This is a genomic window from Flavobacterium arsenatis (assembly GCF_031456785.1).
In the GTDB taxonomy this organism is placed as follows: Bacteria; Bacteroidota; Bacteroidia; order Flavobacteriales; family Flavobacteriaceae; genus Flavobacterium; species Flavobacterium arsenatis.
Genome location: NZ_JAVDVI010000004.1, coordinates 1 through 57,671, shown reverse-complemented (window position 1 = coordinate 57,671; position 57,671 = coordinate 1). Strand labels below are relative to the sequence as shown.

The following is a 57,671-nucleotide window of genomic DNA, read 5'->3' as shown; positions in this document are numbered from 1 at the left end:
AAAAAATACGATGTAGATTTATTGGATAAGATGAACGTAACCTTCAAATTGGGAGAACATGTAGCCCATAAACCATTAATCGATTTTAAAAAAATGGCCAAGGACAAAGCAGTTACAGGAAACACAATTGTTTTTAACAACTTGGTTAACAATATCGCAGAATACAACGAATCTTGGGAAGTTCCCGCTGCAGATAGCTGGCACAGTCGTTTTTTCTAAATCTCTTCCCTAAAATGAAATATTTCGTTCTCCTATTATTATTTGTTAGTCAAATTTCGCTTTCGCAAAAAAACCGCAGGACCGAACAATCGGTTTGGGTCGATAGCGTTTACAACCAAATGTCTTTTGACGAAAGGGTTGGGCAACTTTTTATGGTTGCCGCTTATTCCAATAAAGATACCGTTCACACGAATGCCATCGACAAACTGATTACAAATTATAAAATAGGTGGATTGATTTTCTTTCAAGGAGGTCCTTATCGTCAGGCTAAATTAACCAACCAATTTCAAGCAAAATCAAAACTCCCGATGTTTATTGGTATTGATGCCGAATGGGGTTTGGCAATGCGTTTGGATTCCGTGAATCGTTTTCCTTGGAACATGACTTTAGGAGCCATCCAAAACAATAAGCTAATTGAGAAAGTAGGTGAAGAATATGGAAAACAAAGCAAGAGAATGGGCATTCATTTTAATTTTGCTCCCGTTTTAGACATCAATACAAATCCATTAAATCCAATTATTGGAAACCGTTCTTTCGGGGAAGATAAATTCAATGTGACCGAAAAAGCACTGGCCTTGATGAAAGGCGTTCAACGTGAAGGTGTTTTTGCTACAGGAAAGCATTTCCCTGGACATGGAGCTACCGAAACCGACTCACATCATACTTTACCGATGGTGAATTTCACCAAGGAACGAATCGAAGACGTTGAGTTTTATCCCTATAAAAAATTATTCAAAGAAGGTCTGGCTTCCGTTATGGTTGCCCATTTGAACGTTCCGAGCTTGGAGCCTAGAGAAAATTACCCTTCTTCAATTTCCTACAATATCGTAACAAACATCCTCCAAAAACAACTCGGTTTTGAAGGTTTGATTTTTACGGATGCCTTGAATATGAAAGGTGCCAGTAATTTCAAACAACCGGGAGAGATTGACCTCGAAGCTTTTTTGGCTGGAAATGATATTTTGCTTTTTGCCGAAAATGTTCCAGTTGCGTTAGAAAAAATTTGTGTTGCCTATCAAGACACGATTATTACCGAAGAACGATTTGCCCATTCGGTAAAGAAAATCCTTCAGTTCAAATACAAGGCTGGTTTGGATAAATACAAGCCAATTGATACCAAAAATTTATCCAAAGATGTAAATCCAATTGATAATAATGCGTTGCAATATGAATTGTATGAAAATGCTACAACGGTTTTAAGAAACGAAGAGTCGATATTGCCTATAAAAGATATCGAAAATGAAAATATCGCCTACGTAAAATTAGGTGATGATGGCAACAGTGCTTTTCTGAATACCTTAAAGCAATACACCGAAGTGACCGAAATTTCAGAACCTAATATTGATACTTTATTGTTGAAACTTGAAACTTACACTAAAGTAATTGTAGGCTTTCACAAGGCAGATGGAGCTTGGAAAAAACACGATTTCAAGGCAGAAGAATTAGCTAAATTAGATGCTATTGCAAAGCGTAAAAAAGTAATTTTGGATGTATTTGCAAAACCCTATTCACTTTTGCCTATTACTGATTTTACCAACATTGAAGGTTTGATAGTTTCTTATCAGAATACTGATGTTTCGCAGATAGTTTCAGGTCAGTTGATTTTTGGAGCCTTTGAAGCAAAAGGAAAATTGCCCGTTTCCATTAATACTTCTTTCAGCGTCGGTGATGGTTTGAAAACCGAAAAGTTAGATGTTCTGGGTTTTACAGCTCCAGAAAATGTTGGCGTAAATTCTACGATTTTATCTAAAATTGATAAGATTGCACAAAAAGCGATTGATGCTAAAATGACACCGGGAGCTCAAATTTTGGTTGCCAGAAAAGGAAAAGTAATCTATCAGAAATCATTCGGGTATCATACTTACGATAATTTGATTAAAGTCAAAAACAGCGATGTTTATGATGTTGCTTCTTTAACCAAAATGATTTCGACTTTGCCAAATCTGATGCAATTGTACGATAAAAATAAGGTAGAATTGGATACAAAATTGGGTAAGATGTTGCCTCTTTTTAATGATTCTGATAAGAAGAACATCACTTTCAAAGATTTATTGTCGCATCAGGCAAGATTGCAAGCTTGGGTTCCTTTCTACAAGGAAACACTTGACAAAGACCAGAAACCAAGCGAGAAATATTATAGGAAATTACCTGATTCACAATTCTCGCTTCAAGTTGCCGATAGTCTTTTCATCAGAAATGATTATCATGACACCATAATGAATACAATTGCAAAAAGTAAATTGTTACCTAAAAAAGAATACAAATACAGCGATTTTACTTTTATCATTTTAAAAGAATATTTGGAAAAAACAACCCATCAATCTTTGAATGTTTTGAGTTATGGCAATTTTTTCAAACCTTTGGGAATGAACAACACGTTGTATAATCCGTTACAGAAAATCGCCAAAGACAGAATTCCGCCAACGGAAATCGATACATATTTTAGGTACCAAAACATTCAAGGACATGTTCATGACATGGAAGCGGCCATGGAAGGTGGAGTTGCAGGTCATGCAGGTATTTTTTCTAATGCTATAGATGTTGCCAAGATGATGCAAATGTATCTTCAAAAAGGGAAATATGCAGGAAAAGAATATTTTTCCGAAGCCACTTTCAACACTTTCAATACGTGCCATTTTTGTAGCGAAGGAAATAGGAGAGGTCTAGGATTCGACAAACAGCAACTTCCGGGAACATCTGGGCCAACTTGTGGTTGTGCTTCGATGTCGAGTTTTGGTCACACAGGATTCACAGGAACAATGGCTTGGGCAGATCCAGAGCAAGAGCTTGTTTATATTTTTTTATCAAATAGAACTTTCCCTGATTCGAACAAACCAAACACTTTGTCCAAGGAAAACATTAGAGAGGACATCCAAAAAATTATTTACGAGGCAATTATTAAAGGATAGATAACAAGTTTATCCGATTAAAGAAAAATAAATATTTGTAGAAAGGGTTATCCAATCAATTTTTCTGTGATAATTTTACAACTAAATATAAAAAACAATATATAGGCAGAAAACACTATATACAATATTACAGCTACTCAAAAATAATCATATATTTCCGTGTTTGAAACAATAAGTCCCATTTACATTGTAATGGCTCAAATTAAATTGAAAACTAAAAAAATAAGTTTCATGCTTTTTGAAAGTAGCATCATTCTAAACATTTGAAATTTTATTCATTCCAAGACAACATCTTCTAACAACTCAGATAGTGAAATATCTAATGCTAAAGCAATCATTGCTATAGTAAAAACGTTGGGGGTAACTTTTCCTTTTTCTATTTTATAGAGATATTGCCTGTCTTTCCAGACACGATGTGCCAATTCGGTTTGAGTTAATTTTCTCATTTTCCGAAACTTCTTTATTTGCCCGCCAACTAAAACGGGAATATTCTGTGTGTATTGCTTTATTTTGTCTTCTGAAATTTGCACAACACAAAATGAATCAAAAAATACTGCATTTTTGCAGCCTTAAAATACTTCTTTTTTGTATATTTGTATTTTATGTAGATAAAGTACTTTGAAAAAATTAACTTAGAAAACAAATGGAAAAAAATACATACTTTTTTACTACTTTGCAGTACATTAACTTTCGCACAACAGGTTTATTCCTGATAATAATTTTGAACAGGCTTTATAGATTTTAACCAAACAACACAAGCGTATGAAAAGAACAAAATTTTTAAAACTGAAATCCTTGATTATTTTAGGATTTATGGCAGTATTTTTGCATAGTTGACAGCAAGACGATTCTATCCATGAACAACTTCAGCAAAACAAGCTAAATGTCAAGATAGAGGAGAAAACACTCGAAGAGTTAATGAATGACCAAAAATTCTCAACCGCATTCAGTAAAATGCCAAAACAAAAATCCAACTTTCCGAACGCTGTTGCTGCCAGAACGGTTATGGAACAAGATTATGATTTTATCATTTCCGATGATATTCCTGCTAAGGTTATTACTATTGAAAGCATTGTTTCATACACTTTTCACATCAGCAGGGAAAATGACCCTGTTGAAAATTCCGATTCTTTTGAAAATCTTATTGTTTTAATAGACTCACTTGAGACAGCAAAGGCTTATATATTAAAATACAATATGTTATCTGAATCCGTCTATGTGAGCCAACACGATTCTTACACAATAGATGCCGAAACTGAACTTACACCTATAAATTTTAATGATACCCAGGCAAGAATAAGCTATATCAGTAGCGACGGATGCACTGTAATGACACTGATGTGTCCTTATGGAGATCATCCCCATCCTGCAGGTGGGGGATGTCTTGAAGAGGACAGGGGCGATTTGTACTGGTCATCTGATAGCAGCAATTGCCGTGGAGGAGGTGGTGGTTCTTCGGGGAGTACTGGGAATCCGGGTTCAATGCCTGGAAATGGAGACTCTAATTCAGGAACTTCCGGAGGAGGAAACTCCAATGGGGGTAGCGGTTCGGGTGCTGGTTCGCCTTTGGTTACTGCTCCTGTGGGGTTAGACGGGCAGGCTTCTAATAACAATTGTAAAGACCTGCAGGATAAAACAAAATTTACGGAGTATAAGGACAAGATGGATGAGCTAAAGCAGAAAGCTGCTACACAAGGTGTAGAATCAGGATATATAACCTATTCGGGAGACCCGAAATTTTCACAGGAATATCAGGGAGATCAAGATGAGGAAGATGGAAGTATGATGAAGTTCCCTCTTGATACTTCACGGAATGACCAGACCGGTTTCATTCATTGCCATTTGGATGACCCTAATAAGAAGAATTTTGCCGTTTTCAGCCTAACGGATCTGGACGGGTTTGCTCAAATTATTCAAAACTCAACCGCTCCGGTAAGCTCTTATACCCTTATGGTTACGAGTGCCAAAGGAACATTTGCCTTGAAAATAACCAATAAAAACCAATTTATTGCTATGGTAAATGCTTTGAATAATAATTGGGATATATCAGAAAGAGCTTTTAAAAATTGGTATGTGAAAAAGGAGGAAAGTACAGATAAACAGATAGAAGGGTTTTTAAAATTTTTCAGGCAAAATACCAATCAGGCAATTAAAAATCCCGGATTTGAGTTTTTCAGCTGTGACAACAACTTTCAGAACTGGACAAAGCACGAACTGGATAATAATAATGTAAAGAAAACAAAAAAATGCTAAAAAGAAAGATTATGAAAACAAAAGTCATACTAATATTTGTAATGTTGGCCTCAATATATAGCTATGCCCAGCAACCCCCTGTAGTAAGAACACTTTCTTATGTACAAAAAAGGGCCTCATCTTACAGCCCTGAATCAGGGGATTATGAAAAAGACTTCCAAAACCAGTTGGATCCCTATATTGGAATCTGGAAATATGAAGGGAATAATAAAATCTTCATTATAAAATTACAAAGAGTTAATCAGGTTTTTTTGGGACAATCCTATAGTGATATTACCTACTTTTATTTTGATGCTCTTGTACTTACTTATAAACTGCAAAATAATGACGGGAGTGTTATTTATGACAATATGGATTTAGTGCCAACCACTATGTTCTCGGATGAATTCGGGTATTTTACAGGAACAGATAGCAATGACTATCTTAATGGTTCATTTCGAGATTTTACAACTAATGTATTGGTTTCGCATTGTGAAATAACAAAGTTAGAAACAACGGCAGGACAGCCTGATAAAATCTATTTTAAACTTTTTGGGAATCATACTTCATTAAGAAGATCAAGCTTCAATGAACCAACCAATTATATACCGGGAGTAACCCCCTTGTATAGTGTTCCTAACAAGGTTGAGCTTGTAAGGATAGAGTAATGTTTATAGTGGGTGGGTGCCGTGCTAAATGTTAAGGTAACAAATTATGAAAACAAAAGTCATACTAATATTTGTAATGTTGGCTTCAATATATAGCTATGCCCAGCAACCCCCTGTAGTAAGAACCCTTTCTTATCTACAAAAAAGGGCCTCTTCTTACAGTCCCGAGTCAGGAGACTATATAAAGGATTTCCAAAACCAGTTAAGCCCTTATATAGGAACTTGGAGGTACGAAGGAAACGGAAAAATATTTACATTAAAATTACAAAGGGTTAATAAAGTCTTTTGGGGACAATCCTATAGTGATATTACTTATTTTTATTCCGATTATATTATACTTACTTATAAGCTTCAGGATACCAATGGTAACATTATACATGACAATACTAATCTAGTGCCAACTACTATGTTTTCAAGTGAATTTGGGTATCTATGTATAGATGAAAGTGATGATTATATTGATGGTTCATTTCGAGATTTTACAACTAATGTATTGGTTTCGCATTGTAAAATAACAAAGTTAGTAACAACGGCGGGACAGCCTGATAAAATTTATTTTGAGCTTTTTGAAAGTCATACTTCATTAAGAAAAACACCTAACCAGCCAACCAATTATATACCAGGAGTAACCCCCTTGTATAGTGTTCCTAACAGGATCGAACTTGTAAGGATAGAATAATGTTTATAGTGGATGGGTGCCGTGCTAAATGTTAAAGTAACAGATTATGAAAACAAAAGTCATACTAATATTTGTAATGTTGGCTTCAATATATAGCTATGCCCAGCAACCCCCTGTACTAAGAACCCTTTCTTATCTACAAAAAAGGGCCTCGTCTTACAGTCCCGAGTCAGGAGACTATATAAAGGATTTCCAAAACCAGTTAAGCCCTTATATAGGAACTTGGAAGTACGAAGGAAACGGAAAAATATTTACATTAAGATTACAAAAAGTAAATCAATTATTTTTTGGACAATCCTATAGTGATATTACCTACTTTTATTTTGATGCTCTTGTCCTTACCTATAAACTGCAAAATAATGACGGGAGTGTTATTTATGACAATATGGATTTAGTGCCAACCACTATGTTTTCGAACGAATTCGGGTATTTTACAGGAATGGATAGCAATGACTACCTTAATGGTTCATTTCGAGATTTTACAACTAATGTATTGGTTTCGCATTGTGAAATAACAAAGTTAGAAACAACAGCAGGACAGCCTGATAAAATTTATTTTGAGCTTTTTGAAAGTCATACTTCATTAAGAAAAACACCTAACCAGCCAACCAATTATATATCGGGAGTAACCCCCTTGTATAGTGTTCCTAACAGGATTGAACTTGTAAGAATAGAGTAATGTTTATAGTGGATGGTTGTTGTTGTGCTAAATGTTAAGGTAACAAATTATGAAAACAAAAGTCATACTAATATTTGTAATGTTGGCTTCAATATATAGCTATGCCCAGCAAACCTTGCAAATAAAAACTAAGCATCGTGAAAAAATATACTTACAACTATTGCATATTTTATCTCAAGAATAGAAAGCGGACATAGAAACTCCAGCTTTCTGCATTTATAAATTAATCGAGTTTGGGTTAGGTCGGATAATAAACCTAACAATCAAGACGGTCCCGGAATCGTTAATTTCCTCTAAATTTCAATAGTATAAAGCCTATTTTCCCTAATTTTGTTACACTAAAAAACAAAAATGAAAATAGCAATTGTTTGTTATCCAACCTTTGGAGGTAGTGGTGTGGTTGCCACAGAGTTAGGTTTAGAACTAGCCCGAAGAGGTCACGAAATACACTTTATAACCTACAGTCAGCCGGTTCGTTTGGCACTTCTGAATCCAAATGTGCATTACCACGAAGTTAACGTTCCAGAATATCCATTGTTTCATTATCAACCTTATGAATTGGCGTTGTCCAGCAAGTTGGTCGATATGGTCAAGTTGTATAAAATTGAGCTGTTGCACGTTCATTATGCCATTCCGCATGCTTATGCTGGTTATATGGCAAAGCAAATGTTGAAGGATGAAGGGATTGATATTCCTATGGTGACAACACTTCACGGAACAGATATTACATTGGTAGGAAACCATCCGTTTTATAAACCAGCTGTAACGTTCAGCATTAATAAATCAGATATTGTGACTTCGGTTTCTCAAAGTTTGAAGGACGATACCTTGAAGTTATTTAATATCAAAAAGGACATTACTGTTATTCCTAATTTTATTGAGTTGGATAAAAATATTGATGACGCTAGTATTCCTTGCCGTCGTTCGGTTATGGCGAAGGAAAACGAGAGGATAATAACACACGTGAGTAATTTCAGGAAAGTAAAGCGTATTCCAGATATCATTAAGATTTTCTACAAAATTCAACAAGAAATTCCAGCTAAATTAATGATGGTTGGAGATGGACCCGAAAAGGAAAAAGCAGAAGCTATATGTGCAGAATTAGGAATTTTAGATAAGGTTATTTTCTTTGGAAACAGCAATGAAATTGACAGAATCCTAAGTTATACCGATTTGTTCCTTCTACCTTCTGAAACAGAAAGTTTCGGTTTGGCCGCTTTGGAAGCTATGGCTTGGGGAATTCCGGTCATCTCAAGTAATTCAGGAGGTCTGCCCGAAGTAAATTTTGATGGAATTTCAGGTTATTTGAGCAATGTCGGTATGACGGATGAAATGGCTGAAAACGCTCTCAAAATATTAAAAGATGATAAAATCCTAACAGAATTCAAAAGCAACGCCTTATCAGTTGCAAAACAATTTGACATTAAAAATATTTTACCACTATATGAAGCTTTGTATGAAAAGGCTTTAGAAAAACAAACCGTATGAAAAAGCTATTTATAGTTCCGATTATTGCAATGATAGTTTCTTGCAATTGTAAAAAAGCAACAGTTGCAGGTGAGAATAATACAGATTCAGCAAAGCAACCTTTGTTTGAAGTATTGAGTGAATCTGCCTATCAAGGAAGAGAAACTGAATCTTTTGAAGTCATTAAGGATGGGGCATCTTTGAATGCTTTATATCAATCCATTAACAATGAAAATGTTCCTGAAATTGACTTTTCAAAACAGAGAGTAGTTGCATTATTTTTAGGACAACGAAATTCCGGAGGTTATGCAATCAAGGTAAAAAACGTTACAGAAAAGGACAATAAGATTTATGTAGAAGTAGAAAAAACAAGTCCAAAAGCAGGTGAAAATGCTACTATGGCTATTACAAATCCTTACAGTATTGCTAAAATAAATTCCGCCAAGGAAGTTATATTCAAGTGATTAATGTTTTAAATACCCTTTTATAAAAAACAAAAACCCAATAAAAACAAAAAATCCCAGAAGGATGATGTAGCTTCCCTTATAGTATTTTCTGTGCAGTTTAATATCTTTCCGATACGAATAAATCATTGCAATTATAAAAACAACGACAAAAAAAACAGCAAATAGCAATTGACCTTGGGTAAACATATCATTAAAAATTTGATGCAAAAATAGGTATTAATTGTCAAAATTTAGTATTTTGCAGTACCATTTAACTTGATAAAAATATGCAAAAACAACTCAACTCAGTAAAAGAATTCCACGAATCATTCAGGATAGGTTTTAGCGAAAATCCAAGAGCCGATTTGGGAGATATTAAAAATATTCTTCGTTATAATTTAATGAAGGAAGAAAATGAGGAATATTTGGAAGCTGTTCAAAATAAGGATATTGTTGAAATTGCCGATGCTTTGGGAGATATGCTGTATATTTTATGCGGAACAATTATTGAACATGGTCTTCAGCATAAAATAGAAGAAGTTTTTGATGAAATTCAACGTAGCAATATGAGTAAGTTGGGGGAAGATGGAAATCCAATTTACAGGGAAGATGGAAAAGTGATGAAAGGGCCAAATTATTTCAAACCAAATTTTGCTGAAATCTTAAAATAAAAAAAAGCTCGAAAATTTAATTTCGAGCTTTTTTGTAAACTATATTTTCACTGTCCAGCCAAAAGTATCCTCGGCTAATTTATATTGAATTTTGGTCAGTTTTTCTTTTAATAATAATGCAAATGAATTTTCAATTTTAGGTAGCTCATAATAAGTATCCTGATATGAAAATCCAACAATAGGATTTACAACCGCGGCAGTTCCAGCTCCAAAAATTTCTTTTAGAGAACCATCTTTTGCCGCTTCAATTATTTCTTCAACCAAAACCGGACGAACAGCAACATCTATTCCGTCTCTTTTTGCAAGATCAATCAGACTTTTTCGGGTTACACCGTCTAAAATCCTTTCGCTTGTTGGAGCAGTATATAAGGTGTCGTTAATTCTAAAAAATACATTCATCGTTCCAGCTTCTTCAAGCTTTGTGTGAGTTGCATCATCTGTCCAGATAATTTGCTGGAAGCCTCTTTCGTTGGCCAACTTTGTAGGATAAAATTGAGCTGAATAATTTCCGGCTGCTTTTGCAGCACCAATTCCGCCATTTGCCGCTCGGCTGTAATGTTCGGCTATGATTACTTTGACTTCTCCAGAATAGTAGGATTTTGCAGGAGAAAGGATAATCATAAAACGATATTGTGTAGAAGGTGCTGCAATTACTCCAGAACCAATAGCAATCATAAACGGTCGGATATACAAAGTGTTTCCGAGTCCTTTTTTAACCCATTCTCTTTCTAAATCAATCAATTGATGGAGCCCACTCATAAATATTTCTTCATCAACTTCCGGCATTGCCATCCTTTTAGCTGATTTATTGAAACGTTCAAAATTTTGATCAGGGCGAAAAAGCCATACATCATCACTTTCATCCTTGTAGGCTTTCATTCCTTCAAAAATGGCCTGACCATAATGAAAAACTTTTGCAGACGGATCTAATAGAAAAGGTGCATAAGGTTTTATCTCTGCTTTTTGCCATTTTCCTTCTCTAAAATCACAAACAAACATGTGATCTGTAAAAGTTGTGCCAAAAGTCAGGTTATCAAAATCAACAGAATCTATTTTTGAAGAAGAAACCCTTACTATATCGATTTCGTGAGTGTTTTTTAAACTCATTTATTTAGATGTTTTAAATAAAATATATTTCATAAATAGCTGATTTTAAAGTATTTGTGAAGTAAATTTAAAAGTTAAATATTGTATTTTAAGTTTTTTGCTAAATTAATAAAAATTGATATGATTTGTGAAGAGAAATTAAATATTTTAATACTTTTTTCTAATTTCGTTAGTTCTCACTTAAAATATTAGAAATTCAATAAGAATAATAGAAATTTAGTATTATAATGTTCTAAAGTTCCAAGAAACTGCTACTTTTGTAACGTTATAAAGTGAAATTATAAAACAAATAGAAATGAAAAAAATTGTTGTACTAGTTTGTTCATTAATAGTAATGATCAGTTGCAAAAATAAATCCGAAGAAGTAGAAATTGATGAAACTAAGACGGAAATTCCTACTGATACAATTACGCCTAAAGATACTTTAGCAATTGAAGATGTTGAAAGTCAAGAAAGTGAAGTGCTTTCTAAAGAAGCCATAGAAGAGGTGAAGGTTGAAACTAAAGAGCCAAAAGTTGAATATGCGTCTTTTGGGGGTAAATTCAAGGCAGATAAAGCTTTAACCAAGGAGGAAATGCTCAAAAAGTATAAATCTATGAAAAAAGGCGATACGGTTGCAGTTCAATTCAAATCAAAAATAAAAGAAGTTTGCAAGAAAAAAGGTTGTTGGATGTCAATGGATTTGGCAAATGAAAAAGAATCATTTGTGCGTTTTAAAGACTATGGATTCTTTGTTCCGCTGAATGCTGATAATTCAAATGCTATTGTTACAGGAAGAGCTTATTTGGATGTAATTACGGTTGATGAGTTGAAACATTATGCAAAAGACGGTGGAAAATCGGAAGAAGAGATTGCCAAAATTACCGAACCAAAAATCACTTATGCGTTTCAAGCTGATGGAGTTTTAATCGAAAAATAATGAATAGATACTTAATACTTATTTTCTTTGTCGTTCTTGCATCCTGTGATAAGAAGGTTGAAAAAACAGAAACGATGAATGATTCTGTAGAAAAATCTTCCGAAAAGAAAGAAGACAAAAAATTTGAGATGTATGAAATGTCTGAAATGTCGCTTTTGATGGAGCAGATGTATGTGGACAATGAACGCTTAAAGGAAAGAATTAAAAAAGGGGATACGATTGGAAAATTCCCCAATCATTTTTTGAAAATTCATAAAGTTGTCATGACCGATGATAAAGAAAATGATGCTTTTTTTAAGGAACAGGCAAACAACTTTATCAAGGCTCAACAAATGATTTATGAAGATCCAAAAAATGCAAAGGAGCATTTTAATAAAGGAGTTGATGCTTGTTTGAAATGCCATCAGGTAAAATGTGGCGGGCCAATCCCAAGAATCAAAAAATTATACATTGAATAATTTATTCAAATGAAAAGAGAGATTATTCAAACTTCGGATGGATCAACCACCATACATTTGCCGGAATGGAACGAAAATTATCATTCCAAACACGGAGCAATCCAAGAGGCGAAACACGTGTTCATAAAAAACGGACTTTCCTTATTTGAAGGGAAGTCCGTTTCCATTTTGGAAATAGGTTTTGGAACAGGTTTGAATGCATTCATCACTTTTTTGGAAGCAAAAAAAAACGATCAAAAAATTGATTATGTTGGAGTAGAAGCCTACCCAGTTTCCTTTGAAGAAGTGGAGCAGATGAACTATGTTTCCGAACTTGATGCAGAAAGTGAAGTTGAAATCTTCAAGAAAATGCACGATTCGGATTGGGATACAAATGTTAAAATTTCAGAATCGTTTTTGTTAAAGAAAAGAAAACAGTTTTTCAATGAAATAAATGATGTTGAGCAGTTTGATTTGATCTATTTTGATGCTTTCGGGTTTAGGGTACAGCCGGAGTTGTGGAGCACGGAAATTTTCCAAAAGATGTTCAATGCCTTAAAACGCAACAGTTATTTGGTTACGTATGCTGCAAGAGGTGTGGTGAAAAGAAGTATGCTTGAAGTTGGCTTTACAGTTGAGAAATTAGAAGGTCCTCCAGGCAAGCGAGAGATGTTTCGGGCCTACAAAAAATAGATTTAACATAATAGATAGTTTTAATTAACTAAAACGTTTTCGTTGGTATTGATATATTTTATAAATTTGATTCAACAAATACAAAATAGCTTAATTCTTTTATGAAAAAAACTATGTTTAGCTACACTAAAACGATTCTCGAAAGAGTAAGTTTTGACCCATTACTTTTTTGTAAGGAAGTAGAAAAGGCGTTAAAGATACTATTACCTTATGAAATAGAGCAATTAACAGATTGGCTGTTTCAGTACACACAGGAAAAGCCTGAATTGCAACATTGCCAATTACTATTAAACAAATAAAACTAAAGGAGCTTAAATGGCTCCTTTTTTTATTTCTTGTTTAATGGACTCACAATTTGTACGTTCTGGAAAACAATTGCTCCTTTAACGACTCCTGCAATTGTAGTTCTCAAGGCATCGATAATTTGAATTTTCAATTCCGTTTTTGGAAAAATCAAGCTTACTTCCCTTGCTGGTTTTGGTTCAACAAAATGATGCAATTTCTTTTTGTCTTTTTCGTTCAGGTCCAACGTATGCAAATAAGGAAGCAAGGTGGTTCCCAAACCTTCATCGGCCAATTTGATTAAAGTTTCAAAACTTCCGCTTTCCAATTGAAAGGAATTTCCTGTACTGATTCCGTTGCTTTTGCATAGATTCAGAATTCCATCGCGGAAACAATGTCCATCTTGTAGTAACAAAATCTCTTCAATATTCAAATCGGAAACTTCAATATCGCCTTTATGGGCTATTGTGTGATTTTCAGGAATATAAGCCACAAAAGGTTCAAAATAAAGTACAATTTCCTTCAACTTTTCTTCCATCAAAGGAGTAGAAGCAATTGCCGCATCAAGATGTCCGTTTTTAAGTTTTACTATAATTTCATCGGTGTTCAGTTCCTCAATTATCAGTTTTACTTTTGGGTATTTCTTAATGAAATTATTCAAGAACATAGGTAACAATGTCGGCATAATCGTTGGGATGATTCCTAATCTGAATTCGCCTCCAATAAACCCTTTTTGTTGCTCAACGATGTCTTTGATTCTATCGGCTTCAATTACGATATTCTTCGCTTGATTGACAATTTTTTGTCCAATATCAGTCAGCTGAATAGGTTTTTTGGTACGGTCAAAAATTTGGATACTCAACTCTTCCTCAATCTTTTGTATCTGCATACTCAAAGTAGGTTGAGTAACAAAACATTTCTCGGCTGCAAGTGTAAAATTCTTGTGTTCTGCAACAGCAAGAACATATTGTAATTGAGTGATTGTCATTATATAAATATTTGATGCAAATTTAAGAAAACAATAGCTTTTTATTATAGTTATCACGGTTATTTTTCAGTAATTTTATGCTAAATAAAACTCAAAAAAAATTATCATGAAAACCAATATTTTAGGACTGCCTGTTAAGGAATCTCAAGAAGTTGTAGCCGACTTGAACACGCTTTTATCTAACTTTCAAGTATACTATCAAAATTTAAGAGGAATCCATTGGAACATTCGCGGAAAGCGTTTCTTTGATCTTCATGTTAAATTCGAAGAATTGTATAACGATGCTCAACTAAAGATAGATTTAATAGCCGAAAGGGTATTGACAATAGGAGGAACGCCGTTGCATACATTCGAAGATTATATCAAACACAACAAATTGACGGTTGGAAAAAATATTTCAAACGATGAAAAAGCGGTTCATTTGATTGTCAATTCTTTATCTGATTTATTGAAAATTGAAAGAGAAATCTTGAACAAAACCGATGAGATTAACGATGAAGGAACAAATTCTATGATGAGCGACTTCATTGCCGAACAAGAAAAAACAATCTGGATGATGAGGGCTTGGCTAGAAGAAAGCTTATAAACCTCTAATAATTTTCTTATTTTAAAAGCCTGAATTAAATATTTAATTTAGGCTTTTTTATTGTTGTTAAATTTTAATTAAATTACTACTTTTAGTTTTTAATTAGAGGACATTCCTACTATTTTTGCGAATATGAAACTAGCAGTCAAACTTGTATTGATAATGTTTATCACATTTTTATCGACTCCCACAATTGTGAGCTTGATAAAACACAATTGTGACACGACTATTTTTTACAGCATGTCCGAAGAAGAGCAAGTTCATAAAGAATTAAAAGAAATTAAAGCAGAGATAAAGTTTACTGCAATCAATCTGTTTAAGATTTCTAAAATGTCTTCAAGCCTTATCATATCTGAAAATTTGTTGAAGCATGATAACGTTTCATCTTCCATATTTTCACCTCCACCTAACGTTTAATACAATTTTAGATTCAAATTTATTTTTGAATCTCCAAACCTTGTTTTCAAAAGAAGGTTAAAATCTTTGTATTCAATTTTAGTTAGGTATTATGACAAAAAAAATTAATCTTTTTGCCAACCTTAAATCCGATTTCGCATCTGGTTTAGTGGTTTTTTTGGTGGCACTTCCATTGTGTTTAGGAATCGCTTTAGCTTCTGGGGCACCACCGTTATCAGGAATTATTTCAGGTATTGTAGGAGGTATCGTGGTTGGTTTTCTAAGTAAATCACACCTAAGCGTTTCTGGACCTGCAGCAGGTTTAACGGCAATTGTCTTAACAGCAATTACCGATTTAGGTGCTTTTAATATATTCCTAACTGCGGTTTTGATATCAGGTATAATCCAGCTGATTCTTGGGTTTGTCAGAGCCGGAAGCATATCAAATTATTTTCCGACAAACGTAATCGAAGGAATGCTCGCCGGTATTGGTGTTATCATTATCCTAAAGCAAATCCCTCATGCAATTGGGTATGACGCTGATTTTGAAGGAGACGAAAGCTTTATTCAAAACGATGGAGGCAATACCTTTTCTTCCATAATGGGGTCTCTAGATTATATCCAGCTAGGTTCGGTAATTGTTACTTTAGTGTCGTTGGCAATCCTTATTTCTTGGGACAAGGTTGCTTTTCTGAAAAAACTAAAACTAGTACCAGCTGCTTTGGTGGCGGTTGTTGTCGGGATACTTTTGAACGAGTTTTTCACAGCTTCAGGGAGTTCGCTTGCCATATCAAAAGATCATTTAGTTTCATTACCAGTTCCTACCAGCTTAGAAGATTTCAAAAACATCATCGTTTTGCCAGATTTTGCAGGATTTATGAATTCTAAAGTTTGGATCGTTGGAGCGACCATCGCAATCGTAGCTTCAATCGAAACCCTTTTATGTATTGAAGCTGCCGATAGAATGGACGTCCAAAAAAGATATACCGATACTAATGTTGAATTAAAAGCACAAGGAATTGGTAATATGTTGAGTGCTCTTCTAGGAGGTTTGCCAATGACTTCGGTTGTTGTTCGAACTTCAGCCAATAACAATGCTGGTGCAAAATCAAAAATGTCGGCTATCATTCATGGTGTTTTATTGCTAATTAGTGTTCTGGCTATACCCTTTTTATTGAATAAAATTCCGTTGGCAACTTTAGCGGCTGTGCTTTTATTGGTAGGTTATAAATTGGCAGTTCCAAACATCAAGCACTTCGCTTCCTACATGCCAAAGGAAGTAAACTTTTTGATTATCGCTTTAGTTACCATAAAAATTGCTTATGATGTAACACATATAGCTGGTATTGCAGTAATAATTTGTGCCGTTATTTCCCTAGCAATCTTGGCTTATTGTATTTATAAATTCACAAAAGTTATTGAATTTAGAAAAATGATAACCCGAAACCAATATCTATACTTTCCATTTTTTGCAACAACAATCGCTGTAGTCTTTACAGATTTGCTAAAAGGTGTAGCCCTAGGTATCATCATCAGTATCATTTTTATTTTAAGAGGAAATCTGAAAAGAGCCTACCGTTTTAGAAAAGAAAAATTCGAAGACGGTGATGTTATCCGAATAGATTTAGCACAAGAGGTGTCCTTTTTGAATAAGGCGGCCATAAAAACTACCTTATCAGAAATTCCAGAAAATTCAAGAGTTGTAATCAATGCTTCAGATACAGTTTATATCGCACATGATGTCTTAGATTTAATCCAAGAATTTGCAACCATAAGAGCGGCAGAAGATAATATCAAGGTAAAATTGAAAGGTTTTAAAAAGGCCTACGAACTAGACGATATCAACGATGAAAGCAATCATGTCTTTTTTGAAAGCTATGAAGAAGCACAATTAAGAAAACAAGCAAAAATGGATTACAATCAATGTATTGCCATACTTGAAGAAAAAAGAAAAACAGAAGAAAAATAAATACAGTAAAAAAATATTTATAATTTAAAAATTAAAAAAGATGAGCGATTTTTATAAAAAAATAATTGACGGAAACAAAAAATGGGTTGAAACAAAAATCAACCAAGACCCACAATATTTTGAAAAACTTTCACACGGACAATCACCACCTCTTTTATGGATTGGATGTTCGGACAGCCGTGTTCCTGCGAATGAAGTAATTGGAGCACAACCGGGCGAAGTTTTCGTTCACAGAAACATTGCGAATATGGTAGTACATTCAGATATGAACATGTTGAGCGTTTTGGATTATGCCGTAAATGTTCTGAAAGTGCAGCATGTAATCGTTTGTGGACATTACGGTTGTGGTGGAGTGAAAGCGGCAATGGGGAATGATTCTATCGGATTAATCGACAATTGGATCCGTCATATCAAAGATGTTTACAGACACCACCATGAATATTTGGATTCCATCAAAGACGAAAAAGACAGGTTCAATGCTTTTGTAGAATTGAATGTTAAGGAGCAGGTTCTGGACCTTGCCAAAACTTCAATCGTTCAAGGAGCTTGGAAAAACGGTCAAGACCTGAACCTTCACGGATGGGTTTATGGTTTGGATTCAGGAATTGTAAAGGATTTGGAAGTAAACCTTTCTTCTAATAAAGATTTAGATACTGTCTATCAGTTACAGTTTTAAAAGTAATTATAAAGTTAAAAAATCCACTCTCGAGTGGATTTTTTATTCCTCCAAATTCTCATTAAATGCCGAAGGAAGCATTTTTGGAATAAATTTTATTAGGATTGGCAACAGCAAACTTCCGCCAGGCAAAAGGAAGATCGTCAATGATGGTATGGTTTTACAAATCTCAAGCAATTGCTTCTTCACCTTTTTCTTTTCCTTTTCGTCCAAATCCCTTTTGGCAGAATGGGCCAGTAAAACCATCAATTCGCCACTTTGGGAAATTTCCTTCATCAGCCTGTTTTTATTTCGCGTAATCAAAACCACAACCGTTTGAGTTGCCTGATCGTAAAAATGTTTTACAGGATTCGAGTAATTGAAATAAGGAATTTCTTTTTTATGCTTTTCGATAAAATAATCGGTAGTCGTGATACTCTCTGCAACAAAATCTTTTGAAACGCCCATCAAATCGGCCAATTGATAAAGAAAGGAAGCCTCGTCTTTTTCCATATTTTCATCATTCCACAAAGCCATTCCCGCCATATCAATGAGGTAATATTGTTCCAAGTTATCTTTGAAATAATCCAACTCCAATGCCTCAAGATTTTCTACATTGATTTTTGAGAATTTCGTAAAACGAACCGATGCTTCAAAAAGTTTGGTCAGAAGCTCGTCATATTTTGATGGATTATTTTTTGTTTTAAGTGCCAACGAAACAATACTCACAATCGTTTCCTCCAGTTTCTTCAAATAATTATGCGGAATACTTCCGTTAATCAAATATTGCCTGAAAGCCAAAACATCTTCAAAAAGAAGTGCATTGGTCAGGATGTGCGAGAAATTTTTACTGATGATGTTGTCGTTCGTCTGAACCCTTTCGTCAATCATCTTCTCAAGTTCCTGCGATAGAGAACTCCCAGGAAGCATTTTTTTTAACAAACTGAAACCTTCCGGATGCATTTCCTTATAAAACAAAACCGCCTTTTCAATAAATAGTTTAGGGTCGCTTTCGTGTGTCACCATCCCGAAAACGCTGTACAAAGTGTTCAGTAAAGCCACTTTCGAAATCTCTTCAGAAGTCCAACCTTTTGAATTTATAGGAGTGGTTGTGTCAAACGAAACGATATGCCCATAAACAAATCCCGTCTCGCGAATCTTTTTATAAAATAAATCAGAATAGCCCACGACAGGAAGCAGAAGAGGTTTCTGCTCTGCAAAAAATTTGTCAATCCAGCCGTTTGCCGAAGCATTAATCATTTCGCATTATTTTATGCAAAGCTATCTCTTTTTTTGAGAAATTCGCAACAAAATCAATCTCTTTTACCCTTGTTTTTGTACTGTCGCAACAAGGTTTTATTAAAGTCGTCTTCGGCTTTTTTGAGCTTCAAAATCTTCACCGGACTCAAAACCGTTTTCAAGCTCGCCATAAATTTTTTACGGTTCTGATACAAGTCGTCTTCAACACTTTCAATCTGAACAATCATAGCCGAAGCTTGCTTATCTGTTAGATTATCAACAGATTCCGAATCCAATTTATCCTTGATCATCTTCATCTTTTCATGACGCAACTCAAATTGCTTGGCATCATAGGCATTATAAATCGGCCAAAACTTCTCCGCTTCAGTGGCTGTAAGCGACAAGTTATTGGTCAAGTAGGCCACTTTCAAGGCTTTCACTTTTTCCTTCTTCGGCCCTTGGGCATAAAATGAAAAGGAAATCAGGAGCATCAGGGCAAGTATAAATTTATTCGTTTTCATAAATATAATTTTCAAAGTTGTTATTTGTAGTCAAAATATCTTCAATTGTTTTATCTTCCAAAGCCAAATCCATATCAAGGCTCTGAATATCCTCGCTGTCTAGCAAATTAATCAAATCATACTGCGAAATATTCGACTGGTAGGCCAGATAGTTTTCCATCGAAACCGCATCAATTTCTCCGTTATTTGAAGTATAATTAAAGTAAACAGGAACCATCAAAGCCAAGACTAAAACCGCCACGGCACTCATCATCCAAGTTCTCCTTCTAGCAAAAAGCGGAATCACTTTTGGTTCCTGAACAGGCAAATGCTGCATCATTTTCAGCTGAAAATCATCAAAATAACCCTCTGGAGTTTTAAATCCAGTGCCAATTTTTGGTTCTTTATCTAAATTAAAATCATTCATAATCATAAGACGTTTATTAGTAGCAAAGGTTTAATCCCTTTTCATAAAATCCTCAATTTTTTTCACCGCATGAAAGTACGAAGCCTTCAATCCGCCAACCGAAGTTCCCAGTATTTCCGATATCTCCTCATATTTCATCTCCTGAAAATACTTCATCTTAAAAACAAGCTGTTGCTTTTCAGGAAGTTCCACAATTGCTTTTTGGAGTTTCAAATGAACCGCATCGCCATCAAAATAATCATCGGCCCTCAAATTCTCCACCTGCTTCTGCTGGAAAGCCTCACTCGTTTGTCCGTTTCGCTTCGCCTTTGCATTAATAAAAGTGATGGATTCGTTCGTTGCAATTCTGTAAATCCACGAAAACAACTTACTATCTCCCTTAAAATTCTTCAAATTCTGATACACCTTCACAAACGTATTCTGCAAAACATCATCAGCATCATCGTGGTTCAAAACAATATTCCGAATGTGCGAATAAAGCGGACGTTTAAAATCAGCCAATAGCCGTTCAAACGCAACATTTTGCGTCTTCGTGTCCAGCAAAGCCTTTATAAAATCCTTTTCGTTCTCCAAAACCAATCGTTTTCAATTTGACTAAAGATAAGCCAAAAGGTTTAATGTAGTTGTATTTTTAGGAGCAAAAACTTCGGGCATCTTTTTCACATCGTCCCGCCTTCCTTCCAAATCTTTTCTTTTTTTAAAGGAAAAAAAGAAAAGGATTTTCCTTCCAGTCGGGGCTAAACCCAATGGCTTTTTCCTTTTTTAATCTTTCTGACCAATATTGTCGAAAAACCTAATGAATAATTTTTGCCTCAGATTCCACAGATTTTAAAACCAATCTGTAAAATTTTTTTTAATCTGTGAGAATCTGTGGAATCTGTGGCAAAAAAACTTTTCTATTTTATAAGAGAATAATCTGTGAATCAGTGGCAAAAAAACAATTCAAAATCCCTTAACTTTGCCCTAAACACATTCCAATGATTTCTGCCCAATTCTATAAGATATTAAGCCAAAGCTTCCCATTCAGCCCAACCTATAAGCAGGACATCTTCTTCCAGCAAATCGCAGAATTCATCACCAATGAAAACCAGGACGAAATCTTTGTCCTAAAAGGATATGCCGGAACCGGAAAAACGACCGTAATTTCAAACATCGTCAACAATCTTATAGAAGTCAAAAAAAAATACGTCTTGTTGGCTCCAACAGGTCGAGCCGCCAAGGTAATCGCCAATTATTCCAACAAGCCCGCCTTTACCATCCATAAAAAAATATATTTCCCCAAGAAAGGAGCAGGAGGAGGCGTGACCTTCACTATGCAACAAAACAAACACAAGAACACCATCTTCATCGTCGATGAATCTTCTATGATTTCCGATTCAGATTCAGGTGATAAGATGTATGCAAACGGTTCACTTCTGGACGACCTTATATTTTACGTCTATACCGGACACAATTGCAAGATGATTCTGCTTGGCGACACAGCCCAGCTTCCGCCCGTAAACATGGACATTTCTCCAGCTTTAGATATTGATTCGCTTTCCTTGCATTACGACAAGGAAGTAAAATCTATAGAATTAGATGAAGTAATGCGTCAGGAGGAAAACTCTGGAATCCTCTTCAACGCCACCGAACTCCGTGATTTATTAAAGGACGATTTATACGATACGTTTCAATTCAAATTAAAGGGTTTCAAGGACATCGTTCGCCTTACAGATGGCTATGATATTCAGGACGCCATCAATTCGGCTTATAGCAATTATAGTATAGAAGATACCGCTTTTATTGTTCGTTCCAATAAAAGGGCCAACCAATACAACCAGCAAATCCGCACCCGAATCCTCGACAAGGAAAGCGAATTATCAACCGGAGATTTCCTGATGGTCGTAAAAAATAATTACTTTTGGCTCAAGGAAACCGACGAGGCAGGATTTATTGCCAATGGCGATATCATCGAGGTTTTGGAAATGTTTGGCATCATGGAACTCTACGGATTCAAATTCGCAAAGGTCAAAATCCGAATGGTCGATTATCCCAACCAGATTCCGTTTGAAACCATCCTATTATTGGACACCATTACAAGCGAATCACCGTCCTTAACCTACGAAGAATCCAACCGATTGTACCAGGAAGTGATGAAGGATTACGAAAATGAAACCACCAAATATAAGAGGTTCCAAAAAGTAAAGGAGAATGAGTTTTTCAATGCATTGCAAGTCAAGTTTTCCTATGCCATCACTTGCCATAAATCGCAAGGAGGCCAATGGAATACGGTTTTTATCGAACAACCGTATTTACCGGATGGCATCAACAAGGATTATGTAAGATGGCTGTATACCGCTATCACCAGAGCAAAAGATAAATTATATTTGATAGGATTTAAGGATGAGTATTTTATAGAATAGTATTGATTATTTTTAGTTGGAATTAATTGTAAATAATATAATGAAAAGATTAACAACAATATTCTTTATGTTTTTGACATTGCAAATAGCTTTTGCTCAAGAACCAGAATCGCTCATTAAACAGAAGATTGTTGATAAGTCAGAAGTTGTAATTGAGAAAATAGGGAACAGAGGATTGCTCTCGAAAACAGGAAATGTTTATTTTGTTGAAGATGATTTACAAACAATAACTGCTTATGGGAATCAGAAAAAAATATGGCAGATAAATATTTTAAAAATATTAGGAAAGCCTGAAGTTGGAAAGCCATTTATTCGATATTTAATACTAAGCGATACAAATTTAACGGTCATTTATGGAAAGCATAGTTTTGCAAAGTTAAGCTTAATAGATGGTAGCATAATATCTTTCGGCTCAGATTAAAACTTAGCAAAAACATAAAACATATAAATTACAACAAATAACAATGAAAGTAATTGCCGTCATACCAGCAAGATACGCCTCAACAAGATTTCCCGCAAAATTAATGCAGGATTTGGGAGGCAAAACCGTTATTTTAAGAACTTATGAAGCCAGTGTCGCCACAGGATTGTTCGATGATGTCTTTGTAGTAACCGATTCCGATTTGATTTACAACGAAATCATTTCAAACGGCGGAAAAGCCATCATGAGCATCAAGGAACACGAATCTGGAAGCGACCGAATTGCCGAAGCCGTTGCCGATATTGATGCTGACATCGTAGTAAACGTACAAGGCGATGAACCGTTTACAGAAAAAGGTCCGTTGGAACAAGTACTTTCCGTCTTTAAAAATGACCTTGATAAAAAGATAGATTTAGCTTCCCTGATGCGCGAAATCACCAACGAAGACGACATCAATAATCCCAACAATGTAAAGGTTGTAGTAGATCAGAATGATTTCGCCTTATATTTTTCCCGCTCTGTGATTCCTTATCCAAGAGAAAAAAATGTGGGTGTTCGCTATTTCCAACACATAGGAATTTACGCCTTCCGCAAACAAGCTATTATGGATTTCTACAGCCTTCCGATGAAATCTCTGGAAGCTTCAGAAAAACTGGAACAATTACGCTACCTAGAATTCGGAAAAAGAATTAAAATGGTGGAAACCACTCATGTCAGCATCGGAATTGATACTCCTGAAGATTTAGAAAAGGCTAGGAAGATGTTATAAAAGTTGATTGAGATATTAAAGTAAACCTTTCTAAAAATATAAAACTTTGCGTCTTAGCGACTTTGCGAGAAATAGTTACTCGCAAAGTCGCTAAGACGCAAAGCTGGTAAAAAGATAGCTTTGAAATATCAATTTTGTACTTCCAACAATACAAAAGATTTTTCAAAGCTTTCATCAAAGTGAATGCTTCTCAAATTCTCCAAAGAAATTGTCCCGGTAATGTAACCCGATTCGTGGTTCAAATACGACTCATCAATATTTAAAAAATGTTTCTTCAAAGTGATAGCATCTTCCACTTGATGACGCAAAAACACCTTCAAGTTCACATCATCCGACAAACTCAAATTCTCTTGTTGTGCAATTTTTTTATATTCATATTGATAATCATAACTCAAAGCCGAAATATCACTCAAAACCGCAGAAGCAGTAGGATGAGCTCCGGCACCTTTGCCTACAAAAAACTGTTCGTCGGCAAAACTCGTCTTCGTAATCACACCATTAAAAACATCATCCACATTAAACAATCGGTCTTCTGAATCAATAAATTTCGGAATTACGAATGCCGAAATTGTCCCATCTGCATTCTTGAAAGCCTGTGCCACCAATTTAATTTTCAATCCTTTTTCACGGGCATATTTTAACTCCAAACCACCAATTGAGTTGATGCCAATATTCAGTAAATCATCAGGTTTTGCAATGTATCCGAAAGAATGTGCCAACAAAATCAGCAATTTATATTTCGCATCAAAACCACCTGTGTCCAAAATCGGATTACTTTCGGCAAAACCTTTATCCTGAGCCTCTTTCAATGCCTCTTCATACGACAAATTATCCTTAAATGTCTTCGTCAAAATATAATTTGTCGACCCATTCACAATCCCCTGAATCGATTCCAAAAGGTCATTGTCATAATATTCCTCAAGATTTCTGATGATGGGAATACTGGCACAACAAGCCGCTTCATACAACAACGGAACCTGATATTCACGTTGCAATTCAAGCAATTCCTCAAAATGTTCCGCAATCATTTTCTTGTTGGCCGAAACCACCGCTTTTCCGCTTTTCAAAGCACGCGTCACAATTTCATAAGCCGCTTCAGCATCATCAATCAGCTCCACAATCACATTTATTTCGGGATCATTAAAAATATCTTCCTTGTTGAACGTAAAATTTTCAGCGCCAATTTCACGCTTCTTATCCTTATCCTTGACACAAATATTCTTAATGTTGGCCTTCAAACCAGGCGTTTTTTGCAACACCTCATACAATCCAAAACCTACACATCCAAACCCGAACAAACCTATATTTAATTTTTTTCTTGACATTTTCTTTTATTTTTTTATTCAACACGAATCACACTAATTTTCACGAACAAAAATTTGTGCTAATTTGTGCAATTCGTGTTATATTTTTTTTGGAGCAAAACCCAAGGCATCTTCTCAATCCATTTTCCCGCTTTCCACTACTATCTTTTTGTTCCGAACCCCGGAACAAAAAGGATAGTAGCTACAATCGGGGCTAGATGAAATCTTTAGGTATTTTTTAAACTTTTTGACAAACTGTTGCTGTTCTCCTGCAAGGTTTTCAAAACCTTGTAGGTCTTTTTTTCGCAAAGCTTTTTTAGATTATACCTACAAGGTTTTGAAAACCTTGCAGGAAATTCGTTTAGTTCAACGACGAAGCAGTTTCTACATTCACTTTAACCGCATTTTCAATCGCCTGTTTCAAATCGGCAATCAAATCATCAGCATCTTCCAAACCAACAGAAAGACGGATCAAGCTATCGGTAACACCAGACTGGTATCTTTTTTCAACCGGAATCGATTTATGCGTCATTTCGCAAGGCAAACAACACAAGCTTTTCACGCCACCCAAACTTTCTGCGAGTTTGAATAATTTTGTTCCCGAAACAATTCTCGAAGCCAATTCCTTATCATCAATCACCAAATCGAAAGTGACAACACCACCAAAATATTTCTGTTGGCTTTTTGCAATTTCGTGGTTCTGATGTGTTTTCAAACCAGGATAAAAAACGTTTTTGATTAGTTTTTCAGTTGTCAAGAATTCAGCCACTTTCTGTGCATTTTCAGCATGTTGCTTGATTCTCAAACTCAAAGTTTCAATTCCTCGGATCACCAACCAGCTGTCGAATGGCCCAAGTATGGCACCCGAAGCATTTTGTATAAATTTGATTTTAGCACCCAATTCTTCCGTAGCGGTAATAACCAAGCCGGCAATCAAATCGCTATGTCCAGAAATGTATTTTGTAGCACTGTGAACAATTAAATCCGCTCCATATTCAATTGGTTTTTGGGCAATTGGCGAAGCAAAAGTATTGTCAACACAAAATAAAACATTGTGTTCTTTTGCAATTTTTCCAATCGCTCTCAAATCGGCAATCTTCAAGGTTGGGTTGGTTGGCGATTCAATCCAAATCAAAGCCGTCTTGTCTGAAATGGCATTGGCAACATTTTGGGCATCTGTCGCGTCAACATATTTAATACTGATTCCGAATTTCTCATAAATGTGCGTGAATAAGCGGAAAGCTCCACCATAAATGTCATCAACTGCAATAATTTCGTCTCCAGTTTTCAACAATTTCACAACTGCATCGATGGCAGCCAAACCGCTTGAAAAGGCATAACCATTTGTTCCGTTTTCTAATTTGGCAGCCAAATCTTCCAAGACCTTTCTCGTCGGATTGTTGCTTCTTGCGTAATCGAAACCTTTGTGAACGCCAGGTTCTTCTTGTACGAAAGTTGAAGTTTGGTAAATCGGCACCGAGATTGAACCGGTTAATTCGTCTACTGGAATGTAGTTTAGGATTTGTGTTTGCTCTTGCATCTTTAAAATTTTTAATGTTTGTAAATATTTTTTTTGTTGATTAAAAAAAACATTCAAAACCAGATATCAGAGGAGCATAAACAAAAAATGCTCTTCCGATAAGTCAGAAGAGCATATAATATTTTGAGGTATTATAAACAATTTCTAAGCTTATCTTTCCCCGCCATTGGCAAGGGTTGAAGGTAGCACCTTAAACACAAAAGTGATCAGGTTGCTAAGACGTCATCGGGTCAATTCCCTCGGTCTTTCTGGATAAGAATAATTTTTTAAAGAACTTGAGTGCAAATTTAGAGCATAAAAATTTATAAATCCAAATAAATTTTGAATTATTTTTTAAATCATTGAATTTAAGTGTTTTAAATATGTATTTGATTGGTTTATTTACAATTAATTTTTTATTTCGAGGTTGATACTGTTATTAAAACATCCTAAAAATATCAATAACAATTCGTAAATTTGAAACTTATTGAGTCGTTCAAAAAATCCTATGAAAAAATATTTACTACTTTTTTTTCTTCAAATCACTGCTTTTTCATTTGCCCAAATTGAAGATGCCTGGGTATATTTTAACGATAAGCCAGATACAGCTTTTTACCTTGAAAATCCATTGGAAATGCTCTCGCAAAGAGCTTTGGATAGGAGGAATTTGCAAAATATTCCATTGGATGAAAAAGATGTACCAATTGCCATTTCATACATCGAACAAATTACAAATTCAGTTGGAATTACCGTAATGGCGAAATCAAAATGGCTGAATGCCTTGCACATTCGCGGAACAATTTTGGACATACAAAACCTTGAAAATTTAGAATTCGTAGATCATGTGGATTTTGCAAATAAAAGCCTCAATAATGGAAATTTAGAGCGAAATGCCAATCAGCAACGAGCAAGTAATGTTAATAAAAACCTCGAAGCTTTAGTGACTTTTGGTTACGGAAATTCAAACATTCAGATTGAAATGCTCAACGGACATCTGCTTCACGAACAGGACTTTACAGGAACTGGAAAGATAATTGCAGTTATGGATACTGGTTTTGTGGGTGTTGATGTGACGAGTCCATTTCAAAGAATGCAGGAGAATAATCTGATTTTAGGAGGTTATGATTTTGTAAATTCAAGCACCAATTTTTATGGTGGTGGATCTCACGGAACGATGGTACTTTCCACAATGGGAGGTTTTGTAGAAAATCAACTTGTTGGAACGGCTCCTGATGCTCATTATTGTCTTTTTGTAACGGAAGATATCAATGGAGAAAATCCAGTTGAAGAATCTTTTTGGGTTGAAGCGGCTGAAATGGCGGATAGTTTGGGTGTGGATATCATCAATACTTCGTTGGGTTATTTTGGCTATGATAATCCTGATTACAGCTATACTTATGAAGATATAAATGGCACAACTTCGTTTATTTCAAGAGGTTCAGAAGTTGCCTTTTCCCGTGGGATGATTTGTGTTACTTCGGGTGGAAATTCAGGAACTACCGAGAATCCTCATATTGCAGTTCCAGCTGATGCAGAACATACTTTAGCCGTTGGAGCCGTTATGCCTGATGAAAGCTATGCGACTTTCAGTTCCATCGGGCCTTCTTTTGACGGAAGGGTCAAACCGGATGTGATGGCACAAGGTAAAAATGCTGTTGTTTCGAATGCCATTGGAGAGATTGTAACATCCGATGGGACTTCGTTTTCAGGTCCCATTACTGCAGGATTGGTGGCTTGTTTATGGCAAGCTTTGCCTGATAAAACCAATGCAGAAATCATACAGTTGATAAAAGAATCTGCAAATTTATATGCTACTCCGAATGCTCAATTTGGGTATGGAATTCCCGATTTTGATTTGATTATTCAGAATGCTTTAGGAGCGAATTCATTTGTTGAAAATAAATTTATTGTGTATCCAAATCCTGTTGAAAATGTATTGAATTTGAGTTTTTCAAAAGGCTTTAAAACTGGAGAAATCAGTATTTACAATAGTTTAGGACAAAGGGTTTTATTGGAAAAAATGAACGCTAATCTATCTCATTTATCTTTGGAAGATCTTGCTTCTGGAATTTATTTTTATGAAATAGTTTCTGGGGATGTTTCACAGAAAGGGAAATTAATAAAGAAATAAAGATGCCGTTTACATTTTCTCATCCGGCAATTGTTTTGCCTTTGGCTCTTTTGCCTAAACGATTTTTCTCTTTAACCGGACTTGTGGTTGGAAGTATGATTCCTGATTTTGAGTACTTTTTAAGAATGAAACTACAGAGCAATTATAGCCACACTTTAGAAGGTGTTTTTTGGTTTGACTTACCTCTTGGAATCTTGGCGTCGTTCGCATTTCATAATTTTGTGAAGAAGAGTTTTATTGATAATTTACCTTTATTTTTAAAATCAAGATTTTCTATTTTCAAAGCATTTGATTGGAATGCATATTTCATTAAAAATTGGTTGATTATTTGTATCTCAATCCTCATTGGAGCTTTTTCTCATCTTCTTTGGGACAGTTTCACTCATTATGATGGCTATTTTGTGAACAAGTTTCCTATTCTTCAAGACAGTGTCCTTTTTTTAAATTTAGAAATGCCTATTTTAAAGATAGCACAACATGCAAGTACATTCTTGGGTGCGATTTTAATTTTTGTGGTTATAATAAAAATGCCAACACAGGAGATTCAACATCAAAAAATAAACATTAATTATTGGTTCTTTATCTTTATAAGCTCATCGTTAGTTACAATTTTTAAGGTTTGGATTGTAGAGGATCATAAATTTGGAAACTTATTAGTAACTTATATAGCATCGTTATTGTTGTCATTAATTTTTTGCCCATTATTTTTGCCGAAAAAAAAGAACGAAATTTTGTAAGTTTGAAAGTTTAAAAACACAAAAGACGATCCCTTTTAGCCCCGACTGGAGGGAATCTCGTCTTTTGGGATGAGATGGAAGGAAGGCGGGAAAATGGATTGAAGATAAGGCCCAAGCGATTCGCTCCAAATAAAAAATCAATTAGAATATCAATTTTCAATATTTAGAAATGAACAAAATCACAGAATTATTCAATATAAAATACCCAATTATTCAAGGGGGAATGATTTGGAACAGCGGTTATAAATTGGCAAGTGCCGTTAGTAATTCAGGCGGTCTGGGCTTGATTGGTGCGGGTTCGATGTATCCTGATGTTTTGAGGGAACACATCCAGAAATGCAAAAAAGCAACCGATAAACCGTTTGGTGTTAACGTTCCGATGCTGTATCCGAATATCGAAGAAATCATGAATATTATCGTGGAAGAAGGCGTGAAAATCGTTTTTACTTCGGCTGGAAATCCCAAAACGTGGACAGCTTTCTTGAAGGAAAAAGGAATTACGGTCGTTCACGTTGTAAGTAGTTCAAAATTTGCCTTGAAAGCCCAAGAAGCGGGTGTTGATGCGGTCGTAGCCGAAGGTTTTGAAGCCGGTGGACATAACGGCAGGGAAGAAAGTACAACCTTGACATTGATTCCGATGGTTCGTGAAAAAATACAAATCCCGTTGATTGCGGCAGGTGGAATTGCAACTGGAAAAGCGATGTTAGCCACAATGATTCTAGGTGCCGATGGCGTTCAAGTTGGTAGCCGTTTTGCAGCTTCGTTTGAAAGTTCGGCTCACGAAAATTTTAAGCAGACCATTGTGGATTTGGAAGAAGGTGGAACACAAGTTACTTTGAAAGAATTGGCTCCTGTTCGATTAATCAAAAATAAATTCTATCAGGATGTTCAGAATTTGTATGCAAAAGGACCTTCGGTTGAAGATTTGAAGACATTATTAGGAAGAGCTCGTGCAAAACGAGGAATGTTTGAAGGCGATTTGGTGGAAGGCGAACTGGAAATAGGGCAGGTTTCGGGCTTGATTCACGAAATAAAATCGGTTGCAGCTATTGTCGATGATATGATTTCGGAATTTGAAGAGGCGAAGAAAACGATAGTTACATTTTAAATTTAACCGCAAAGGCATAAAGTTTTACGCAAAGTTCGCAAAGCATTATTCAAGAAATAACTTTGTGAACTTTGCGTTTTTTCCTTTGTGTTCTTTGCGGTTAAAATTTTTAATCATGCCCCAAATTATAAATCTCCATAATGTCTTTCAACACATGGTCGAAATCAATTTTTAGGTCGATGAGTTTCCCAGAATGGATATCGAAAACCCAACCATGCACTTTCAAACCTCTTTCTTTATAGGCTTTTTGCACAGCAGCAGTTTTTATCAAGTTGATGCATTGTTCTTGAACATTCAATTCTACCAAACGATTGTAGCGTTGATTTTCATCTTCAATGGCATTCAATTCTTTTTTGTGCAAACGATAGACGTCGCGGATATTTCGCAACCAAGGGTTTAAAATTCCTAAATCTTTAGCTTCCATAGCCGCTTTTACACCTCCACAAAAATAATGTCCACAAACTACAACGTGGTTTACTTTGAGATGTTCAACGGCATAATTCAAAACCGACATCACGTTCAAATCGATACTGATTACCATATTGGCAATGTTTCTGTGAACAAACACTTCGCCAGGTTGAACTCCCATCAAATCTTCGGCAGTGACACGGCTGTCAGAGCATCCAATGTAAAGAATTTCAGGACTTTGACCTTTTGATAAATCAGAAAAATAATCGGGATTAACTGCTAATTTATTTGCAATCCAGTTTTCATTATTCTTAAACACATTTTCTATTTCCATAGTCTAAATTCTTAAAATTTATTCTCGACTTCAGCCGCTTGAAGCATCAGATAATGCAAATCGGTATTCTTGATGAATGGTTTCAAGAGTTCGCTTCCTGGTCCAAACATTGCCAACTCCACATAATCGGCTGAGTGGTCCATACTAATCCAGCCAACAGAATTGGTTTTTTCTTGCATTTCGGCGAAAGCCTTAAATGGCAATTTCTTGTAATTATACAAACCGCCATCTTCCTTGTGCAAACCATCATAATAGCTCAAAACTGTTTTTGCATCTTCTTCATTTACTATAGTTCCATTAGCAAATTCAATGATTTCTCGCACTTGTGCAACCGTCGAAGTAGGGTGAATTTCATTCAAAAGCCATTCGTTTGTGTGTTTGTATTTCTGAATCGAATCAAAATTTGTGTTAGCATTTTTTCCATAAATGATCCCAGGATTTGCATTTCCGTGGTCGGTTGTGATGATAATCAATGTGTTTTTATCCTTTTCAGCAAAATCAATCGCCACTTTCACCGCCTCGTCAAAGGCAACTTGATCATAAAGCAATCCGCCAATATCATTTGCATGAGCTGCCCAATCTACCTTTCCTGCCTCAACCTGAAGTACAAAACCATTCTTGTGATTTTTCATTTTTTCAATGGCTTTCTGCGTCATTTCGGCCAAAGTCGGAGTCGTTTCCTGCAATTTCACATCATTATTTCGATCAATCGAGTAGGGAAGTGCATCTTCTGCAAAAACACCCAAAATAGGTTTTTCATTGTTCGTGTTCATCATCTCCGAGCGGTTTCTCGCCACCTGAAAACCCTTCGATTTGAAAGCCTCCAAAATGTCTTTTTTATCTTTTCTGGTAGCAGGAGAAAAATAATTCAAACCGCCGCCCATCATGATATCAAAACCCAAATCAAGATACATTTCCGCAATATCATCCTGGCTGTTTCTGCTTTTCGTACTCACGCAAAATCCCGCAGGAGTCGCATGCGTGATCGGAACCGTGGTCACGCAACCCGCCATTTTGCCCGATTTTTTAAACTTTTGCCAAATAGGTAAGTTTGTTTCGCCATTCGGGCCAATGTTCAGCGAACCGTTGTTCACTCTAAAACCGCCACCCCAAGACGAACTCGCTGCAGCCGAATCTGTCACAATAGAACTTGCCGAAGCCGTGTCCATCAAAGCTCTCGAAACCCTATTGTCTTTGTATAATTGCATCCAATTTGAGCCTTTTCCCGTCTTCCTGTTCAAATACAAATCCGCCATGTTCAAAGTGCCGCTGCTCATCCCGTCACTCACCAAAATAATGATATTTTTCGCTTTTTTATTCTTGTCCAGACTTTCAAAATCAACATTCTTTGCCGTCAAGTCAAACGGATTCAAAACCGCAGCTCCAATAGTAAATAACGATCCGTTTCTAAAAAACTTCCTTCTATCCATTTCTGTTTGTTTTAGATTCCAAAGATAAAAAACCAAACGCTAACCGATATTATATTTATGTTATTTCAGCACAATTATCAGAAGCGAATCGTTAGGGCATTTTGGGAATCGATTTTCCTGCTGGAGCAACTCGCTTTGTCTCGTTTTTTAAGAACGAGACAAGAGCTCAAACAATTGCACCATCAGGGCTAGGAGGAAACAATTAGAACTTTGGAAACTTTTCCAAAATTGTCCTCCAATCTGGAAGAATTTGTAAAAATTAGTGTAATTCGTGTAAATATTTTAAAAGCAAAAAAATCCAATAAAATGAATTATTGGATTTAGTCCGACAGATTCCTAGGCCTGTCAGTAAACAATCTAAAATTTCGGTTGAAAAAAAGTGCCTAAAACTATACTTCTAGAGCAACCGGAACTTCAAATGGTATTTGGTTTTTAAGTAAATCTTCAAAAGTTTCACGTTGTCTGATCAATACTCCTTTTCCATCAATCCACAACACTTCGGCAGGTTTAAACCTTGAGTTATAATTGGATGCCATCGAAAAGCAATAAGCTCCAGCATTTCTAAACGCCAAAATGTCGCCTTCTTTAATTTCTGATATCTTTCTGTTATTGGCAAAAGTATCCGTTTCACAGATGTATCCAACAACCGTATAAAAACGCTCTTTTGCTTTAGGGTTGGAAACATTCTCAATATGATGCTGTGAACCATAAAACATCGGTCGAATCAAGTGATTGAAACCACTGTCAATTCCAGCAAAAACTGTCGAAGTAGTTTGTTTCACCACATTCACTTTTGCCAAGAAAAAACCAGCCTCACTCACCAAGAATTTTCCTGGCTCAAACGCAAGTGTCAAATCACGGCCATATTCTTTTGCGAAAGCATTGAATCTTTTGGACAGTTTTTTTCCAAGTTCTTCAATATCCGTTTCGATATCGTCTTTTTTATAAGGTACTTTGAAACCGCTTCCAAAGTCAAGAAAATCAAGTTCCTTGAAGTTTTTTGCAGCATCAAAAAGGATTTCGGCGGCATAGAGGAAAACGCCAATATCCAAAATATCAGAACCTGTATGCATGTGAATTCCATTGATGTGCATTCCGGTATTCTCCACAATTCTCAAGATATGCGGCATCTGATGGATCGAAATCCCGAATTTACTATCAATATGTCCTACAGAAATATTGGCATTACCACCTGCCATGACATGTGGATTGATCCTAATACAAACCGGAACAGTTGGATGTTTCGCACCAAAATGCTCCAAGACAGAAAGGTTGTCAATATTAATCTGAACACCTAACTCGGCCACTTCTTCCAATTCTTCAAAAGAAACGCCGTTTGGAGTATAAATAATCCGATCGGGAGTAAAACCAGCATGTAAGCCCAATTGCACTTCCTGAATAGAAACCGTATCCAAACCAGAACCAATCTGTTTCAATAGTTGCAAAATAGCAATATTAGACAAGGCCTTGACAGCATAATTGATTCGAAGGCTTTCCACTTTTGCGAAAGCATCGGTTAGTCTTAAATATTGATTTTTAATTTTTTCAGCATCATAAACATATAGTGGATTACCGAATTCTTCTGCTAACTGAACTAATTCCTTTGGAGACATTTGCATTTAATTTTCAGCAAAAATAGCAAAGAGAATGATACAGAGCAATAGATTATATTAATATTAACAAAATACAACATTAAGTTATTTTTGAAACTAAATGTTTTAAAATCTGATTAATTTTATAAGAAAGCCATCCGTTTCAACTTGGCTTATAATTAAATTATTGGAGCTAATTGTATAGCAACCGTAATCAATGCTGTTTAAAAGAATGTTTTCAGGACATATTTCCGGTGTTGCAGTATTGAGTTGGAATCCATAATCATAAGTGCCAGTATCAAAGATATCCTGCATATTATCATCAGTATTGGTATTGATGACTTTCAGCTTGTTTGTACTTGGGTTAAATTCCCAACTGATGGTTCCTGGTTCATAAACGTGGTTGATTCCAACAAAGCCTCCCGATACTTGAACAAGATGCCATTTTCCTTCAATTTGTTGGTTTACAGGATTTCCATCGTCGTTGTTGCAGCAGCTGCTCAAGAAAACTAAAAGGAAAGCAACTATGATTAAATTAGTGATTTTCATGGGTTTATTTTTTGATGATTTCTTTTTAGATAGAAAAAATCAAAAAAGGTTGCTTCGAAATGTAATTATAAACTTGGCAAATCTCCCTTTCCCTTTGTAGGCAAATCAGTGTATCCCATCAAAAATAAATCGACTTCTCTTGCTGCTTCTCGACCTTCGGAAATGGCCCAAACAATTAATGATTGTCCACGTCTCATATCGCCAGCTGTAAAGATATTAGGTTTGTTGGTTTTGTATTGAGTTGCTTTATAATTGTTTCTTTCGTCTATTTCTAATCCTAATTGATCACTCAACGTTTTTTCAGGACCTGTAAATCCTAATGCCAAAAGAACCAATTCGCAAGGCCAAATTTTTTCTGATCCTTCTTTTTCAATGAGTTGTGGTCGTTGTCCTGGTGATATTTTCCAACTTACTTCAACGGTTTTTAAAGCGGTCAAGTTACCTTTTTCATCAGTAATAAATTCTTTGGTATTGATGAGCCAATTTCTCTCGCAACCTTCTTCATGGGATGAGGAAGTTTTGAGTTGCAACGGCCAAAATGGCCATGGAGTAGTTTCACTTCTCTCAACAGGGGGCTTTGGCAGGATTTCGAAATTGGTAACCGATTTGGCCCCTTGTCGGTTGGAAGTTCCAATACAATCCGATCCCGTATCGCCACCACCAATTACAATTACATTCTTTTCTGTTGCCGTAATTTGATTTGGAATCGTTTCGCCATATAAAACCTTGGTTTGCTGTGTCAGGAAATCCATCGCTTGAACAACACCTTTGCTTTCGATTCCTTTTGTTGGAAGTGATCTTCTTTCGCTAGCACCACCACATAAAACGATGGCATCAAAAGCATACAACTCTTGAACCGGAAAATTTACCCCAACATTTATATTGGTCTTGAAAACAATTCCTTCTGCTTCTAAAATGGCAACACGTCGATCGATGATTGCTTTTTCAAGTTTGAAATTCGGAATTCCATATCGCAACAATCCACCAATCTTATCGTCTCTTTCAAAAACGGTAACTAAATGTCCGGCTCTGTTGAGTTGTTGTGCTGTTGCTAATCCAGCTGGACCCGATCCAATAACTGCAACTGTTTTGCCTGTTCTTTTTTTGGGTGGTTGCGGTTTAATCCATCCTTCAGCAAAACCTCTTTCGATGATGTTTTTTTCTATGTTTTCGATGGCAACGGGAGCTTCAATCAGGCCAAGAACACATGATTTTTCGCAAGGTGCCGGACACAATCGACCGGTGAATTCTGGAAAATTATTGGTTGATTGCAAAATTTCCAAGGCACTTTGCCATTCTTCTTCATGCACCATGTCATTGAAATCGGGAATCAAATTTCCCAACGGACAAGCACTATGACAAAACGGAATACCGCAATCCATACATCGGGAACCTTGCTCTTTTATGGCATTTTTAGCCAGAGGAAGCGTAAATTCATTATAATTCAAAACACGTTCCTGCACTTCGATAGTATTTTCATCAATTCTTTCGTATTCTTTAAATCCACCAATCTTTCCCATAATTATGCTATTAATTCTTGAATTTTTCGTTCTTCTTCCAGTCTTTGCAAGGCAATCTTGTAATCTTTCGGCATGATTTTCACAAAGTGCTGTTGCTGATTTTCCCAATCTTCAAGTATTCTTTTTGCCAGCGGACTATTGGTATATAAAAAGTGCTTCTTGATCAATTTTTTAAGATTGATAAAATCTACATCTTCCATTTCTTCAAAACCTACCATTTCCCGATTGCACAAATCATTTTTAAATTTTTTCACTTTATCAAAAACATAAGCGATTCCGCCACTCATTCCGGCAGCAAAATTCCGTCCTGTTTTTCCTAAAACCACAACAATTCCGCCTGTCATGTATTCACAACCGTGATCACCAATTCCTTCAACAACAGCGGTTGCACCAGAATTTCTCACACAAAAACGTTCTCCTGCAATTCCGTTGATATAGGCTTCGCCAGAAATCGCTCCGTAAAGTGCCACATTTCCAATGATGATATTTTCTTCGGGTCTAAAAACCGATGCTGGAGGAACTTTGATGATTAATTTTCCGCCCGATAGTCCCTTTCCTAGATAATCATTGCAGTTTCCGTGAATTTTAAATGAAAGTCCTTTGGTAGCAAAAGCTCCAAAACTCTGTCCTGCGGAACCTTCAAAATCGACCAATATAGTATCGTCGGGCAAACCATCGGCTCCGTAAATTTTTGAAATTTCATTGCTCAAAATGGCTCCAACCGAACGATCTGTGTTTTTGATATTGAAATGAACTCTTGTTTTTTCCTTCCTATAAATAGAAGGAATTGCAGCTTTAATGATTTCAAAATCCAAAACATTTTCCAAATTATGATCTTGGCTCGAAGTGTTGTAATTCGCAACTGCATTTGCCTTTTCTGGTTTGTAAAGAATGTTTGACAAGTCTAAACCATTGGCTTTATAATGTTTGATGGCTTTGTTGACATTCAGTTTTTGTGATTGACCCACCATTTCTTTTAAGGTTCTAAAACCCAATTCTGCCATTATTTCACGCAATTCTTCGGCAATGAAATACATGAAATTAATCACATGTTCTGGAGTTCCTTTAAAGTTTTTTCGCAATTCAGGATCTTGAGTTGCAATTCCGACCGGACAAGTATTCAAGTGGCAAGCCCTCATCATGATACACCCTGAAGCTACTAATGGAGCAGTTGCAAAACCGAACTCTTCGGCTCCAAGAAGTGCTGCAATTGCAACATCGCGACCTGTTTTCAACTGACCGTCACATTCTAGAACCACTCTATTTCTTAAATCATTTAAAATTAAAGTTTGTTGGGCTTCGGCAAGACCGAGTTCCCACGGAATTCCTGTGTGTTGTAAAGAAGTTAATGGTGCGGCACCTGTTCCGCCATCGTGTCCAGAAATTAAAATAACATCGGCTTTGGCTTTGGCAACACCAGCGGCAATGGTTCCGATTCCAACTTCTGAAACCAATTTTACATTGATTCGAGCTTCCCGGTTGGCATTTTTTAAATCAAAAATAAGCTGCGATAAATCTTCAATCGAATAGATGTCGTGGTGGGGTGGAGGTGAAATCAATCCAACATAGGGAGTTGAATTTCGTGTTTCGGCAATCCAAGGAACCACTTTTTCGCCAGGCAATTGTCCGCCTTCTCCCGGTTTTGCACCTTGAGCCATCTTGATTTGGATTTCTTTGGCACTTGTCAAATAATTTATAGAAACGCCAAATCTTCCAGAGGCAACCTGTTTGATGGCACTGTTTCTGGAATCGCCATTGAGTTCTTTTTGAAAGCGTTTCGGATTTTCGCCACCTTCTCCAGAATTGCTTTTTCCGCCAATCCGATTCATGGCAATTGCCAGATTTTCATGTGCTTCCTGACTTATCGAACCATACGACATGGCACCTGTCTTGAATTTCTTCACAATTTCGGTCCAGGATTCTACTTCCTCAATTGGAATTGGATCCAGATTATTAAACTCGAATAATCCTCTTATGGTCATCAGGTTTTCACTTTGTTCGTTGATGGCTTTGGAATATTCCTTATAGCTTTCGGGACTGTTCAACCGTACGGCTTGTTGTAGTTTGGCAATTGTGGTAGGATTAAACATGTGTTTTTCACCCGTTCTTCGCCATTTATAAATCCCACCAATATCGAGAGGTAATAATTCGGCAACTTTTGATTTAGGAAACGCCTTGATGTATCTTTTCCTGATTTCCTTTTCAATTTCAATCAGGCCAATACCTTCGATTCTGGAAGGAGTATAAGGAAAGTATTTTGAAGTAAAAGTTTTGTTTAAGCCTATAATTTCAAAAATTTGAGCCGCTCTGTAGGAATGCAATGTCGAGATGCCAATCTTGTTCATGATCTTTAAAATTCCTTTTGCTGTAGCCTTATTATAATTATTGATGGCATAGTCTGGAGTTATTCCTGTGATAATGCCTTTGTGGATTTGATTACGGATGATTTCATTCACCAAATACGGGTTTATGGCACTTGCTCCATATCCAAAAAGTAGGGCAAAATGATGCGGTTCACGAGGTTCTGCCGATTCTATGATGATTCCCATTTTTGAACGAACTTTTAGGGCTCCAAGTGAATGATGAATATAAGAACACGCTAATAAGATTGGTATTGGAGCCCATTTTTCATTCGCACCTCTATCCGAAATAATGATGATGGTATGGCCATCTTCAACAGCTTTCGAAGCAGCTACAACACATTTGTCTAATGCTCTTTCGAGTCCGTTGACGCCTTTTTCAATTTCATATAAGGTAGAAACCGTGAAAGATTTAAAATCGTCGTGGTTAATGTTTTTAATTTTATCCAAATCCTCTTTGGAAATCACAGGATTTTGAATTTTAAGCTTCTTGCAATGCTTGGGAACAATTTCAAAAATATTGTAGTCGCCACCAATTGCAAGGCTGATGTCGGTTATGATTTCTTCCCGAATTCCATCCAAGGGCGGATTGGTAACTTGGGCAAATAATTGCTTGAAATAATTATACAAAAGCTGTGGCTGATTGGACAAAACTGCCAACGGAGTGTCATTTCCCATCGAACTGATGCCTTCATAACCGCTCGAACTCATTGGCGTAATAATAGTTTTCAAATCTTCGACAGAATAACCAAACAAACGCAAACGGGTTTCAAAGTCAATCTTTTCGGCAGGAATGGTGTTATTTGTATAGGGTATCGTGGCAAGTTGTACCACATTTTCATTCAACCATTTTCGATAAGGATGCAGGTTTACAATTTTGTTCTTAATTTCGTCATCTTCCACAATTCGGCCTTCGTTCATATCGACCAAGAACATTTTTCCAGGTTCTAACCGACCTTGTTTTACAACATCTTCGGGTTTTATGTCCAAAACGCCAATTTCCGAAGCCATAACTACAAAACCATCTTTGGTAAGAGTATAGCGGGAAGGCCTCAATCCATTTCGGTCCAATAACGCTCCAATGATGTTTCCATCGGTAAACGGAATAGAAGCAGGACCATCCCAGGGTTCCATGATGCAGGAATTGAATTCATAAAATGCCTTCTTTTCGTCACTCATGGTTTGGTGTTTTTCCCAAGCTTCTGGAACCACCATCATCATACATTCGGGTAGGGAGCGACCTGTCATCAGCAAAAGTTCGATTACCATATCCATAGAAGCAGAGTCGGATTTGCCTTCTAAAATGATAGGGAAAAGTTTTTTGAGGTCTTCGCCAAAAACATCACTTTTCATAAGTTCTTCCCGGGCTCTCATTCGGCTGATGTTGCCTCTAAGCGTATTGATTTCGCCGTTGTGGCACATGTATCTAAAAGGTTGTGCCAATTCCCAAGACGGAAAAGTATTGGTAGAAAAACGTTGGTGTACCAAAGCCAATCGGGTCACTAAATCATCATCTTTCAAGTCAATATAATAACGACTGATGTCTTCAGGCATCAGCAAACCTTTATATATTATGGTTGTGATGGATAAACTGGAGAAATAAAACTGATGACTTTCGGATATTTTAGATTTGATTATGGCATGTTCGGTCACCTTTCTTGCCATAAAAAGTTTTGCATTAAATTGCTGATCGGTCAGTTCTTGATTGTTTTTTCCGATAAAAACCTGCACAATGGTTGGCTCTTTTTCTGATGCAATTCTTCCTAAATTTGAAGCATCAACAGGAACATCTCTCCAACCGATAATTTCAAGGTTTTGTTCCTTTATGGCATTTGAAAAAGCCGTTTTACAAAAAGAAATCTGATTGGACTTTTTCGGTAAGAAAAGCATTCCAACAGCATATTCTTTTGTTTTGGGAAGTTCAAAAGAGCAAACTTTCTTAAAAAAATCATGCGGAATATCGAATAAAATTCCAGCACCATCGCCTGTTCTTCCATCGGCACTAACGGCTCCTCGATGTTCGAGCTTTATTAAAATGTCGAGTGCTTTATGGATTGTAGCATTGGATTTAATTCCGTGTAAATTGCAAATAAATCCCGCACCACAGTTATCGTGTTCAAATTCAGGATGGTAGAGTCCTTGGGCTTTTATAGTCATTGTGGGTATTTTTTACTAAAATAAATAATAAAAAACAGTTATTCAGCCAATTGGAATACTATCTCAACTTTTTTTAGGATATGATAATTTCAAGAGTTTATAATAATAATAATGAATTTTAGGCTGTCAATAATTATCAGATTCGTGATGTGTTCTGACATTCGATAGCATTTGAAAAGTGGAAATTATACTAGGAATATATTTTTATAATAAGTTTTAAAAGATGAAAGGTCAAGTAAAAAAAATGCCAGAGAATCTCAGAATTTTAGTATTCTTTGTTTCTCTGGCAAATATTATTTAAATAAAATTTTAGATTTTGTGTCTAAACATTGATGATTGTATCTAACGTTGTAACGATTTTTTTTTCTGGAATACTACCACGTTCAATTATTTTTGAAGTGATTGAATTTGTTTCAAAATAGGAGGAAAGTAGCTCAACAATTGCAGCTGTATCAAATGGTTTACAGGAAAAAACATCAATGGCGGCAAATTGGTGTTCTGGCCAAGTGTGGATACTGATGTGACTTTCTTCGAGTAAAATAAAACCGGTTGCTCCAAATGGCTCAAACTGTTTGTAGGATTCAGAAACTTTTCCCAGACGGAGTTCATTCACAACCGTATTTAAAATAATTTTGATGGGCTCAACAAATTTTAGCTTGTCGGCATTGCAATCATAAATATCCCAAATTGTATGATAACCTATCATATTGATTGTTTTTTTATTGTTCTAAAGCAGGTTCAATATCCATTTGAGGCTCTGGTTGGGGTGCCGACTGAACCATTTCGATGAATTCCTTAACATCACAGAGCTTTGTTAATGTAGCATAGCTGTCACCTTCTTCAACTTCAACTATTTCTGGCAAGGATTCTCTTGGACCACAATCCCAAGTAACGGGGTTGATCAAATCTCTAACGACCTCAAAATTCCCTTCAAATTCGGTGCCTAGAAAGCTAACGGTTTTTAATGGAATTGAACTTCCGTACATTGACTGTGACATCGCATTACCATAAAATTCTTCATATTTTAGATATTCGCTAAGTGTTGGATTAATCATGTACAAGCTGTTTTGAAAGTTAAACTTCACGACGCTATCATTTTCGAGTGTAATTTGATGTTCGCCTTTTCCCATTTCTACCCAAACTACTTCTCTGGGAGGGATCTCTACAGTTAGTGTATCAACTTTAACGATTACGGGTAAATCAGTTGGATTGTCAATCGCTAAATCTACATTGTTGGAACAAGAAAACAAGCTCAATCCAAGGGCAATCAATAGTACTATTTTTTTCATGTTTTATAAGTTTTAAATGATAAAATGCGACATAAATTCGCAGTCATTGGTGATAATTTTTTTTTCTTCAGCTCTAAAATTTAGTGCCGATGCTTTGCTGGTATAAAAAACACCTAATTGATAAAAATATCTTTCGCTATCAGTAACCAAAGGATAATATTTTTGATAAATTTTTTCCTGATGAGAAAAATCTCCTTTGGATTTTACTTCTTCCTTATCAGCTATTTTGATGCTTTCTCCCATTCTTCCATAAATTGGTTTTTCTACATAACCCATCAAATCTGATTTGTCTAGATAGGTTTCGGCCACGTATGGATTTGGAAAATTTTTGGTTATATAGGCCAAAAACTTTTTATTTTGCCAAATTGCCGTAAAAGCAGGATTCAAAACAATCGCCAGTTTTTTGTCGATTATGTTTGAAATTAATTTTGCCAATTCGGGTTCTTCATTAAACATCCAATCCCAAGGAATGAGTTTAAACCAAACATCGATAGGTTGGAATTCGCCGCCAATTTCAAAAAATATTCCTTCATCTTCCGAAAATGTAACACTTTCCAAATCAGAATAAAAACACTTGAAACCGGCTTCGTGAGCACAATCTAAAATGATGTTGCAGTTTTGAACATCTTCCGGATGACCGAATGAAGAAGCTAGCATAAACGGTTCAGGAAAATCAATTTTCGATCTTAAATTCTGTAACGTTCGTGTAATATCATCGGCCAGCGAATTGAATTGCGATTTCATTCCAGGCATTTCTGCCAACTGTATTTTTTGCCAAAGAACGGTTTCGGGAAGCGTGCTACAGGTGTCGGCATTAAACTCAATTACTTTCGCTTCTTTGTTGTCTATTCCGCCATTGATGTCAAATCGTCCATATAAAAAGGGATTTTCGTTTCGGTTTGCCCAAGATTTTTCTATGGTTGAATGAAAAAAAGCGGGAATATTCAAAAAGTCTAAATCTTTCTCTCGGATGATTTTTTCTGTGGCCTTTTCAAATAATTTGAAGGTTTCATTGGCGATGTATTCAAACTTTTGAACTTCCGATGAATACAATCCCAACAATTCTTCCGAAAAATAATCCTCATTTAAAAACCAATGCAATTGATGCGGCAGTTCTTTTTTCTTGAATCTCTTTACTTCCTTAAAACGACTATCCTCCATGTGAACGGAATGATTTTCCTGATCCGTATCCTGTTGATGATTTTCCCGGAACACTCACACGACGGGAAGTAGCTGTTTTGGCTAAATCATTTTTCAAACCAGTTGATTTACTATGGGCTGCAGGATTTTTATAATAGCTTGAATTAGGAGCGGTATTGCCTAAGTTTCTGCCTAAATAAGAAGCTGCTAACGAATACATCAATACATTTCGCAAGCCACTATGGCTAGAATTGTGTGATTCCGATTTTAATTTTTGTAACGAAAGGGTATCGATTTTTCCATCTAAACGATGCACCACGGCTATGGATTGCTCTTTTTCATCAATGATTTTTTCATCAATGATTTTGTAATCATCTCCGGGTTCAATTTCTTCTACTTCCGTGATAACACCTTTGGAAGACTCCATAATGGTTTGAACTTGAGCATCTTTAATTTTTGGACTTCCGTCTCCGCTACAACTTTGAAGCAGCAGTGAACTAACCAATAAACCTGAAACAAATAATTTTTTATGCAAAGCGATTATTTGTATTGTATTTTTTTTCATCTTTGGAATTTATAATTATTTTAACAAACATACTATTATAATTTGAATTTCAAAATAAAAATTTTATCATTTTCTGTTTTTGTAGCAGGGTTATGCTCAATTGTTTATGAGTTGCTTATTAGTGCAACGGCAACCTACTTTTTAGGCGATGGTGTTCGGCAGTTTTCCATATTAATTGGAGTCTATTTATTTTCGATGGGAATTGGAGCCTATTGTTCTAAGTTTTTTAAGGAAAGGCCACTTGAATTTTTTATCAAAATAGAATATATACTAGGTTTAATTGGAGGAGTTTCCGTTCCGTTGTTGTATTATTTATTTGTGAGTGTGAGTCCAATGACCTTGCAGATTCTGTGTTTGGCAATAATGTTTTGCATAGGATTATTAACCGGAATGGAAGTGCCTTTGCTCACTTTTGTAAACGAAGACGACGATTATAAAGACAATCTCTCCAATGTTTTGTCATTGGATTACATTGGAGGATTGATTGCAACATTGATTTTTCCGTTTATACTTTTGCCTTTTGTGGGATTGTTTTATTCGTCCTTGATTTTTGGAATTGCTAATATTTTATTGGGATTGTGGATTAATTTCATGTTGGTTAAGAAATGGAATAAGGTTACTTTTTTTGGAATTTTTTCTTTGCTTATTCTAGTTGTGATGGTGTTTTTTACGGCTCAATTTTTGAAAGTTTGGGATGAAAAAATATATAAAAATCCGGTAGTAGAAAACATCCAAACCCCATTTCAGAAGATTGTGATAACGAAAAAGCAAGAAGATGTTCGTTTGTTTTTGAATCGTTCCATTCAGTTTAGTTCGTTGGATGAACATCGGTATCATGAATTGTTGGTGCACGTTCCGATGACGATTCATCCAAACCCAAAAACGGTTTTGATTTTGGGTGGAGGCGAAAATTTAGCGAGTAGGGAAGTGCTCAAGCACTTGAATGTCCGTGCCATTGATGTGGTGGATATCGACAGTACTATTTTTCATCTTTCCAAACACAATAAAATGTTGTTGGATATAAACAAAGGGGCTTCTATCAATCCGAAAGTAAATTTGATTGTTGATGATGCCTTTATTTTTTTAAAGAATAATTTCAAGCAATATGATGTGATTATTTCCGATTTGCCGGATCCTTCCAACGATGCGATTGCTAGACTTTACAGCAAGCAATTTTTTATGTTGATCAAAAAGAATTTGGATGAAAACGGCATTTTCGTAACACAATCGGGCGAGATTTATTATTCCAATCAGGCTTTTAGTTGTATAAAAAACACGGTGAATGAGGTTTTTGAATTTACTAAAACCTATCAAACCTATGTTCCTTCGTTTGGGAATTGGGGATTTACGATTGCAGCCAACTCTGATTTTGATGAAAAAACACACAGCACTTTACCAAATGAATTAAAGTATTTAACCGATAGGGAATATGCGAATTCGTTTGTGATGCCAAAAGATATTTCGATTATAAAAACAAAAATAAATACGATTGATCATCCGGTTATTCTCAATTATTTTTTGGATGATTGGAGCAAATGGAAGATTGATATGCTTACGAATTAATTATTTGTCATAAATTTCACTGAAAAACCGTAGTAGTCGTATATTGATTTATGATCAGAGGGATCGTTGTTGATTGCATGATCATCAATTTATATCGCGTTTTTAGCCCAGATTGCAACGGAAAGCCTTTTTTGAAAAACGACTATTTTTTGCTGAAGAAAAAGAGCGACCAACGGAAGCTCCTTTTTGTTCTTGCAAAAAAAGGAGTTTTTAAAAAAGCTTGTAGAGAAAAGCTGGAATTGCTTCAAATAAAAAAGAAAAATCTTTCGTTGATTAGAATGATTTTTGCTATTTTTGTGGCACTTTAAAAAAGTCAAAAAACTTTAATATGGATATACACGAATACCAAGGAAAGGAAATATTAGCCAGTTATGGTGTGAAAGTTCAACGTGGTTATGTTGCCAACAACCCTCAAGAAGCGGTTGCTGCTGCAAAACAATTGACTGCTGAAACCGGAACAGGATGGCACGTTATCAAAGCTCAAGTTCACGCAGGTGGAAGAGGAAAAGGTGGTGGTGTGAAGCTTGCCAAAAACTTGCAACAAGTTGAGGAATTAGCCGAACAAATCATTGGAATGCAATTGATTACACCTCAAACTTCTGCCGAAGGTAAAAAAGTTCACAAGGTTTTAGTTGCTGAAGATGTTTACTATCCAGGTGAAAGCGAAACTTCGGAATTTTATATGTCCGTTTTATTGAACAGAGGAAAAGGACGTAACATGATTATGTATTCTACTGAAGGTGGAATGGATATCGAGGAAGTTGCAGAACACACACCTGAATTGATTTTTACTGAAGAAATTGACCCAACTGTTGGTTTGCAAGGTTTTCAAGCAAGAAGAATTGCCTTCAATTTAGGTCTTTCTGGAAATGCTTTCAAAGAAATGGTTCAGTTTGTTGATGCTTTATACAAAGCCTATATCGGTTCTGATTCATCTATGTTTGAAATCAATCCGGTTTTGAAAACTTCTGATAACAAAATTATCGCTGTTGATGCTAAAGTAAATTTAGATGACAACGCTTTATACAGACACCCAAAATTAGCGGAATACAGAGATATTCGTGAAGAAAACGCAATCGAAGTTGAAGCGAAAGCGGCAGGTTTAAACTATGTGGATCTTGACGGAACTGTAGGTTGTATGGTAAACGGTGCCGGACTTGCAATGGCAACAATGGACTTGATTAAGTATGCAGGTTTTGAGCCGGCTAACTTCTTGGACGTTGGAGGAACTGCAGATGCAAAACGTGTGGAATTGGCTTTCAGAATCATCTTGAAAGATCCTGCTGTAAAGGCAATTTTGATTAACATTTTTGGAGGAATCGTTCGTTGTGACCGTGTTGCCCAAGGTGTTATTGATGCCTACAAAAATATGGGTGATAGTATTAAGGTGCCAATCATCGTTCGTTTGCAAGGAACAAATGCTGAACTAGCAAAAGAAATGATTGACAATTCTGGAATGCCGATTTTATCAGCAGTTCAGTTCCAAGAAGCTGCCGACCAAGTGAAAGCTGCTTTAAATAAATAAGAGTAAAACGTATTAGTTATAGTGTTCAAATTATTTCTAGTACCTTGATTATAAAAAAATCCCAAGTGAAAGCTTGGGATTTTTTGTTTGGATATTATGAAAGTTTTTGATTTGTATTAAATAAAAAAAATGTAAATTTACGCTAACAACAAAGTAAAATTACAATTATGGCGACTACTGAAAAACCTAAACAAGTTTCTAAAGGAAAAAGTACTCCAAAAATTGGAATCGGCACTTTAGTAAAATTTTCTCCTTCTTGGGTGGTTTACCACGTTAAGGATGCTCCAAGTTTTAAATTGGAAATAATTGATAGAATTAGAAATGGTGTGAAAAAAGACGATTGGAAACAATTAATTCAAAATATTGGAGCAAAAGAGAAAGAGTTTGAATTTATTTTACCTACTTCCATCAGCAGTATGCAAAAGAAAAAAATTTACGGAAGAGAAACATCTGAAAGAATCTATGAAATATCACGATTATTTGGGCTTGGATATGAAGTTTTTGATTCACCAGAAAACTTTAAGGAATGGCTTTTGACTCCATCAAAAACTCTTGGAAATAAAAAGCCTTTTGAGTTATTGGATAGTAGTTTTGGTTTTGAATTGGTTGAAAATGAAATTATTAGAATACAATATAATGTTTACAGCTAATGATTGTCTATCGTGTTGCAAATGTAAAATATAAAGACACCACCTTAACAGGGATTGGAGCAGAAAAAGTTGGCGGTAGATGGAATGAAGTAGGTACTCGTGCTGTTTACTGTTCTGAAAATATTTCACTTGCACTTTTAGAATATTATATCCACTCTGAAAATACTGCCAATCTTCCCAAGAAAATTTTAGTTGCAAAAATTGAATTCCCCGATGATTTTATGATTTCTACATTAGAAAAGCTTCCAGAAAGATGGAATCAATACCCCTATTCGTCAAAAACAACATCAATTTTTTCAAGTTTAGCAAAAAATAATGATTTTTTTGCATTGAAAGTTCCTTCAACCATAGTGCCGTTGGAGAACAATTTTATACTAAATCCGTTATTTAAAGAATTTGGAAAAGTTGAAATAATTGAATTTTTAGAATTACCAATTGATCACCGATTAAAATCAGATAGTCAAGAATAAATTTTATAAAAAAAAGTAAATCCCAAGTGAAAGCTTGGGATTTTTTGTATTTCAGAGTATGTTCTTATTTAATTCTTAATAGCATTCATTGCACCTTTCGCAAATTGAATCCCACCAAATAAAATGGCTCCCCAAAAAATAAATCCAATTTCAGCAACTGTGAGAATCAATCCTCCAGCAACCCATAAGCCACCATAAAGCATATCTTTGTTAGCAGCTGATCGTCTAGCATTGTCAATTTCTTCTTCAACTTTTTCAATAATATGATTAGCATCTGCTTCGCTTGCACCTTGTTGTATCAAAGCCATTCTTACATCATAAGAATTTTTATCTTGGTTTACGAAAAGATCAGCAGCATAGTTATATAATTGATTACTTGATAAGCCAGCATTAATTTGATGTTCTTCCATTGAAATAAGTTGTTAAATTTTTCCAAATATATAAAAATATTTAATCGGAAGATATATTTCAAATCACTTTATTTAAAATTTCAGCCATCACTTTATAACCTTCCAAATTTGGATGAACTCCATCCGGACCATATTCTTTTTTAAGTCCGTTTTCCGCATCTTTCATTGGAGTATGATAATCTATAAAAGGAATATCGTTTGCTTTCGCGTAATTTTGAATCAGCTGGTTTAAGGCGATGACTTTTTCGGCAGGATCAGTTCCTGGATTCCAATAGAAATTATTGGCTGGCAAAACTGAACAAAGAATTACTTTTATATTATTTACTTTAGCCAATTCGACCATAGAAATGATATTATTCAGAATCATTTCCAGAGTAGAAGGTCCTGTATTTCCTGCAATATCATTGATTCCTGCAAGAATAACCACAGTTTTAGGCTTTAAGTTGATGACATCCTGACGAAAACGCAAGAGCATTTGTGGAGTGGTTTGTCCGCCAATTCCTCTGTTGATATAGGATTTATTAGAAAAGAAATCAGGATGATGGGTGAGCCAACCTTCAGTGATGGAATTTCCCATAAAAACTACTCGGTTTTCATCTGAAACCGATTGAAGCTTTTCATTTTCTAAAGCATAACGATTGAGGTTGGGCCAATCTTGAGCCATAGTATTTTTAGCCATAAGCAAAGAAAAGATTAGGATGAAAAGAGAGATTGATTTTTTCATATTTTTTTTAAATAATTAGCCATTAAAAAGTGTATTCCGCTTGATGGTTTTACCTTTTCTCAAAAGCCAAGCGTGATAAATGCTTGGAACATCGTTTGTCCAGTTTTTAAGCAAGAGAATAATCCCAATAATTTCCAATCGGGTTAAAACTCCTGTGTAAAAACAGATTTGGAACAGCACATTTGAATTGCAAGTGGCCATTATTTGAATCAAGGTTGAAAATAAAATGAGGGTCCAAATCTTGGATGCTATTGCATGGGTGGCAATTTCTTTCTTGAACTTTAAAAAGCAAACCAAATAGGTTAATGCTTCAAATCCAACTAATATAAGGAGTTGCAGGCTATTGGTTTTAAAAAAGTCAGGACATTGGAGAAATGTGGAATAAAGAACTGAGACAAAAAAAATCTGATCAATTGTGGAGTCAAGCCGTCTTAGATTTTGTGTAGAAATAGCAAGTTTTCTTGCAATGATGCCATCAAAAATGTCGGTAAGAAGTCCAATGGTGAAAAGAATTATTGCAATAATAGAATAAGAATCAACTTGAAGATAACTTAAAAGAACAATTATAAATCCTATAATTAGTCTTGAATAAATCAGCATTAAAGGTATTTTGTTCCTCATCTCTTTTCTATGATTCGCTTAATCTCATTCAATAGCAAAGGAAAAGCAGGTTCCGTCATTCCGTGGTTATAGCCATCAAGTTCCAGGAGTTTGGTTTCTTTATGCCCCACAACTTTCATCATTCGCATCATGTAGGCATTTTCTTCATATCGGCCCAACATTTCAAGTTCGCGATCTCCAGTAATTAAAAGTAGGGGTGGAGCATCGGCCCGAACGTGAAAAAGCGGTGCAAATTCATCAATCGTTGGCTGGGTTTCCGGAATGTTTTTTTCCTGTCGGATATTAAAATGCGTGATGGTTTGACCGCTAAACGGAATCAACCCTGCAATTCCATTGGCATCAACATTGTACTTCGCAAGCCATTTTTTATCCAAACCCACCATCATGGCCAGATAACCACCGGCTGAATGTCCAGAAACAAAGATCTTTGAACGACTGCCTCCATATTTTTCAATATTGGCGAAAGCCCAAGCTACAGCGGCGGCTGCATCTTCGATGTATTTAGGGGATTTTATTTTCGGGCTTAATCTGTAATTCACACCAATAACGGCAATTCCTTTTTTGGTCAAAGCTTGTGGAATTTCCTTTTCGCCTTGTGTCAATCCGCCTCCGTGAAACCAAATAACGGTGGGGAAATCTTTAATGTTTTCAGGATAATAGATGTCCAGGACACATCTTTCGTTTATGTATGCATCACTTTTATTGACCTTTTCACTATAATAATTAAGGTTGGTTTTGGTCGAATAACGCGTTTCTTGTGCTTTTATTGAAAGTGTAAAAGTTATAAGAAACGCTACGATGAATACTTTTTTCATTTTGAATAAGAATTAAATTTCCCTATTTCTTACCATTCTTGTATTGCACTTTCTCCACAACCTGAACCTTCGGAGCTAGTTTTTTCTCTCTAGATTTTGGGTTCGAAGCTGTTTTTTTCTTTGTAAAAGCTTTTGGAGCACCCGTTTTTGGAGCGCCGCTTGATTTTGGCTTGTCAGATGAAAGTCGGGCTTTTACGTCCTCTCTGTTTTTATTGATAACATCCATTGCATTTTTAGGCTCTTCCTTGGTTCCTCTCAAATGAATGATCAATCCGTTTAGGAAATTACGCAACACTTGATCGCCACATTCCATAAAATTCGGGTGATCTTGAGCTCTGAAAAGGGCATTCAATTCTGGTTTTTCCATTCGGAAATCAACCAATGCAAGGATTTCTATGATTTGTTCGTCGCGAAGTTGAAGTGCAACACGAAGCTTTTTGAAAACGTCATTATTGTTCATAAGATAATTGTATTTGAAGTTTATGTTTTGAAAATAGATACATAAACCATTAAAAAAGCCAAAGATAAGCGTTTTTGAAACCTTCCCGCCATAATTTTTCATTATGTTCTCCATCTTCTACAATCACGGTCTTGTTCAGATTCAAGCAATAGCAACGGTTTCGGTCCAATAAGGTTTCCATTTTTTTCAAATCAGGGACCATATCGTCGCTTTCCTTATCGCCACACAAGAAATAAATTTTGGCTTTAACCTTATCGGATTTTTCCATATACGAATAAATTTCGTCCGAAAACCAAAAGGAAGGAGAGAAGACACCTGCTTTTCCAAACACTTTCGGATATTTCAAAACCGCATAAAACGAAATCAATCCGCCAAGCGAACTCCCAACAATGCAAGTATTCTTGGCTTTGGTTTTTGTTCTGTAGGTTTTGTCGATATGTGGTTTTAAAGTTTTAACGATAAAATCCAAATACGCATCACCTTTTCCGCCACCATATTTTTCGTTGGAAAAAGGCGTCAGTTCGTCCAAACGCTTGTCATTTCCATGTTCGATTCCTACGACTATAACCTGTGCTTTCAAGCTGTCCAGAGTTTCGTCAACTTCCCATTCTCCTGCAAAGGAGGTTTTCTTGTCAAATAAATTCTGGGCATCGTGCATGTAAATCACAGGATATTTTTTGTTTGATGTTTGATAATCTTCGGGCAGATACAACCAGATTTTTTTTTGGGTCTGAAGTTCAGGTGCTTCGATCACAAAAGAGGAAACATTCTTGGAAATTGTACTTTCTTGAGCATTCAATTTCAGAGTAACGAGTAAAATAATGATCGAAAAAACGAGCAGTCGTATCATGAAGATTTTGAGTTTTGGTATAAAAACAATATTTTAGCTAAAAATAACAAATTCATGAATACCCATCAGGAAAAATTAAGTTTATTGGCCGAAATGATTGCTTTTTCCATTGTGGATGGTCGTTTGCACGAAAGGGAATACCAATTTTTGTATCTCGTGGCGTGTGAACTCAAGATTGAAAAAGCTGAATTTAATGATTTGTTTCACAAGGAGCTTCCAACAAATGTCATCAAATCGGAAATCCAACGCATCCAGCAGTTCTACCGATTGGCTTTATTAATGCACATTGACGGCGAATTGCACGAAAAGGAGGAAATCGCCATCAAGGAAATGGCCATCAACATGGGACTGAATCCTGCAGCAACCAAGCGTGTGCTAGACTTGATTAAGTGTTCACCCAACAGGATCATCAATCCAAAGGCATTGTTTGATGCTTTCAAGGAACAGCACAATTGATTTTTTAGAAGCTAGAGGACATTCGTTTAAAAGAAACCATTTGTTTTCAAGATAGCCCTGATTGAAAGGGAAATGTTTTGACTTGTTTCTTTAACAAGGCAAAACATTGTACTGGAAAGCAGGAAAATGGATTAAAAAGGAACCAAGCGATTTGCTCCTAAATTTAATCGTGAATTTTAAATAAAATCGATATTTATTCCCTCAAAATCTTCTCCATCGCTTTCCCTTTTGCCAATTCATCAACCAGCTTGTCCAGATAACGAATTTGTTGCATCAGCTTGTCCTCGATATCTTCAACCCGATAACCACAAATCACACCCGTAATTTTTGAAACATTCGGATTGATTTGTGCTTCCGCAAAAAAGGTTTCAAAGTCGGTCTTGTTGTCCAATATCGATTGCAAAGTTTGTTCGTCATAGCCCGTGAGCCAGAAAATAATGGCATCTACTTCCTCTTTTGTACGTCCTTTTTTTTCCGCCTTGTTGATGTAATGAGGATAGACACTGGCAAAGGACATTTTGAATATTCTGGTGTTGTTCATAGGAGCTAATTTAAATAATTTCACCTTATTTGTTTTATTCCGTTTCCGATTTTAATAATTGCCTTATTGAAGCTAAATGCCCAAACAATACAATCGGAACTATAAAAATAGGCAACCAACTAAAAGGAAAATTTAATATTGCAACATTGGGCTGTTCAAAGGCAAATTTTTGTATTGGTGATGGGGTCGAAAATAAAGCATTCAGAACAATATTTATCAAAAGTCCAAGACACAAAACATTCCAAATGAGAATTATTTTTTGGTTTAATTGTGTTTTGATAAATCCAAAATAAGCAATGAATGGAGCTGTTATTCCTGCAAGAATGTCAAAGTTCCGACCTTCAAAAGTCATCAGTTCTGGAATTGCCTTGTTCAAGAAAAGCCAAAACAAGACTATTTCAACGGGTATTCTCACAATGTTCAGATAGGTCAGATTTTTAATAGGCAAACTGTCAATAAAATTTCTCCCTTTAGAAGTAGAAAACAATAAGATGACGGTTAAAATAGCTGGTAAAATCCCAATCAATATTATTTTTGGTGGAAAAGAATCGGTATCTGAATTATAAATGCTATTCAAAGTCAAAACAGCTTGGATAATCAGCCAAATAGTCAAACCGATAAAAATAGGCTTTGCTTTTTTTCGAGTTTCTGGAGCATCTGAATTTTGAATTGTGCAAATAAAAAGGAGCAAAGTTGCAACTGTTGTCAGTCCAAAAGTAAAGGAAATGTATAGAGGCAAATGGTCATTCATTTTTTTATTTGGTCAATTTTGGGAGTTCATTTTATAATTTTGCGGGGTTGAAGGTGTTTGTGGTTAGATGTTGGTTTTGAATTTATAACGGTTTGGCGCTTGGCGATGGTTGGGATTTTTAGCATTAAAATTCAATCGAAGAACAAAAGTTGAATCTTGAACAAATGTTCAATCGAAGCCGTTCAGCCCCGCTTTTGGCAATACTTTGTTGTGCATAGTTATTTTTTTCGGATTACAGTTTGGTCAATCCCTTCTTCAAGTTGTTGTATTTTGAGTTTTTCAACTTCCCCATTCTCATCCAAAATAAATTCATAAGTTACTTCTGGACTAAAGCCTATTACAACAAATTTAGTTTCTGTAACAGGTTTTAGTTGAAAATTACTATTTGTCCATAATCGTCCAAACTCATAATATATTTTTCCGTCTTTTCCATTTTCGTACGTATAACTTCCCGCATATTTTTGCAGAATTTTTGAAGGCAATACAAAAGATTTTTCAAGAGGCTGACCATATAGTATTTTACGGATATTCTGTGCAATTAGTCTAATGTCTTCGGTTATATTTGTTTCATTATTTTGTAATATAATGATTGTTTTGTCATTATCAATATCACGTTCAAAAACTGTTAAATAGCCTGCCCAACGTCCTGAATGACTAACTGTTTTACCGTACAAACTATCTTGATTGATAAACCAACCAAATCCATAGTCTGTTTCAAGGTTGTCTTTTGTTTTATATGATGAAAAAATCATTTTTTTGTCTTCATTGTTAATGATTTTTTCTTTATAGAGAGCTCTATCCCATTTTAATAGGTCGTGTAAATTGGAATTGACCATTCCGTCACCAAACATTCCATCTAAATAAACATAATAAGAGCTTTTGCCTTCTTCATCTGGTAAAATCTTTCGTTTTAAACTATCAGAATATATATATCCCAAAGCATAATTATTGATTTCTTTAGGTTCGTATCTTCTTCGATATACAAAGGTGTTGTTCATTTCGAGCGGAATAAAAATTTTTTCTTTTAAATAGTTCTCAAATGATGTTCCACTTACTCTCTCAATAATAGATGCAAGCATTATGTATCCTGTATTGCTATAACTGAATTTTTCACCTGGTTCAAATTCCTTTTTAGGATGTGATTCTTGAAAAAACTTTATAACATTCTCATTAGTTATAGAGTTTGTCTTATCTCCCTTTTTTTCCATCATAAGTTGCATATAATCAGGTAAACCTCCTGTGTGAATCAGTAAATTTTGAATTGTAACATTTTCATAATTTTTTAGTTCGGGAATATATTTGCTTATAAGATCATTATAAGACAGTTTACCCTCTTTTTGAAGCTGTACAATTCCCATTGCTGTAAACTGTTTGGAAACAGAGGCTAATTCAAAAACCGTTTCAATATTCAACTTTTCTTTGGTTCCTTCGTTTGCCAAACCAAAACTGTTTTCATAAATCACATTTCCTTGCTCTGCAACTAGAACGTTTCCGTTAAACTCTTCCGAAGCGTATAAATGGTTAAAAAGAGAGTCTAATTGATTGATTTTATTCGTTTGTGCAATAACTATATTCGATAATAAAAATAACACAGCCAAAAGACAGATTCTATTGTACATTTTTTTAGGATTTTTAATTTGTACAAATGTATTCAATGACGATGTACAAACATTGTAAAAATGTAATCTATCATACAAAAAGCCAGAAGTTGCTATCTTTTGTGTCTACTTTTCTGAAAAACGAACTTGGATTAATGCCCGTTAATTTTTTGAAGTCTTTGTTAAAATGAGGCTGGTCATAAAACGAATTGTTATATGAAATGTCAGTAAAATATTTTGCAATTTTTTGGTTTTCAATTATGCTTTGGAAACGATGTGTTTTTTTGTAATCGGACGGAGATTTTCCGATGTTTTTGAAAAATATTTTATGGAAATGCTGACGTGAAACATCCATTTTCTTTGCTATTTCACTGATTGTTGTACCACATTTAAGTTCAGATAAAGCCTGTTCAAATAATTCAAAATTTCTATCAAGTAATTTTGACAGCCAATAATGTTCTATTGCATTAATTTTTTCTTCTATATTTTCCATTTTTAAAACTTTTTCCATTTCAGTCAAGTAATCTGAATAGGGTACAAAGTCTGATATAGAATCTTTATTGATTTCAAATTGAATTTCGTCCAAAAAATGATTAATTCCCAATGGTTTGAAGTACACAGTAACTTCATTTCTTGGTTTTTCATAAAAAATTTCTACAGGAAATGAGTTGTTGTAATAGAAATCCGAGGCAAGTCGTTTATAATTTGATGGCAAAATCGAAATTTTATTATCTTCAGAAATTACATTAGCGTTTTGACAGACTGTTGCGATGCAGTAATTATTAGGAAAGCTCCAATATCTGTTCGATTGCAAAATTTCATTTTCAGACATAAAATAATATCCGTCAATATATTTTTTTAGAATTTCACTTTTAGGTCTGTAGAAAGGTATTTCCATTTTTGGTTTGTTCGGGTATAATTACGTATAACGGTTTCGGGCTTGGCGATCTAGCGGATTAAAAAAGCTTAATTAATAATCTTTCGAGTGCAAAACCATCTTTAAATTTAGCCTAAACCCGCTATATTGCCAAATGGCGGTAGTACGTTGTTATTCTATCGAGATATCTTTACTTTTAGTTAATTTAGGAATATAAATAAGATAATCATAACCCTTTATAACTCTCGATAAGTATACATCATCTACTTTTAGCTTGTTTTGTGAAATAGATTTCTTTAAAGGTCTTAAATCAAAACAGTACCATTGATCGTCTTTTACCACATTTAGAAAAGATTTAAAACTAGTGTCATCATCTTCGTCTCCTTTTCCAACGAGCATTATATGTAACGATTTCCTGAAATTGGCCTCTTCGATATTAGAGATTAAACTGCCTATATCATATATGTCATATTTTGTTAATATGGTTTCCCCTTTTGGTAGATGGACCGAACCAAATTTGAAAAGATTTTTTTTGTTTTTCCAATCGGGCATTTGGTTTAGCAAGATGCTTTTCAGCAATTGAATTCTTAAGGGATGATTTCTATTAGCATAAATCTCTCTACTTAACTTTAATGCTTCAATTTGTTTTCTTTCATTGTCAGAAAGTTTTAACTTTAGCAACAAATCTATTTTTTGAAGACAATCATCGGATAATAGGTAGAATTTTTCTAAACCATCTTTAGACGAAAGTTGTTTGGAATTATGAAGCATTTGCTCATATATTTCAATCACTTTTTTATTTTTTGAAGTTTCTTTTAAAGTTGAAATTATCATTTGATCTGCAAAAATGCTAATTTGTTCGACACCATATATTTTGGTATTGCGTTTAACTAAATTCTTAAACAAAGCAAATTCGGGCTCATACTCCAAAAAAGAAAAGTTTGTACTGTATTCTTTAACAAATAAATTAAGCTGTTCAGGAGATAGCGATTTAATTTTTGTTTCGATTATATCTACTGAATAAGGATCAACCTCAAGAAAATAGTTGTCAAACTTAACCTCATTGATAATAGCATTTGTAAAATAAGGAATTTCGTTTGTAAAATGAGTTTCTCCCAACAAAACAGAATTTGATTGTTTTATTTCGTCTAGCAAAACATTCCATCCTTTTCCCTGAAATGAAATGTTTTTGTCATTTTGGAAAGGAAAACCATTCTTTTGAACTAAACTGTCAAGTACTATGTTTTGAACATAGTTAAAATTTGTAATGAATAATGTAAGAAGTAAGAATATTATTTTTTTCATTTTGTATTATCTTTTTTATTTTGGGTTATCGAAGTTGTATTATAATAACGTATAAACCTGAACTCGATTAATAATTTAGGCTAAAAATATTGTACAAAAAGGTAAAATTTAGTATATTTAAATCTCTGACAATTAAATATTTAAACTAAATT

Annotated in this window: 58 protein-coding genes and 1 riboswitch (1 of these 59 running past the window's edge); of the genes, 28 read left to right on the top strand and 30 right to left on the bottom strand. The window is 35.3% G+C overall.

The window, feature by feature from the left end; all coding sequences use genetic code 11:
- On the top strand, positions 1-219 hold the final stretch of the coding sequence (locus tag J2X31_RS05600) for an ABC transporter ATPase (protein WP_310025120.1). Its footprint begins 264 nt before the window's first position; 219 of the gene's 483 nt are visible here — the last part of the coding sequence; its start codon lies beyond the left edge, outside the window; its stop codon occupies positions 217-219.
- A gap of 14 nt (positions 220-233) precedes the next feature.
- Positions 234-3,128, top strand: coding sequence for a serine hydrolase domain-containing protein (locus J2X31_RS05595; protein WP_310025118.1), 2,895 nt, complete (start codon positions 234-236; stop codon positions 3,126-3,128).
- A gap of 275 nt (positions 3,129-3,403) precedes the next feature.
- Here the strand turns inward: J2X31_RS05595 and J2X31_RS05590 are convergent, their stop codons facing one another.
- Positions 3,404-3,658, bottom strand: coding sequence for a helix-turn-helix domain-containing protein (locus J2X31_RS05590; RefSeq protein ID WP_310025117.1), 255 nt, complete (start codon positions 3,656-3,658; stop codon positions 3,404-3,406).
- Positions 3,659-4,046: 388 nt separating this feature from the next.
- Between J2X31_RS05590 and J2X31_RS05585 the strand changes: the two genes are divergently transcribed.
- The 7 genes from J2X31_RS05585 to J2X31_RS05555 all read left to right on the top strand — a co-directional run bounded on the left by J2X31_RS05585 (position 4,047) and on the right by J2X31_RS05555 (position 9,970).
- Entirely contained in the window at positions 4,047-5,381 is a 1,335-nt protein-coding gene (locus tag J2X31_RS05585; RefSeq protein WP_310025115.1) for a hypothetical protein, read from the top strand.
- Between the two features lie 11 nt (positions 5,382-5,392).
- Positions 5,393-6,028, top strand: a complete 636-nt coding sequence (locus J2X31_RS05580; RefSeq protein WP_310025114.1) for a DUF6705 family protein — start codon at positions 5,393-5,395, stop codon at positions 6,026-6,028.
- A gap of 46 nt (positions 6,029-6,074) precedes the next feature.
- Positions 6,075-6,707, top strand: a complete 633-nt coding sequence (locus J2X31_RS05575) for a DUF6705 family protein (RefSeq protein ID WP_310025113.1) — start codon at positions 6,075-6,077, stop codon at positions 6,705-6,707.
- 46 nt (positions 6,708-6,753) lie between these two features.
- A complete protein-coding gene (locus J2X31_RS05570; RefSeq protein ID WP_310025111.1) occupies positions 6,754-7,386 on the top strand; it encodes a DUF6705 family protein in 633 nt (210 codons plus the stop codon).
- Between the two features lie 351 nt (positions 7,387-7,737).
- On the top strand, positions 7,738-8,874 hold the full coding sequence (bshA, locus tag J2X31_RS05565; protein WP_310025109.1) for an N-acetyl-alpha-D-glucosaminyl L-malate synthase BshA: 1,137 nt from the start codon (positions 7,738-7,740) through the stop codon (positions 8,872-8,874).
- Complete coding sequence (locus J2X31_RS05560; protein WP_310025108.1) at positions 8,871-9,317, top strand: protease complex subunit PrcB family protein; 447 nt, start codon at positions 8,871-8,873, stop codon at positions 9,315-9,317. Before bshA ends, J2X31_RS05560 begins: the two co-directional genes overlap by 4 nt.
- A gap of 269 nt (positions 9,318-9,586) precedes the next feature.
- Positions 9,587-9,970 (top strand): pyrophosphohydrolase domain-containing protein, encoded by a 384-nt coding sequence (locus tag J2X31_RS05555; protein ID WP_310025107.1) that lies wholly within the window; start codon positions 9,587-9,589, stop codon positions 9,968-9,970.
- A gap of 39 nt (positions 9,971-10,009) precedes the next feature.
- On the opposite strand, the gene J2X31_RS05550 is transcribed toward J2X31_RS05555, so the two are convergent.
- Entirely contained in the window at positions 10,010-11,077 is a 1,068-nt protein-coding gene (locus tag J2X31_RS05550) for a branched-chain amino acid aminotransferase (protein ID WP_310025106.1), read from the bottom strand.
- Between the two features lie 295 nt (positions 11,078-11,372).
- Between J2X31_RS05550 and J2X31_RS05545 the strand changes: the two genes are divergently transcribed.
- The 4 genes from J2X31_RS05545 to J2X31_RS05530 all read left to right on the top strand — a co-directional run bounded on the left by J2X31_RS05545 (position 11,373) and on the right by J2X31_RS05530 (position 13,425).
- Positions 11,373-11,996 carry a DUF4920 domain-containing protein gene (locus J2X31_RS05545; protein ID WP_310025103.1) on the top strand — a complete coding sequence of 208 codons (624 nt, stop codon included), beginning with the start codon at positions 11,373-11,375 and terminating at the stop codon, positions 11,994-11,996.
- The gene (locus J2X31_RS05540) at positions 11,996-12,454 is read left to right on the top strand and encodes a hypothetical protein (RefSeq protein WP_310025102.1); all 459 of its coding nucleotides are present in this window, start codon (positions 11,996-11,998) and stop codon (positions 12,452-12,454) included. Before J2X31_RS05545 ends, J2X31_RS05540 begins: the two co-directional genes overlap by 1 nt.
- 9 nt (positions 12,455-12,463) lie before the next feature.
- The gene (gene mnmC2 / locus J2X31_RS05535; protein ID WP_310025100.1) at positions 12,464-13,126 is read left to right on the top strand and encodes a tRNA (5-methylaminomethyl-2-thiouridine)(34)-methyltransferase MnmC2; all 663 of its coding nucleotides are present in this window, start codon (positions 12,464-12,466) and stop codon (positions 13,124-13,126) included.
- 101 nt (positions 13,127-13,227) lie between these two features.
- Positions 13,228-13,425 (top strand): hypothetical protein, encoded by a 198-nt coding sequence (locus J2X31_RS05530; RefSeq protein WP_310025099.1) that lies wholly within the window; start codon positions 13,228-13,230, stop codon positions 13,423-13,425.
- 29 nt (positions 13,426-13,454) lie between these two features.
- On the opposite strand, the gene J2X31_RS05525 is transcribed toward J2X31_RS05530, so the two are convergent.
- The gene (locus J2X31_RS05525; protein WP_310025097.1) at positions 13,455-14,396 is read right to left on the bottom strand and encodes a LysR substrate-binding domain-containing protein; all 942 of its coding nucleotides are present in this window, start codon (positions 14,394-14,396) and stop codon (positions 13,455-13,457) included.
- Between the two features lie 106 nt (positions 14,397-14,502).
- Here J2X31_RS05525 and J2X31_RS05520 point away from each other — a divergent pair, with 106 nt between their 5' ends.
- The 4 genes from J2X31_RS05520 to can all read left to right on the top strand — a co-directional run bounded on the left by J2X31_RS05520 (position 14,503) and on the right by can (position 18,023).
- Entirely contained in the window at positions 14,503-14,982 is a 480-nt protein-coding gene (locus J2X31_RS05520) for a Dps family protein (RefSeq protein ID WP_310025096.1), read from the top strand.
- Between the two features lie 132 nt (positions 14,983-15,114).
- A complete protein-coding gene (locus J2X31_RS05515; protein ID WP_310025095.1) occupies positions 15,115-15,399 on the top strand; it encodes a hypothetical protein in 285 nt (94 codons plus the stop codon).
- Positions 15,400-15,490: 91 nt separating this feature from the next.
- A complete protein-coding gene (locus J2X31_RS05510) occupies positions 15,491-17,347 on the top strand; it encodes a SulP family inorganic anion transporter (RefSeq protein WP_310025093.1) in 1,857 nt (618 codons plus the stop codon).
- A 40-nt stretch (positions 17,348-17,387) separates the two neighbouring features.
- Positions 17,388-18,023 carry a carbonate dehydratase gene (gene can, locus J2X31_RS05505; protein ID WP_310025091.1) on the top strand — a complete coding sequence of 212 codons (636 nt, stop codon included), beginning with the start codon at positions 17,388-17,390 and terminating at the stop codon, positions 18,021-18,023.
- Positions 18,024-18,065: 42 nt separating this feature from the next.
- Here the strand turns inward: can and J2X31_RS05500 are convergent, their stop codons facing one another.
- The 4 genes from J2X31_RS05500 to J2X31_RS05485 are packed head-to-tail and all read right to left on the bottom strand — an operon-like array spanning position 18,066 to position 20,741.
- On the bottom strand, positions 18,066-19,262 hold the full coding sequence (locus J2X31_RS05500; RefSeq protein WP_310025090.1) for an LETM1-related biofilm-associated protein: 1,197 nt from the start codon (positions 19,260-19,262) through the stop codon (positions 18,066-18,068).
- A gap of 53 nt (positions 19,263-19,315) precedes the next feature.
- Positions 19,316-19,762 carry a sensor of ECF-type sigma factor gene (locus tag J2X31_RS05495; RefSeq protein WP_310025089.1) on the bottom strand — a complete coding sequence of 149 codons (447 nt, stop codon included), beginning with the start codon at positions 19,760-19,762 and terminating at the stop codon, positions 19,316-19,318.
- Positions 19,749-20,168: a hypothetical protein gene (locus J2X31_RS05490; protein WP_310025088.1), complete on the bottom strand. Its 420-nt coding sequence runs from the start codon at positions 20,166-20,168 to the stop codon at positions 19,749-19,751. The genes J2X31_RS05495 and J2X31_RS05490 overlap by 14 nt, the downstream gene beginning before the upstream one ends.
- 30 nt (positions 20,169-20,198) lie before the next feature.
- Positions 20,199-20,741, bottom strand: a complete 543-nt coding sequence (locus tag J2X31_RS05485) for an RNA polymerase sigma factor (RefSeq protein WP_310025087.1) — start codon at positions 20,739-20,741, stop codon at positions 20,199-20,201.
- A gap of 404 nt (positions 20,742-21,145) precedes the next feature.
- Between J2X31_RS05485 and J2X31_RS05480 the strand changes: the two genes are divergently transcribed.
- Genes J2X31_RS05480 through kdsB form a run of 3 tightly spaced genes read left to right on the top strand, consistent with a single transcriptional unit; the run spans position 21,146 to position 23,760 of the window.
- Complete coding sequence (locus tag J2X31_RS05480) at positions 21,146-22,570, top strand: ATP-dependent DNA helicase (protein WP_310025086.1); 1,425 nt, start codon at positions 21,146-21,148, stop codon at positions 22,568-22,570.
- A gap of 40 nt (positions 22,571-22,610) precedes the next feature.
- A complete protein-coding gene (locus J2X31_RS05475) occupies positions 22,611-22,991 on the top strand; it encodes a hypothetical protein (protein WP_310025085.1) in 381 nt (126 codons plus the stop codon).
- Positions 22,992-23,034: 43 nt separating this feature from the next.
- Complete coding sequence (gene kdsB / locus J2X31_RS05470) at positions 23,035-23,760, top strand: 3-deoxy-manno-octulosonate cytidylyltransferase (protein WP_310025084.1); 726 nt, start codon at positions 23,035-23,037, stop codon at positions 23,758-23,760.
- A 128-nt stretch (positions 23,761-23,888) separates the two neighbouring features.
- On the opposite strand, the gene J2X31_RS05465 is transcribed toward kdsB, so the two are convergent.
- Both J2X31_RS05465 and J2X31_RS05460 read right to left on the bottom strand, forming a co-directional pair.
- Entirely contained in the window at positions 23,889-25,085 is a 1,197-nt protein-coding gene (locus tag J2X31_RS05465; protein ID WP_310025083.1) for a homoserine dehydrogenase, read from the bottom strand.
- Positions 25,086-25,425: 340 nt separating this feature from the next.
- Entirely contained in the window at positions 25,426-26,604 is a 1,179-nt protein-coding gene (locus tag J2X31_RS05460; RefSeq protein WP_310025082.1) for a trans-sulfuration enzyme family protein, read from the bottom strand.
- Between the two features lie 147 nt (positions 26,605-26,751).
- Positions 26,752-26,863, bottom strand: a riboswitch (SAM riboswitch).
- A 228-nt stretch (positions 26,864-27,091) separates the two neighbouring features.
- On the opposite strand from J2X31_RS05460, the gene J2X31_RS05455 reads away from it, so the two are divergent.
- From J2X31_RS05455 to J2X31_RS05445, 3 genes are all read left to right on the top strand, one after another.
- Entirely contained in the window at positions 27,092-28,714 is a 1,623-nt protein-coding gene (locus tag J2X31_RS05455) for a S8 family serine peptidase (RefSeq protein WP_310025081.1), read from the top strand.
- Positions 28,715-28,716: 2 nt separating this feature from the next.
- Positions 28,717-29,451 carry a DUF4184 family protein gene (locus tag J2X31_RS05450; protein ID WP_310025080.1) on the top strand — a complete coding sequence of 245 codons (735 nt, stop codon included), beginning with the start codon at positions 28,717-28,719 and terminating at the stop codon, positions 29,449-29,451.
- 169 nt (positions 29,452-29,620) lie between these two features.
- Positions 29,621-30,559: an NAD(P)H-dependent flavin oxidoreductase gene (locus J2X31_RS05445; RefSeq protein ID WP_310025079.1), complete on the top strand. Its 939-nt coding sequence runs from the start codon at positions 29,621-29,623 to the stop codon at positions 30,557-30,559.
- Positions 30,560-30,668: 109 nt separating this feature from the next.
- On the opposite strand, the gene J2X31_RS05440 is transcribed toward J2X31_RS05445, so the two are convergent.
- From J2X31_RS05440 to J2X31_RS05395, 10 genes are all read right to left on the bottom strand, one after another.
- Positions 30,669-31,301 (bottom strand): carbonic anhydrase, encoded by a 633-nt coding sequence (locus J2X31_RS05440; protein WP_310025078.1) that lies wholly within the window; start codon positions 31,299-31,301, stop codon positions 30,669-30,671.
- A gap of 11 nt (positions 31,302-31,312) precedes the next feature.
- Positions 31,313-32,731, bottom strand: a complete 1,419-nt coding sequence (locus tag J2X31_RS05435) for an alkaline phosphatase (RefSeq protein WP_310025077.1) — start codon at positions 32,729-32,731, stop codon at positions 31,313-31,315.
- Positions 32,732-33,120: 389 nt separating this feature from the next.
- Positions 33,121-34,344 carry a diaminopimelate decarboxylase gene (gene lysA / locus J2X31_RS05430; protein WP_310025076.1) on the bottom strand — a complete coding sequence of 408 codons (1,224 nt, stop codon included), beginning with the start codon at positions 34,342-34,344 and terminating at the stop codon, positions 33,121-33,123.
- A gap of 105 nt (positions 34,345-34,449) precedes the next feature.
- Positions 34,450-34,872 (bottom strand): hypothetical protein, encoded by a 423-nt coding sequence (locus J2X31_RS05425; protein ID WP_310025075.1) that lies wholly within the window; start codon positions 34,870-34,872, stop codon positions 34,450-34,452.
- Positions 34,873-34,937: 65 nt separating this feature from the next.
- Complete coding sequence (locus J2X31_RS05420; RefSeq protein ID WP_310025074.1) at positions 34,938-36,392, bottom strand: glutamate synthase subunit beta; 1,455 nt, start codon at positions 36,390-36,392, stop codon at positions 34,938-34,940.
- Between the two features lie 2 nt (positions 36,393-36,394).
- Entirely contained in the window at positions 36,395-40,909 is a 4,515-nt protein-coding gene (gene gltB, locus J2X31_RS05415) for a glutamate synthase large subunit (protein ID WP_310025072.1), read from the bottom strand.
- A 322-nt stretch (positions 40,910-41,231) separates the two neighbouring features.
- Positions 41,232-41,615 carry an adenosylmethionine decarboxylase gene (gene speD / locus J2X31_RS05410; RefSeq protein WP_310025071.1) on the bottom strand — a complete coding sequence of 128 codons (384 nt, stop codon included), beginning with the start codon at positions 41,613-41,615 and terminating at the stop codon, positions 41,232-41,234.
- Between the two features lie 13 nt (positions 41,616-41,628).
- Positions 41,629-42,198: a hypothetical protein gene (locus J2X31_RS05405; protein WP_310025070.1), complete on the bottom strand. Its 570-nt coding sequence runs from the start codon at positions 42,196-42,198 to the stop codon at positions 41,629-41,631.
- A 12-nt stretch (positions 42,199-42,210) separates the two neighbouring features.
- Positions 42,211-43,359 carry a glutathionylspermidine synthase family protein gene (locus tag J2X31_RS05400; RefSeq protein WP_310025069.1) on the bottom strand — a complete coding sequence of 383 codons (1,149 nt, stop codon included), beginning with the start codon at positions 43,357-43,359 and terminating at the stop codon, positions 42,211-42,213.
- A complete protein-coding gene (locus J2X31_RS05395) occupies positions 43,349-43,903 on the bottom strand; it encodes a Cj0371 family chemotaxis-regulating polar lipoprotein (protein WP_310025068.1) in 555 nt (184 codons plus the stop codon). The genes J2X31_RS05400 and J2X31_RS05395 overlap by 11 nt, the downstream gene beginning before the upstream one ends.
- A 42-nt stretch (positions 43,904-43,945) precedes the next feature.
- Here J2X31_RS05395 and J2X31_RS05390 point away from each other — a divergent pair, with 42 nt between their 5' ends.
- From J2X31_RS05390 to J2X31_RS05375, 4 genes are all read left to right on the top strand, one after another.
- A complete protein-coding gene (locus J2X31_RS05390) occupies positions 43,946-45,466 on the top strand; it encodes a polyamine aminopropyltransferase (RefSeq protein ID WP_310025067.1) in 1,521 nt (506 codons plus the stop codon).
- A gap of 328 nt (positions 45,467-45,794) precedes the next feature.
- On the top strand, positions 45,795-46,991 hold the full coding sequence (gene sucC, locus J2X31_RS05385) for an ADP-forming succinate--CoA ligase subunit beta (RefSeq protein WP_310025066.1): 1,197 nt from the start codon (positions 45,795-45,797) through the stop codon (positions 46,989-46,991).
- Positions 46,992-47,158: 167 nt separating this feature from the next.
- On the top strand, positions 47,159-47,641 hold the full coding sequence (locus J2X31_RS05380; protein WP_310025065.1) for an Xre family toxin-antitoxin system antitoxin: 483 nt from the start codon (positions 47,159-47,161) through the stop codon (positions 47,639-47,641).
- A complete protein-coding gene (locus tag J2X31_RS05375) occupies positions 47,641-48,111 on the top strand; it encodes an RES family NAD+ phosphorylase (protein ID WP_310025064.1) in 471 nt (156 codons plus the stop codon). The genes J2X31_RS05380 and J2X31_RS05375 overlap by 1 nt, the downstream gene beginning before the upstream one ends.
- A 68-nt stretch (positions 48,112-48,179) precedes the next feature.
- Here the strand turns inward: J2X31_RS05375 and J2X31_RS05370 are convergent, their stop codons facing one another.
- The 6 genes from J2X31_RS05370 to J2X31_RS05345 are packed head-to-tail and all read right to left on the bottom strand — an operon-like array spanning position 48,180 to position 51,991.
- On the bottom strand, positions 48,180-48,521 hold the full coding sequence (locus J2X31_RS05370) for a hypothetical protein (RefSeq protein ID WP_310025063.1): 342 nt from the start codon (positions 48,519-48,521) through the stop codon (positions 48,180-48,182).
- A gap of 58 nt (positions 48,522-48,579) precedes the next feature.
- Positions 48,580-49,245 (bottom strand): SGNH/GDSL hydrolase family protein, encoded by a 666-nt coding sequence (locus J2X31_RS05365; RefSeq protein WP_310025062.1) that lies wholly within the window; start codon positions 49,243-49,245, stop codon positions 48,580-48,582.
- A 15-nt stretch (positions 49,246-49,260) separates the two neighbouring features.
- Positions 49,261-49,845, bottom strand: coding sequence for a CDP-alcohol phosphatidyltransferase family protein (locus J2X31_RS05360; protein WP_310025061.1), 585 nt, complete (start codon positions 49,843-49,845; stop codon positions 49,261-49,263).
- A gap of 17 nt (positions 49,846-49,862) precedes the next feature.
- Positions 49,863-50,681: an alpha/beta hydrolase gene (locus J2X31_RS05355; protein ID WP_310025060.1), complete on the bottom strand. Its 819-nt coding sequence runs from the start codon at positions 50,679-50,681 to the stop codon at positions 49,863-49,865.
- A gap of 22 nt (positions 50,682-50,703) precedes the next feature.
- Entirely contained in the window at positions 50,704-51,141 is a 438-nt protein-coding gene (locus J2X31_RS05350; RefSeq protein ID WP_310025059.1) for a DUF1456 family protein, read from the bottom strand.
- A 49-nt stretch (positions 51,142-51,190) separates the two neighbouring features.
- Positions 51,191-51,991, bottom strand: a complete 801-nt coding sequence (locus J2X31_RS05345) for an alpha/beta hydrolase (protein WP_310025056.1) — start codon at positions 51,989-51,991, stop codon at positions 51,191-51,193.
- A gap of 54 nt (positions 51,992-52,045) precedes the next feature.
- Between J2X31_RS05345 and J2X31_RS05340 the strand changes: the two genes are divergently transcribed.
- Positions 52,046-52,447 carry a hypothetical protein gene (locus tag J2X31_RS05340; RefSeq protein WP_026705665.1) on the top strand — a complete coding sequence of 134 codons (402 nt, stop codon included), beginning with the start codon at positions 52,046-52,048 and terminating at the stop codon, positions 52,445-52,447.
- Positions 52,448-52,640: 193 nt separating this feature from the next.
- On the opposite strand, the gene J2X31_RS05335 is transcribed toward J2X31_RS05340, so the two are convergent.
- From J2X31_RS05335 to J2X31_RS05315, 5 genes are all read right to left on the bottom strand, one after another.
- Positions 52,641-52,988, bottom strand: coding sequence for a DUF2200 domain-containing protein (locus J2X31_RS05335; protein WP_310025051.1), 348 nt, complete (start codon positions 52,986-52,988; stop codon positions 52,641-52,643).
- Between the two features lie 34 nt (positions 52,989-53,022).
- On the bottom strand, positions 53,023-53,739 hold the full coding sequence (locus J2X31_RS05330; protein WP_310025048.1) for a DUF8737 domain-containing protein: 717 nt from the start codon (positions 53,737-53,739) through the stop codon (positions 53,023-53,025).
- A gap of 218 nt (positions 53,740-53,957) precedes the next feature.
- Positions 53,958-55,358: a serine hydrolase domain-containing protein gene (locus tag J2X31_RS05325; RefSeq protein WP_310025046.1), complete on the bottom strand. Its 1,401-nt coding sequence runs from the start codon at positions 55,356-55,358 to the stop codon at positions 53,958-53,960.
- 70 nt (positions 55,359-55,428) lie between these two features.
- Entirely contained in the window at positions 55,429-56,235 is an 807-nt protein-coding gene (locus J2X31_RS05320) for a helix-turn-helix domain-containing protein (RefSeq protein WP_310025044.1), read from the bottom strand.
- Between the two features lie 150 nt (positions 56,236-56,385).
- Positions 56,386-57,519, bottom strand: a complete 1,134-nt coding sequence (locus J2X31_RS05315) for a hypothetical protein (RefSeq protein ID WP_310025042.1) — start codon at positions 57,517-57,519, stop codon at positions 56,386-56,388.
- Positions 57,520-57,671: the final 152 nt, after the last annotated feature.

What these genes read in the sequence shown, in the direction of transcription:
- J2X31_RS05595 (WP_310025118.1), top strand. Translation starts at nt 234, where the DNA reads ATGAAATATTTCGTTCTCCTATTATTATTTGTTAGTCAAATTTCGCTT.
- J2X31_RS05585 (WP_310025115.1), top strand. Translation starts at nt 4,047, where the DNA reads ATGAATGACCAAAAATTCTCAACCGCATTCAGTAAAATGCCAAAACAA.
- J2X31_RS05580 (WP_310025114.1), top strand. Translation starts at nt 5,393, where the DNA reads ATGAAAACAAAAGTCATACTAATATTTGTAATGTTGGCCTCAATATAT.
- J2X31_RS05575 (WP_310025113.1), top strand. Translation starts at nt 6,075, where the DNA reads ATGAAAACAAAAGTCATACTAATATTTGTAATGTTGGCTTCAATATAT.
- J2X31_RS05570 (WP_310025111.1), top strand. Translation starts at nt 6,754, where the DNA reads ATGAAAACAAAAGTCATACTAATATTTGTAATGTTGGCTTCAATATAT.
- bshA (WP_310025109.1), top strand. Translation starts at nt 7,738, where the DNA reads ATGAAAATAGCAATTGTTTGTTATCCAACCTTTGGAGGTAGTGGTGTG.
- J2X31_RS05560 (WP_310025108.1), top strand. Translation starts at nt 8,871, where the DNA reads ATGAAAAAGCTATTTATAGTTCCGATTATTGCAATGATAGTTTCTTGC.
- J2X31_RS05555 (WP_310025107.1), top strand. Translation starts at nt 9,587, where the DNA reads ATGCAAAAACAACTCAACTCAGTAAAAGAATTCCACGAATCATTCAGG.
- J2X31_RS05550 (WP_310025106.1), bottom strand. Translation starts at nt 11,077, where the DNA reads ATGAGTTTAAAAAACACTCACGAAATCGATATAGTAAGGGTTTCTTCT.
- J2X31_RS05545 (WP_310025103.1), top strand. Translation starts at nt 11,373, where the DNA reads ATGAAAAAAATTGTTGTACTAGTTTGTTCATTAATAGTAATGATCAGT.
- J2X31_RS05540 (WP_310025102.1), top strand. Translation starts at nt 11,996, where the DNA reads ATGAATAGATACTTAATACTTATTTTCTTTGTCGTTCTTGCATCCTGT.
- mnmC2 (WP_310025100.1), top strand. Translation starts at nt 12,464, where the DNA reads ATGAAAAGAGAGATTATTCAAACTTCGGATGGATCAACCACCATACAT.
- J2X31_RS05530 (WP_310025099.1), top strand. Translation starts at nt 13,228, where the DNA reads ATGAAAAAAACTATGTTTAGCTACACTAAAACGATTCTCGAAAGAGTA.
- J2X31_RS05525 (WP_310025097.1), bottom strand. Translation starts at nt 14,396, where the DNA reads ATGACAATCACTCAATTACAATATGTTCTTGCTGTTGCAGAACACAAG.
- J2X31_RS05520 (WP_310025096.1), top strand. Translation starts at nt 14,503, where the DNA reads ATGAAAACCAATATTTTAGGACTGCCTGTTAAGGAATCTCAAGAAGTT.
- J2X31_RS05515 (WP_310025095.1), top strand. Translation starts at nt 15,115, where the DNA reads ATGAAACTAGCAGTCAAACTTGTATTGATAATGTTTATCACATTTTTA.
- J2X31_RS05510 (WP_310025093.1), top strand. Translation starts at nt 15,491, where the DNA reads ATGACAAAAAAAATTAATCTTTTTGCCAACCTTAAATCCGATTTCGCA.
- can (WP_310025091.1), top strand. Translation starts at nt 17,388, where the DNA reads ATGAGCGATTTTTATAAAAAAATAATTGACGGAAACAAAAAATGGGTT.
- J2X31_RS05500 (WP_310025090.1), bottom strand. Translation starts at nt 19,262, where the DNA reads ATGATTAATGCTTCGGCAAACGGCTGGATTGACAAATTTTTTGCAGAG.
- J2X31_RS05495 (WP_310025089.1), bottom strand. Translation starts at nt 19,762, where the DNA reads ATGAAAACGAATAAATTTATACTTGCCCTGATGCTCCTGATTTCCTTT.
- J2X31_RS05490 (WP_310025088.1), bottom strand. Translation starts at nt 20,168, where the DNA reads ATGAATGATTTTAATTTAGATAAAGAACCAAAAATTGGCACTGGATTT.
- J2X31_RS05480 (WP_310025086.1), top strand. Translation starts at nt 21,146, where the DNA reads ATGATTTCTGCCCAATTCTATAAGATATTAAGCCAAAGCTTCCCATTC.
- J2X31_RS05475 (WP_310025085.1), top strand. Translation starts at nt 22,611, where the DNA reads ATGAAAAGATTAACAACAATATTCTTTATGTTTTTGACATTGCAAATA.
- kdsB (WP_310025084.1), top strand. Translation starts at nt 23,035, where the DNA reads ATGAAAGTAATTGCCGTCATACCAGCAAGATACGCCTCAACAAGATTT.
- J2X31_RS05465 (WP_310025083.1), bottom strand. Translation starts at nt 25,085, where the DNA reads ATGTCAAGAAAAAAATTAAATATAGGTTTGTTCGGGTTTGGATGTGTA.
- J2X31_RS05460 (WP_310025082.1), bottom strand. Translation starts at nt 26,604, where the DNA reads ATGCAAGAGCAAACACAAATCCTAAACTACATTCCAGTAGACGAATTA.
- J2X31_RS05455 (WP_310025081.1), top strand. Translation starts at nt 27,092, where the DNA reads ATGAAAAAATATTTACTACTTTTTTTTCTTCAAATCACTGCTTTTTCA.
- J2X31_RS05450 (WP_310025080.1), top strand. Translation starts at nt 28,717, where the DNA reads ATGCCGTTTACATTTTCTCATCCGGCAATTGTTTTGCCTTTGGCTCTT.
- J2X31_RS05445 (WP_310025079.1), top strand. Translation starts at nt 29,621, where the DNA reads ATGAACAAAATCACAGAATTATTCAATATAAAATACCCAATTATTCAA.
- J2X31_RS05440 (WP_310025078.1), bottom strand. Translation starts at nt 31,301, where the DNA reads ATGGAAATAGAAAATGTGTTTAAGAATAATGAAAACTGGATTGCAAAT.
- J2X31_RS05435 (WP_310025077.1), bottom strand. Translation starts at nt 32,731, where the DNA reads ATGGATAGAAGGAAGTTTTTTAGAAACGGATCGTTATTTACTATTGGA.
- lysA (WP_310025076.1), bottom strand. Translation starts at nt 34,344, where the DNA reads ATGTCTCCAAAGGAATTAGTTCAGTTAGCAGAAGAATTCGGTAATCCA.
- J2X31_RS05425 (WP_310025075.1), bottom strand. Translation starts at nt 34,872, where the DNA reads ATGAAAATCACTAATTTAATCATAGTTGCTTTCCTTTTAGTTTTCTTG.
- J2X31_RS05420 (WP_310025074.1), bottom strand. Translation starts at nt 36,392, where the DNA reads ATGGGAAAGATTGGTGGATTTAAAGAATACGAAAGAATTGATGAAAAT.
- gltB (WP_310025072.1), bottom strand. Translation starts at nt 40,909, where the DNA reads ATGACTATAAAAGCCCAAGGACTCTACCATCCTGAATTTGAACACGAT.
- speD (WP_310025071.1), bottom strand. Translation starts at nt 41,615, where the DNA reads ATGATAGGTTATCATACAATTTGGGATATTTATGATTGCAATGCCGAC.
- J2X31_RS05405 (WP_310025070.1), bottom strand. Translation starts at nt 42,198, where the DNA reads ATGAAAAAAATAGTACTATTGATTGCCCTTGGATTGAGCTTGTTTTCT.
- J2X31_RS05400 (WP_310025069.1), bottom strand. Translation starts at nt 43,359, where the DNA reads ATGGAGGATAGTCGTTTTAAGGAAGTAAAGAGATTCAAGAAAAAAGAA.
- J2X31_RS05395 (WP_310025068.1), bottom strand. Translation starts at nt 43,903, where the DNA reads ATGAAAAAAAATACAATACAAATAATCGCTTTGCATAAAAAATTATTT.
- sucC (WP_310025066.1), top strand. Translation starts at nt 45,795, where the DNA reads ATGGATATACACGAATACCAAGGAAAGGAAATATTAGCCAGTTATGGT.
- J2X31_RS05380 (WP_310025065.1), top strand. Translation starts at nt 47,159, where the DNA reads ATGGCGACTACTGAAAAACCTAAACAAGTTTCTAAAGGAAAAAGTACT.
- J2X31_RS05375 (WP_310025064.1), top strand. Translation starts at nt 47,641, where the DNA reads ATGATTGTCTATCGTGTTGCAAATGTAAAATATAAAGACACCACCTTA.
- J2X31_RS05370 (WP_310025063.1), bottom strand. Translation starts at nt 48,521, where the DNA reads ATGGAAGAACATCAAATTAATGCTGGCTTATCAAGTAATCAATTATAT.
- J2X31_RS05365 (WP_310025062.1), bottom strand. Translation starts at nt 49,245, where the DNA reads ATGAAAAAATCAATCTCTCTTTTCATCCTAATCTTTTCTTTGCTTATG.
- J2X31_RS05360 (WP_310025061.1), bottom strand. Translation starts at nt 49,845, where the DNA reads ATGCTGATTTATTCAAGACTAATTATAGGATTTATAATTGTTCTTTTA.
- J2X31_RS05355 (WP_310025060.1), bottom strand. Translation starts at nt 50,681, where the DNA reads ATGAAAAAAGTATTCATCGTAGCGTTTCTTATAACTTTTACACTTTCA.
- J2X31_RS05350 (WP_310025059.1), bottom strand. Translation starts at nt 51,141, where the DNA reads ATGAACAATAATGACGTTTTCAAAAAGCTTCGTGTTGCACTTCAACTT.
- J2X31_RS05345 (WP_310025056.1), bottom strand. Translation starts at nt 51,991, where the DNA reads ATGATACGACTGCTCGTTTTTTCGATCATTATTTTACTCGTTACTCTG.
- J2X31_RS05340 (WP_026705665.1), top strand. Translation starts at nt 52,046, where the DNA reads ATGAATACCCATCAGGAAAAATTAAGTTTATTGGCCGAAATGATTGCT.
- J2X31_RS05335 (WP_310025051.1), bottom strand. Translation starts at nt 52,988, where the DNA reads ATGAACAACACCAGAATATTCAAAATGTCCTTTGCCAGTGTCTATCCT.
- J2X31_RS05330 (WP_310025048.1), bottom strand. Translation starts at nt 53,739, where the DNA reads ATGAATGACCATTTGCCTCTATACATTTCCTTTACTTTTGGACTGACA.
- J2X31_RS05325 (WP_310025046.1), bottom strand. Translation starts at nt 55,358, where the DNA reads ATGTACAATAGAATCTGTCTTTTGGCTGTGTTATTTTTATTATCGAAT.
- J2X31_RS05320 (WP_310025044.1), bottom strand. Translation starts at nt 56,235, where the DNA reads ATGGAAATACCTTTCTACAGACCTAAAAGTGAAATTCTAAAAAAATAT.
- J2X31_RS05315 (WP_310025042.1), bottom strand. Translation starts at nt 57,519, where the DNA reads ATGAAAAAAATAATATTCTTACTTCTTACATTATTCATTACAAATTTT.